Genomic DNA, 57,266 nt, shown 5'->3' with positions numbered 1-57,266 from the left:
TTTACCTAAAAGGTCGGCTTCCCTCTGCATCTCTTCCTGAAGGTTGGCTATTTCATTTAGTTGGTTGGACCCCTCCGATTCCTTCAATACATTCGCCAATTCTTCTAAGGAGGCAATCCCCTGCTTTTCCATCACCTCAAGCAACTGCCTTTTCTGTTCCTCTGATAGTTGATTAACCTTTTGCTGAAGTTTATCACTGTCAGTCTCTTGTATGGCTTCTTTTATATCGGGGAAATCCAATCCATTCAACTCTTTCTTCACTTCCTGCAGTTTAGCCTTCTGTTTTTCCATCGTTTTCTTTTGAAGGGACAGTTCTTTGACTTTTTTGTTTATTTCTTCATAACGTTCTGTCGCTGCCTTCTTTTCTTTAAGCTGTTCGTTTTCTTTTAACAGCCTTTCTTTGATAGAGGCATTCTCTTTCTTATTTGCCTGTTTGGTTATTCTGCTGTTTGATTGGGCAATGATCTCCTTTTCCTTCTCTAATCGTTTCGCTTCTTGAAAAGTGGCATCCCGTTGAGTGAAAATCAGCAGGGATAAGAAAACAAGGAGGATGGTAGAAATCATCAACCTTGGCTGGATGATTCTTCTGCGGTACATGTTCATATCTGGAGGGGTTTCTCTCATTTTGACCAGTGCGTCCCGGATGATCAGCGGGGATAATACATGACCATTGCGAAGACTGCTATAAGCCGCTGTGACCCGATCATCCTCAACGAATCGATCATAAAACAGGGCACTTTCCTTCAAGGTTACCCTTCTGGGAAAAGATATCACCACTCCGGATACGACAATGAAAAGGATCCCGATCCAAAGCATTTTATCCCAATAGGGGATGATGATGACTGACGCCAAAGTGATCAAGCACAGGACAAATGCCCCTGCGAAAACAAGCAGGAGCTGGAAGACATACCAAATTTGCCTGATCAAGATCTTTTTTCTTAATTGGTTCAGTAATTTAAGAAAATTCGCGTCCATATTCTCACCCTTTATTTGTACTCTTCACCTTCATGCTCGGTCTCAGCTTCATAATACTTAATGACAGGGAAATCACGGCAAGTATTGAATAGATGATCATGAATGAGATCCAGAGCGGAAACGTGATCCCGCTGCGTGAATAAATTTCATCAATCGCCATCGGTTCAAAATGCCCCATGATGACAATGGCAGGATTGAACATGGCGATGAGATACGGAACCGGAGTGGTCTGATTCTGATAAGGACCGTTACCGATAGCCATGGAAAGCATGAAGAGAAACAACGTCCCCCCGACCAGAAATAGAACCGTCGCATAGGTCGTTACCATGGACACAATCGTTTTCCTTATGACCGTTGAATAAAACACGCCGATCGAACCAAATGTAAAGACGAGAAACAAACTGTATCCAAACACAGTGAGTAAATCGGAAGGAGATACGCCTCCGAATAAGAAAACAAAGCTGTATAAGGGCAAGCTTGATATCACAAGTAATAACAAGTAAGAAACGGATGAAACGAGCTTGCTCAGGATGATGCTCATGGAGCTTTGTTCTGTCGTCAGCAGCATGCTTAACGTCTGTTTCTCTCTTTCACCGCTGATCACGCCTCCCGTTAAACCCGGGGTGATGAATAATACGAGAGCAAGTTGCAAGAATGAGAGAATCATAAACATCACCCTGCTCTCTTCCGGGCGAAAATAGCCCGTATTGGAAAATCTGGTTTGCATATAAATGAAGCCGATCACCACGATCCCTACGGCAATCAGGTAGCATAACATTCCGATGAACGCTTTAAATGAACGGAAGCGAAGCTTGAATTCTTTATTCAACATGGGATTGATGAGTAATTGTTTCATGAAAGGGTCACTCCTTTCGTGATTTCCATAAAGACATCCTCGAGGTTCGTCTCTGTTTCTTTGAAACTCAAGATGGGAATGTCATTCAGAATGGCTTTTTTGAGTAATTCTGTTTGTCCGGTCTCATCCCCTTTATAGAGAAATTGAAGAGTTCTGTCCTCTTCATTCACTTCGATCTTCGACACAAAAGGATCATCTTCAAAAAATGCCACGGCACTTTCTACTAATCCCCTCACCTTCACCACGATCAACTTATCTGCCTGAAGTTGAAATTGGATATCCGCAACAGAACCGTGGGCCACAAGCCTTCCATTATCGATGACCCCGATTTCATCACACATTTCTGCGAGCTCAGGAAGGATATGGGACGAGATCAAGATCGTTTTACCCATTTTCTTCAATTCCTTCAATATTTCCCTCATCTCGATTCTTGCCCTCGGATCCAGTCCCGATGCCGGTTCATCGAGTATGAGAACCTCCGGATCATGAATGAGGCACCTGGCTAAACACAGACGCTGCTTCATTCCCCTTGACAGCAGGTCCACATAGGAATCTTTCTTATGGGTAAGATTCACCAATTCCAACAGCTGAGGGATGAGCTTTTTTCTCTGGTCAGCCGGGATCTTATAGCTTGCACCATAGAAATCAAGATACTCTTCCGCTTTCAATTGATCATACACACCGAAGAAGTCGGGCATATAACCAATTTGTCTCCGGACCAATTTAGGCTCTTTACTAATATTGAATCCATTCACAGTGGCCGTTCCGCTCGTAGGAGCCAAAAGGGTGGCCAGTATGGAAAATGTCGTGGACTTGCCTGCCCCGTTCTGACCGACAAACCCAAATACGGTCCCTTTATCAATGGATAGATTCAGGTCGTCCAGGGCCAGAAATGACCCATATCGTTTGGATAAGTTGTGGATTTCGATCATGGTTGTACCTCCCCTTTCAATACAATGGCAGGAAGACGAACGAAAGGATCCCCTTGAGAACGCTTTTCAAACTCAAAAACGATTTCTCCATTGCCATTCAGATAGTTGTTCACATTCTCATTCACTTCTAAAGCTCCTGCAGATGTCTCTTCAAGAGGGAACTTTTCACCGGTATAGGGCTCTACAAGTGAGAACTTTAGGACCCCTCCCGAATGAAGAGTCATATTTAAAGAATGAAGAGCGACCTTTGATAAATCGATTTGTTTAGGAAGTTGAATGGTCATTTCATACGTTCCATCTTCAAGCCCCATTTCATCTGCACCACTATGGGAATAATGCTCGATGATTTGCCCATCTACAGGTTTGACATCAGGGTCAAGCTGCTCACTCCGAAGGGTAAAGGCTCCCTTATAAGTGCCTAGAGAAGGAAAATGCTGATAAAGCAACGAGAAATTTTCCGATTTTGATACTTTATTCTTAATGCTCATATCGAAAACCTCAGCTTCCGTATATCCAAAAATGACGGGAGAATTTGTTTCATTATCGGAAGAAATCATTTGTGATGCGAAGTTTTCCAAGCGTTCCTTCTTTTGCTGCTTCATGCTTTGTTGATTCGGGAACGGTGCCGACATATTGGGATTACCAATCGGCGATGATAGATAGTCGGTGGAAAGCTTCTTATCGACACTAAGTGTTTTCCCTGCCTTCACTTCACCCACCCGGTAAATCCGGGATCCGGACCAAATATATACATCGGTGAAATCGTAAGGGAAATCATTTTGAATCGTACCCGAAATCGTCTTATCCTTCATATTTAATTCAGGGATGAATTTCCCCAGGTCCTCTTTTTCGCCGGTGCCCAAAACGGTTCTCGTCGACCAGTACTCGACATCCCTGAACGTGATCGTTCTTTGATCTTTGTTCAGTTCTTCAACGGCGAATTTATACTGATTGCCTCCACCCGGATTATTTCTCATCCTTGCCGGTGTAAGCTCCAGATGATTTCTGTCTGAAACAAAGTCATAGTCCCCCCCTGTGTTGGAAAGGGCGGTGAAGGCAGAAATCCCATGGGCACTCCTATCATCCTCCACCTTCAAGATGTTCATCTGATTCAAATGAGGCTTTGAGATTCTGTCTTTGGCTCCTGTTATAAATATTCCCGACGAGACAAGGATCGATATGGCAGGGATGATCCACCATGCCTGTTCACGTTTATCCATTTTTCTTAATAAGAAATAAAGTATCGGCACAATGATGACCAAGTATATTAACAGGATGATGACTAATGTGCTTACTTTAAAATTTGTCGAGGGGAAGAGTTCGTTACTATCTGCCACCTCATAATAAATTCTCTCAAGAAAACTTTGGTCACCATTGTTCTGGCCCAATAAGAAATAGGGTTCTGTTTTAGAAAGCATGTTTGCAAACCACTCATCATAGTCTTCCCATTCGTTCAAAGCAGGATCACCCAATGAAAAAGTCGTTTGCCACACTTCCCCAAGACCTCTTGCGCTCTTTGCAACTATTGGGATACCCCCTTGTTCGGCCACTACTTCCGCTTCTTGCTTCACTTTACCTTCAAAGACGGATAATGAGCTGAATGAAGCCTTGATGTTCTTCTTTACATTAAAGGATGACGTATCGGAAAGTGTCGCTTCTTCCTGTTGTGAAAGAGGAGCCATGTCGGCTACTGACCCAAGTGTATCTTCCAGATGAGGGGCAGCACCGATAAATAGGACCCCTCCATTTTCAACCCAGCTCTTCAGAACCCCCTGTTGTTCCTGACTGAGTCCCGTTACGTTGAATTGGTCTAAGACGATATAATCAAACATCTGAAGACCGCCCTGTTCCTCAGGAAATGTATCCTTTGATAGTGTCAACGCCTCTACCCTGTTACCTCCCATGGTCGAGCCCTTGATCCCTTTCAATCGATCAGGATTCTCACTTAATAATCCAATGGTTGTATTATTGGTATAAATGAAATTAGGTGTTAAGCGTTTATCCCCTTTGAATGTCACTTCTTTCCCATTTTCCCATGACCCCTCGAACAAATGGATGGTTTGAAGATTTGAATTATGTCTGATTTCATCATTGAAACCTGGAATGGAAAATGTGTATGTACGTTCGGAGTTGGCAGGAACATCAATGGATAATGCCCTCGCTCCCCCTGTCTGATAGGATGGCGCATAATCAAACAAAAGGTCTCCTTTAAAATCTGAACCTGTATTTTCTACGGTGACTTTAAGAGGAAATCCCCGGCCTTCCTTTACTTTTCCATCGATTCCTTCTTCCACTGAAATTTTTATTTGTCCTTTTGCCAATGTTGTGTCCTCTATGAACAGGAACATCAGTATGCCTAAACACACAACGAATAATACTTTCCCCCACCTATTCACATGCATTCCCCTTTCTCTTTCTCTTTCTCTCTAAAACATAGACGAAATGTAACAGGAAAAAGTTTCTTTTTTTATTTTTTCCTTAATTACCCACTTTCCCAAGTGTAATTTTACACTATTTTCACCTATTCGCAAGACTGTTTTTGAAATGAATGAAAAGTATTTTCGTTTGTGCCGGTCAAAAACAAAAAAATCACGGAACGTATCCTGGATACGTCCCGTGATTAAGAGAGATTATTTTAATGAACCGATATAATCCGTTAGAAGAGTGATGGCAAAGTCAATGGCATCTTCGTTCGGGTTTAATTTAGAATGATGGAGGCCGTATGGGGAGTCGACACCAAGCCAGAACATAAAGCCGGGTATTTCCTCAAGCATATAACCGAAGTCTTCCCCAGTCATCGCTTCTTTGCAGATGACAAGGTCCCGGTTGGTTTCACGCAGGAAAGACATAAAGTGATTTGTCCACTTGGGATCATTAAAGACCTGCCGGTACATGCTGCCATAACTCACTTCGATTTCACAGTCATAACTGATTCTCATTCCTTCGATCAATGCTTCCAGCCGCTCTTTTACACTATGCATCGATTGTAGTGAGAGGGTACGGATGGTCCCTTCCAATCGTGCCGTTTCTGCAATGATATTCTGGACCGTACCACTTTCCATTTTTCCGACTGTGATGACCGCACTGTCTAAAGGATCAACGTTCCTTGAGACGATTGACTGCATTTGGGTGACAAAGGAGGAAGCCGTGACAATCATATCCTTTGTATGATGGGGGTAGGCAGCATGTCCACCCTTCCCTTTAAAGTCTATGAATAGTTCAGACGTATTGGCAAACAGCAGCCCCTCTTTAACGGCAACCGTCCCCACTTCATATTCAGGGGCAATGTGCAGGGCAAATATACAATCCGGCTTCCATTCCTTCATGATTTCACTTTGGAGCATCGGCTCTGCGCCACCAGGCCCTTCCTCTGCCGGCTGGAAAATGAAGAGAAGGTCATCTTCGATTGGGTGGTGAACAAAATAGGTGAGGACCCCCAACTCGATCGTCATGTGAAAATCATGTCCACAGGCATGCATCTTCCCTTCATGTGAAGAAGGGAATTCAAGCTCCGTTTCCTCCTGGATCGGCAGTCCGTCAATATCCCCACGGTACCCGATCATCCTCGTTGGCCTTGTACCGTGAACCTTAACAAAAAGGCCCGTTTTCCAAGTCTTGATCTCTAATCGGTTTGCAGGGAGTGTGCTCATATAATTCAGTAAGTATGCTTGCGTTTTAAACTCTTGAAACCCAAGTTCAGGAATTTGATGAAGATCTCTCCTGATTGCCTTAAAGTCTACTGTCGACATGGGTATCCTCCTTTAAGGGAAAACTAAAATGATGGATTGTGAAAACTGGAATCTACAAGAAAAGAACAGACGATGGATGATCGTCCGTTCTTTCTTCTATCTTCTATGATCGAATGGATTACAGTTGACGTAATTCTTGTTTGATTTCTGTCTTTGATTTTGTTTTGTCATCGATATCTTTCAACTTCTTCGCAGGGGTCCCGGCAACAACCGTGTATGGGGCAACATCGTCCACGACAATCGCTCCGGCTGCCACAACAGCCCCTTTACCGACCGTTACACCTTCGAGGACCACGGCATTGGCACCAATGACGACATCGTCTTCAATAACCACAGGCTTAGCAGATGGCGGTTCAATGACTCCTGCAAGCACAGCACCTGCTCCGATATGACAATTCTTACCTACCGTTGCACGTCCACCGAGTACAACATTCATATCAATCATGGTTCCTGCTCCTACTACAGAACCAATATTGATCATGGCCCCCATCATGATGACAGCATTGTCACCGATTTCGACCTGGTCGCGAATAACGGCACCCGGTTCGATACGGGCTTTTACGCCTTTAAGGTCAAGAAGAGGAATCGCAGAATTTCGGCGATCATTTTCCACTACATAGTCTTCAATTTTATCTTTATTCTCTTCAAGAATAGTAGAAAGTTCACTCCACTCTCCGAAAACAACCCCTGATGTCCCTTGAAGGAACGTTTGGGCGGAACCGAAGTTGATCCCATCCAGATCACCTTTCACATAAACCTTTACTGGAGTCGATTTAGTACTACTTTGAATAAAAGAAATAATTTCGTTTGCATCCATCATGTTCATGAAAATTCCCTCCGTAATTATGTATAAATTCAGAATTCGTTTCTTGAATTACTTTATCAGATTAAAGGGTGGAAGACAACCCATATCGTTGAATCCTATGAGTTTTCATGTATGAATCCGTTTACAACTTCTAGAAATGCTTCCACCTGTCGTAATTGGAAGGCAGACTCGTAACCAAGTAACCAGGTGTCACGGTGGATGAGTGAATCGTGCTCATCAATGAGGGGTATCTTATAAATATTTTCTTCCATGCCGTCCAACGTGATGGCTGGCAGTATGGCGTAGCCGATCCCGTTTAGAGTCATCTGCTTACATGTTTCAATTTGGTCCACCACGATCGTCCGCTTCGGAGTGGTCTGGAATTGACGATGCCACCAATCTTGAATTTCCTGATAATAATTCGAATCACTTTTAAACTGGATAAATGGCCGATCCGTTTTCATGACTTCATCGATGGACTGGATCTCTCTATCGACCAAGTACAGTGTATCCTGAAATAAATGGTGTTTCGGCCCTTTCCAGTCCGGAGTGCCCCGGATGATCCCGATATGCACTTCATCTTCATAAATGGCTTTAAGAATTTCACTGCTCCATCCGGTCATCAAAGAAATCTTGGCATGTGGATAGGTCTCCACAAAACGCTTAAGAACCTTCGGAAGCCAGTTTTGACCTACAATCGAGGCACAGGCGATCTTCAACGTTCCGTGCACTTCAGACTCAAGGGCCTGAATACGTTCCCTCACACTCTCTTCCTTCTGCAGCATCTCATCTGCAAGATTCACGACAAGTTCTCCGGCTGGTGTCAGTGAAAGGCCTTTTTGGGATCGGATAAATAATTTCGTCCCCCATTCCTTCTCAATCGTCTGCAGTCTCTGGGACAATGCAGGCTGAGATACAAATAACCTTTCAGCAGCTTTCCTCATATTCATTTCCTGGGCAAGTACATGGAGCAGCTGATATTCCGAAAATGCCATTGTGTTCACCTACATAAGTTTTTCTTATATTATATCTTAACTTTTATAAAATTTCATTATTAGCTGAAGTCGAATACACTGAGAGTAGATAGAAAAGAGGTGTGGTACGAATGGAAGTGATATTGTTTTTCACTGGTTTGATTGTGGCTCTTATCGGTACGCTTGCCGGAAGCGGCGGTCTGATCGGTATGCCCGTCATGCTCCTTTTGGGGTTACCGATTCATACCGCGATTGCAACGGCTAAGTTCTCGAATATCATCAGTTCATTTTCGAGTTTCATTTACCTGGTGCGGGACCGGAAAATCACATGGAAGGAATCTTTGCCCATCCTTCCCATAGCACTCGCCGGCGGGCTGTCGGGGGCCTTTCTGTCGGATAAAATATCCCCTTCCCTCCTTGAATGGATGGCTTTCTTCTTCCTTCTCTTTGCCCTGGCATTAAGCCTGCTGAAGGGATTCCAGCCAAAGGAAAGGACAAAGAAACAGTACAGGGTCTACGGGCTTCTGTATGTTATCAGTACGTACGACGGATTGTTCGGACCAGGGCAGGCAACGATGCTTATGTTCACACATTTATTTCATGGACTGTCTTATATAAAATCAGTGGCCCTTACCCGTTTTCAAACCTTTGTCAGTTGTTTAGGGGCATTCACAGTCTATTTTCAAAATGGACACGTCGAATGGGGTGCAGCCGTTCCGTTTGCCTTTGGGGCCCTCATAGGTGCTCAGTTGGCTGTAAGACTGGCAGCAAGGCTTTCTATGAAACATCTCAAGATACTATTAAACATTTTGACATTCATTCTGATCGTGCAGCTCGGCAAGAATCTGTTCTTTTAAGAAGGTCCATGGAACGGCTAAAAAAAGTGAAGCGATCCGAAACTGTTTTATCTTACTTAATGAAAGAATAAAGAGGATGACAAGTGTGCCATCCTCTACCATTTTTCCTGTATGTAACTGCCTTAAGGGGTTTAATCCCTTTTAAACAGCTGTCGTTGAAGTTGCTTTAATACAACTCTTCTTGTCATGATTCCTTCAAAATAGCCATCGTCGGACACCACGCATAAGAATGGGTGGTCGACTAATAATTCCAAAGCCTTCTTGAAATCTGCTTGTAAAGAGATGATCGGAAAATCTGTCGTCATGACTTCCTCTACCTTTTTCTCTTCAAGTTTTTCAAACTCAAAACGTTCGAGACCTAGAATTGAATCGGTAATTAAACTGGAACTGATCAACCCCTGAAAACGGAATGTTGGATCAAGGACAGGGATGGCTGAGTAACCGCTCTTTGTGAGTAATAGTAACGCATGTTCCAGGGAATTACCCACTTGAACGTGAGCCACCTTCTCAGAAGGAATAATGAAGTCCTTAATATTCGTTTCTAATAACTCCTTGCTACTCAATGAAATCATGTATAACCCCTCATTCAATCAATAAGAATTTGCTTGACGCTTACAGACAAAAGAAACTGACACCTCCCATTTTAACATACTGGAAGAAAAATGTATGTTAAAACGATCGGTTTAAAGACTAAAAAAGATAACCGTATGGTTACCTTTTGCTTGTTTTAATCTTGTTGGGCTTCCTGTAGAAGTTCGAAAATTTCAATGGCTGTAATGTCTATGTTATCAAAAGGAAAGCTGTTTCCTTTTTCATTCATGACTTCAATTTCGAATGTATCCTGCTTGGGAAGATACTTCACCTCACAGATTTTCTTACCATTGTATTCAAAAAATCGTTGTTGAGTTTCCCCTTGTTCACCTTGTTCTTGTAATGATTTTAATCTTTGTATAATTCCAAGAAGCTGAGACATAATCACTCTCTCCTTTCCTGTTCTAATTCTTGGTCATAGCTTTTGCATTGTACCAGATTCTATCCTGTGAAATCTAATGTTTTGTCCTTTTTCTGCATAAATTCCTTTATAATGAAAGGTGACTACTATCTTCTCTCACTGAAAGGATTGATTCGATGAGTATTTACCGTATAGATTCCCGAATATCATTAGTTGACCTAATGGATTTATCCTTAAAGGAACGCACAGGCAGTTATATCATACACGAAGGGGCGCTGACCATAATCGAAACATCCGCCAGTCCTTCAATCCCTCATCTAAAAAAAGGTCTCTCTAAGTTAAACATTAATCTTGAAGATATTCAATACATAATTTTAACCCATATCCATCTTGATCATGCTGGAGGAGCAGGTCTTTTTCTAAAAGAGTGTCCAAACGCGAGGATTGTCGTCCACCCGAAAGGAAGGCGTCATCTCATTGATCCCACCCGTTTAATTTCGGGAGCAAGAGCGGTTTATGGTGAAAAATTCGATGAACTATTCGACCCGATTGCACCGATTCCCGAAGAGAGGATCCTGGTGATTGATCATGGGGAAAAGCTCCATCTCAGTGATACGTGTACACTTACGTTCTATCATACCCCGGGACATGCAGAACATCATCTCAGTATCTTTGATTCCGCTTCAAAGGGGATGTTCACCGGCGACACATGTGGAATTCAATACACCATAGGATCGAAGCGGTTTTATTTCCCTTCCACCTCTCCCAATCAATTTGATCCCGAAAAAATGAAGACCTCCATTCGCCTGTATAGAAGCCTTCATCTCGATCGGTTGTATTTTGGCCATTACGGGGTAAGCGAAGAAGTATCCTTTGCCCTTTCAGAAGTAGAAAAGTGGTTGGATCTTTTTCTAAAAAAGAGTGAGGAACAGTATTCTTCCCATGTTACAATGGAGGAGAATGTAAGAACCATCACCTCAGCACTGATTGACCTGACAGGAAGGGAATTGGTGCAAAAAGGGATCGATCCAAAGAACCCTATTTTCTCATTGTTGGAGTTGGATATGAACGTTTCTGCAATGGGAATCGTAGATTATTTCATAAAACAAAAAGGAGACCGTTCATCATGAAGGAAGTCATACTATATTCACAACCCGAATGCCCACCCTGCGAAGTGGTCAAGATGTTCTTGAAAGAACATCAGGTGAACTATAAAGAAATCAACATAAAAAATGACGAGCAAGCAAGAAACTATCTTATCAATCAATTGAAGTCTTATTCCACTCCCACCGTCACCATCGATTCGGAAGTTATTTCAGGTTTCAACCTGGAAGCCCTGTCTGCTGCCTTAAACAAATAATCCCCTCTCCTAAAAAGGTGGCCCGGAGATGCTTTCATCCTCAAAGCATCTCCGGGCCACCTTAACCTATTCGTGTGTTGGTTGAACGGATCCCGGTAATTCATACGTAATCGAGGAAACCTTCCAAGTTCCTTCTTCTTCACTCAAAACCACGGCTTCGATGCCGTTAGTACTGGATACCGGCCCCTCCTCATCTTCTGTTCTTTCTTCCCAGACATACCATTTCCCATCTATGTATTGTGCCCTTGTGCTATCATCATAATGGAAATATGGTACGTAGTGCGAGGCGAAATCAGAGCCGAATGTGATGTACCCACCGTCTACCTCATATACGTTTTCACTCATAAAACCTGCTGTAAGACTATGTGTAAGATACTGTGAGAGTTTCTCCTCGATTTGATTCTTCGATTGTGGTTTTTCACTCAAGGATACTTGAGTTTGGAAAGCTTCCTTTACAAGGGATAAGGCATTGTCCTTCGTGAACCCGGATGCCTGTATTTGCCCCGCTTGTCCACAGGCGGCTGTTACAAGAACTAAAATGAAAAATAATAGCGATAATTTTTTCTTCCCCATGTATATTCACTCCTTTTCTATAGATAAAATGATTGTAGCAATGGAAAAATGTCGATGGGATACCATTTTGTCGTTAAATCCCAACAATGACTGACATATTTTTTGGTTTGATTGTAAAATTCCCCCTGTCAGTGGCACTCAAACACGATTTTTGGTGGAACATTTAACCAAAAAAGGATGCCGCATGATGTTCATGCAGCATCCTTCAATGATTATGATAAATAACGTATCGACCAATATATGATGAATAATGTAATCAGAATGGTCCCAATCAGGATGGATAAAAACACGGGATTACGGATGAACGGGTGCTCCTTAACGACGTCGGGAATGTCCGTATCAAAATCACCCTTCAACCGCTTTTCCTGCCCCGCTAGTTTAAAGGTATACACAAGTGAATAACCAGCAAGCGCCAAAACAATCAACGCAAGCACAATCATAAATATACTCAAAATAGCCCCTCCTTACAAAATGTCCTTTAGAATAATTTGTCCCAACAAGAGGTGGCTATTCAAGAAATGCATGTTAAAAAAGCAAACCGTCTTCTTCGAATAAAAATTCATACGAGAGATCCATGAAGAGATACAGTCCATTTCCGAACGGGTAGGAATACGTACGGATGGATTCTCCAGAATCAATGTCACTGTAAATATCAGATAGCAAACCTTTTTTATCGATTCTCATCCGGATGATATTTTCCAGGAAGTACGGGCGCCAGCTCCAATTTTTCCCTTTGTACCTTGGTTCAATCGTCCAAACTTGATCGGATTTCACGACGTTACTCGTAACTTGAAACCCATTCTCATCGCAAATGTAAACCCGAAAACATTTATCCGTAAAATGCCTCGCCACTTCAAAAAGCAATTCATCAAATTCCACCGTTTGTTTCTTTAGAGTCATCAGTTTTTGACTGATCTCTTTATGAAGGACATCAGCGAATTCATAGCCTGCTTCCAGATGCTTCTTTTCATATCGGATATAGTCCTGGCATTTTTCTTTCAGCTTTTCTTTTAACAGGTCCGGTTCGAAAAAGGAGTCGGAAGGATGCTTCAGATAAAAGCCCTGGTAATACCTGCCCCCATTCAGCCAGGCAAACTGGAGCTGGTAGTTGATTTCGATATTTTCGAACAAAAGGGATGCCCCTATTTTTCTGGCAAGCATCGATAAGCTATATAAAATATCTTTATACACTTTATTCCCGGCATCATTACGAAGTTGATATAAATCCACTTTCAGTATATCCGGCGAATACTGTGATAGCCGGTCCAATTGACCACTGTTACCACCGATATTATCGATGGCAATCTTTATTCCATATGTTTTGTAATAAAGGAGAAGATGGACCAATTGATCAAAATCCCCTACAAACGTTTTTTCTGACAATTCGATTACTGTCCGGCTTAAGTCCAACCCCTTCTTTTCATATTCCAGGAGAAGCTCAAGGAAGGACTCACCATGATCCAGCATTAGTAACCTGGCATTCCGGTTCAAGAATATGTAACCCTCTTGTTTTTCTGCTAAAAATTTTTCCAGTGCAAGACGTGTGACACGTTCATCCACTTCCATTTTATATTCATCAGGTATCTCATCGTCACCGAAGAATGGGCCAAGGCTTTCGACCCCATCATTCCCCATATTCATTCTTCCAAATACCTCGTACCCGATGATCTTATGTTCATCTGCACTGAAGATCGGTTGAAAGTACGGAATCACTTTTTCTATATTGGATAGTATCTCTAATGCGTCCATTCGCACTCCCCCGCCATCGTTCATGTTTTTTTGCATAATTATAACACAACTATTCAGATGAATTAAAAAAGAAAAACCCAAAAAGCTTTCCCTTTCCAGTCACCTGAACAGGAATGGGGAAAGCTTCTTTAGGTTTAGCGCTTTTTATGAAGGGGTTAGATCAAAATGGAAATGGGTTCAGCCATTGACCACCATCCATCGTGATGCATTCTCCATTAATATAGGCAGCTTTATTTGATGCGAGGAAAAAGGCAAGTCCTGCAATTTCTTCCGGTGTACCCAAGCGTTTTAATGGTACACTGTCGATGGTCCTTTGGGCAGCTTCTTCCGAGATCCACAGCTTCTCAGCTCCTCCGGTACGTTCGATCGGTCCCGGGGCAATCGCATTCGTGCGGATACCATACTTATGACCCCACTCAACGGCCAAGGTTCTTGTCAATGATAAAACCCCGGCTTTTGCCGCTGCCGAATGAGCGACACCTGCTCCGGCATTCCAAGCATATGTTGCCACCATATTGATGATGGATCCCTTTTGATCATGTTCGATCCAATAGTTCCCGACAGCATGTGAACATAAGAATGTTCCATTCAAAACGATGTCAATAACGGACTTCCACCCATTTGGAGTGAGCTTCTCTACAGGACATATGAAGTTTCCGGCTGCATTATTGATCAGAACATCGATTTTGCCGAATTTTTCTGCCGTAAACTCAACCATGGCCTTCACATGTTCCTGCTCCCTTACGTCCATTTGGAAGACTTCGATTTTTCCCTTGAGAGAAGAGAACTCCTCCTTCACCGATTGAAGCCTTTCCTCATTTCTCCCCGTAACAACGACACTTGCCCCTGTTTCTACGAAGTGCTTTGCCATATACTTCCCCATACCATTCGAACCGCCTGTTACGATGACAACTTGTTCTTCTCCCATATGTAACTCCCCCTAGTAATGAATGAATACTCACTCATATTTTACCATACAACCATACGATACAACCATGTTTACCTCAAAAAAAGACTGATTTTTAAGAAAATAGCATTTTCTTAAAAATCAGTCTGCCGTGTTAACCATCCGGATTATTCACGATGAGCTCGTGTAACTGGGCAAGCGCCTTAATAATGGTATTATTTCGCTTATATCCTTTTGCTTCAACTGAAACATCATTATATGAAACAACTACCTGACCTAAAGATCGAGGAGATTTAAAGCCGTATACATACACTCTGATCGTTCCTCTTTCGGTAGGGAGAAAGAGGACTTCCATACGTTTTGTCTTTTTCATAATCCCTCTCCTTCATAAAGCATTAGGAACCGTGATTCATTCGGAAATGTATCCTTCCCTTGTCCTTCTATGAACCTATTACTCTCCTCACTTTAAAATAAGTCATAGGAATTACTCTGTCAAACATTTGAGGTGATCCTCTGTGTCACATGCACAACCGAACGATGTATTTACATGAGGACGAATTGCTGCTGCTCAATTTCTTTCGGCCCTATCGGTTTACTAAAAAAGTAACCTTGAGCCTTCTGACAATTTGCCTTCTTCAAAAAGTCGACTTGACCCTCGCGCTCCACTCCCTCTGCGATGACTTCCAGGCCCAGACTGTGGGCAAGATGGATGATCGTAGTCGTAATGGCTGAGTCCTTATGATTCATCCCAATCTCCTTGACAAACGATTGGTCGATCTTTAATACGTCGATGGGAAATCGTTTTAAATAATGCAGGGAAGAGTAACCCGTACCAAAGTCGTCCACAGATATAAACACTCCAAGATCTTTCAGTTTCTTCAGCACTTTCAAGGTTTGCTGAGTATCTTGCATGGCTCCCTCCGTAATTTCAATTTCTATGCAGCTAGCGGGAATCATATACGTGGATAAATAGAAATCGATGGTTTCCACCAATTGCTCTTGCAGAAATTGCTTAGGGGAAATGTTGATGGCCACCCGCACCGACCTGTACGCCTTGTCCCTCCATTTTTGCAACTGGATACAAACCTGCTCCAACACCCATTCACCGATTTGATGAATTAGTCCTGTTTCTTCTGCAAGCGGAATGAATTGGGCAGGTGACACGAAGCCAAATTTACGATTATTCCAGCGAATCAAAGCTTCGAAGCTGTCGATGGCTCCAGTCGATAAATTGACTTGTGGCTGATAATGGACATACAACTCGCCTTTTTCTATCGCTTTTCTCAAATGGGATTCCATAATGATATAGTTTGGAAAACTCGATTTCATATGTGTTTGGTAAAACCGATAATGTGCCCTTCCCTTTTCTTTCACCTCAAAGAGAGCCTGGGCGGCTTTTTGAATGAGGGAATTGGAATCATAGCCGTCTGCAGGATAACAACTGATACCAATGGAAGGCGATATATAAAATTCCTGATTATCGATTGTAAAAGGGGCGATAAATAATGTCAGGATCTCTTCTGCTTTTGTCTTTGTCACTTCAAAGCTGCTGTTTTTCAAGAGGAAGATAAATTCATCTCCACCTTGCCTGTACAGTAGGCACTCCTCATTCGTGAGAGTGATCAGGCGCTCTGTGATCCTTTTCAGGACACGGTCGCCACCCTTTAAACCCAATGTGTCATTCACAAATTTAAACCGGTCCAAATCCAGGTATAGAAGGGAAAGTTCTCCCCCCCTTTCTTCCATATTCTGAATGATCATGGGGATATGATCATCCAGGGCCTTCCTGTTCCATATTCCCGTTAGTTGGTCATGAAGGGCCATATAATGGATCATTTCACTTTGTTCATGATGCTTGGTAATATCTTTCACGATGATATAACATCCGTCACACTTTTGATCTACCAGGATGGGGACCATTTTCAATTGAGTGATTCTTTCATCGCCTTTTTCATTTACAAGAAGACAATAATCAATGGAAGACGGAACCCCCGATAACGTTTGGAAAAGAGCATCACGCAATCCCGTACGATTCTGAGCCTTCATTAATTCAAAGATATTCATGTTGATGAGAGCCTCTTTTGAATAGCCTGAAAGTAAACACCCTGCTCTATTCAAATCCTTAATGACTCCTTGTGAGTCTAAAATAAAAATCGCATCCAGATTATGTTCTATGATGGATTTGTATCGTTCCTTGGCTTTCTTCAATTTCCTCTTTTCTTCAATTGAAGATGTAATATCCCGTGTAATGGACACGACATACTCTGCTTGTCCACATTCATTCATGATTGGTGTAAGAATGGACTCATTCACTACATGATTTCCATTTATGGCTTGAAATGTGTCCTGATAGGTCATGCACTCACCCGTCTCCACTAATTCCGTATATCTCTTCTGTAAGTCGAGTGCCATATCCAAAGGCATCACATCTTCCAACAAGCGCCCCATATCCTCCTGTTGGATGGATGTATACCTTTTAGCAGACTCATTGACATAGGCGTACCTGAAAATGTTACCTTCTTCTACCTTCATAATGAAGATCATATCGTGGATATGGTCTAAAATGAATTCCTTCAAGACGGTATCGAGGTTCTTCTTATCTTGACTGATGATGGTATCGTCTGTCCATTTCATGGATTCGTCATCCTTTTATGCTGATGTTTTTATCTGTATCATATATCCTGATTCCATTTTACTAGCTCAGCCATGGTTTTCCTACATTCTTGTAGGAATATTCCTACTAGTTGAGAAACGTATATCCCCCTCTTAAGCCCATTATATCCGGGACAGGCGCGCAGGTTGATCATGAACCATAGAATAATTAGAGAGAGGAGGTTTTCTTTAATTATGTACCAATATGCATATTACCCACATCGAAGCTATCCGCCTTACAGAGGGGGCGATCAGCGTTTCTTCCCATTCTTTGGATTACCATTCTTAGCAGGAGGTTTAGCAGGATTGGCCATCAGTCCTTTGCTTTTCAACAGACCATGCTATGGTCCTGCGTGCTATCCGCCTTATCCGCCTTACGGAGGGTATCCTTATCCCGGCGGCTACCCACAACCCTATGGTGTCAACAGTTTTCAAGCTTCACCGAATAACTTTACTGAGAATATTAATATATATCCCGGACGATAATCGTAAGGCTCGCCTAACCTTCCATTGTTTAGGTAGAGCCTTTATTGTACTGCCTCACCGCATTCCCCATCGCAGCTCCTCTGACCTTTACCAATAAACTCCCCTCGGTACCCTTTCCAATCATAGGGAAAGGGGGTATAATAGAGAGGAATACACTAGAAAGGAGCCAATAACTTGAGAAACACTAGTAAATCCACCCCTTCTTCCACATCTGTCATTACCCTCTCTCAAGCTATTTTCACTGTGAATCGCCATGCGAAAACAGCAGGTAACCCAAAATACTTATACTCATTAAAAAAACGAGCGTTAATGAAAATGATCAGGGAAGGTAAGGCCAAAAAAGTGGGACTTCACTTCTCTAAAAATCCAAAGAACAGTCAGCAACAATCTGATGTCTTGATCGATTGCGGAGAATATACGTTCCATCTCCCTCCTTCCAAGGAAGATTTCAAAGAGCTTCCACATTTGGGATCACTCGATCAAAGCCTGCGTAACCCGAAATGCAAAATGGGATTACAACAGGCAAAAGGAATTCTGGAACAGTATACAGGAATGTCAGATCATACCGATCAGATACGGAAACCGGGAAAAAATCAATATCAAAAACCTGTATTCAAAAAATTGGGCGACAGCTTCTTTTAATACCCACTGATTTTAGTACAGTAACGCATGTATCCTCTAAAGGGTTTTGACACTTGTCAGAACCCTTTTTAGTTGGATTACAGAATGTACTGATCGATCTTTAAAATGAGCTCAGCGATTTCCGGTTTGCTGATCTGGTCTTCCGCCCCTACCATCTCGCCTTTATGCTTTAAATCATTTGTAATAAGAGATGAGAATATTATAACCGGGAGGGTATTGAGCTTTGGATGATTTTTGATTCTTTTTGTTAAATGATGCCCATCCATCTGTGGCATTTCAATGTCCGTCAGTACAAGATGTACGCTTTCTTTCACGTCCTGATTTCCATCCACAATGGATTCTAAGTATTGAAAGGCATCGGCTCCATTTTCAAAGAACTCTACATCCTCATACCCTGCTTCTCTCAGTGTGTCATTCAACAGCTTCCGAAGTAATGGGGAATCCTCAGCTGCCACAATTCTCTTGTTCCTTCTCTCTCTTGGACCTAATTTTTTCACTTGATCAACGCGGATTCCTGTTTCAGGATTTATCTCGAGCATGATGCTCTCAAAATCCAAAAGAAGAATCATACTTTCTTCCCGCTTGATCACCCCGATTATCCCCGAATGGACTCCAGAATACATTTCTGAAGGTTTTTCGATTTGATTCCAGGAAATGCGATGGATTTGAGTGACGTTATGGACATGAAAGATGACCTTCTGCTGATTAAATTCAGCTACAATGTATTTTGATTTCGTGGTTTCCTCTTCTTCCGCCCCAAGCACCCTCGCCATGTCTACCACCGGCAGTACTTCCCCTCTTAATTGAACAAGTCCCTTTACATGCGGGTGTGCGTGGGGAACCGGTGTCACCGCAGTCGGCTGGATGATTTCCTTCACTTTAATGACATTAATTCCAAATTTATTGTTTTGAACCTCGAATTCAACGATTTCAAGTTCATTTGTACCGCTTTCGAGAAGTATTCCGTTTGATTGATTCAATGGTTTTCGTCCTTCCATACATAATTGCCTTCCCTACTTATATCGAACAAACCAGGAACTTCTTTACATGCGAGCAGGAAAAATAACTGATTAGTAATGGATTCCTAATCCATACTAAGGAGAGGAGGTGTTGTTATGACGGATCGTGATGGCAGGGGCCTGCCTGATTTTGATGATATTACTGATCATATTCTGCCTGCACAGAATAATTTTCCTTTGATTGCTCTCGGGAAGAATGCAGATGGCAAGGATGAACCGGATGAACTTTCGTATATTGAAGGGCAAAAGCGACGGAATCAGGCAGATGAAGACCCCCGTGCTTAAGTGGATCACCCCAATAGAAAAAGCGATTGAATGGGAGTCCATCAATCGCTTTTCTTCCTACACCCCTCGCTTGTTCCCCCATACCAATGTATGGAGCTGCGGGAGCACACGAACATGATTTAAATCTTTTCTTTCACACACTTTGTCTATGAGCGTTTCATAATCCAACAGCAAATCCGACACCAGCTTGGCTGTGTCACCTTCTGCAACGGCAGGATTGCCCGTTTGGATATAAAATGGTACACCGGGATAACGGTGATGGATACGTGTGGCATATTCTAAATCCAGATCATCGAATACCACGACTTTTAAACTGAACTGTGAACGATTCTCACTTAATCGATCAACGATTTCATCAAGTCTCTCAAAGTCCGTCTCCATGCCGGAACTTGGCGGCTTCGGGGATATGGTCAAATCACTGATATCATAAAACCAATCCTGCCAACGGCTTCCCTGTGTTTCAAGGGCAGATTCAATACCATTTTCCTTTAAGATATCAATAAGTTCCTTTAAACTTGCCAACAGGGCAGGATTCCCACCTGAAATCGTTACATGGGAAAATCTATCCCCACCCGCTTCCAGCAATCGATTCCAAATATCTTCTGCCGTCATGAGCATGATATCCTCTTTGGCGGATCCGTCCCACGTAAAGGCTGAGTCACACCAGGCACAGCTGTAATCACATCCTGCCGTCCTGACGAACATCGTTTTTTGGCCGATGACCATCCCTTCCCCTTGAATGGTTGGTCCGAATACTTCCAGTACGGGAATTTTCTTCATGAGCGTTTCCTCTTTGGTCTGTATATACAGTAGCTGGTAGGGGTTTCCCTTAAGAACACTTGAAGACACTGTGGTCGGTGGGGAAGCGTGTCTAAATGATCCTGGATGATTTCCCACATGACTTTCGCCACTACTTCCGTCGTTGGGAATTCCGTCCCTCTTTCTGGAGAAAACCGTTCATCCTCATTGATCAACGTATGATCAAATCGTTTATGAATGAGTTTTTTTATATGTTGGAAGTTAATGAGGAATCCTGAATCATCTAGTTGATCTCCACCAATCGTAATGTTGGCAAAGTACGTATGACCATGAACCTCCTGGCAGCTTCCTGCCTCCACATGGGGAATATAATGTGCAGCAGCAAAATGCATATCTTTATTTAATTCATATTCATAGGGGTGATCGGGAACAGGGTATATCTGTTGAATCATGATCCCTTTCCTCCTTTATTGCCACTCGTATATTCATCCAATCCCCTTTGTCTCAGTTCACAAGCAGGGCATTCCCCGCACCCGCTCCCTTTCAAACCGTTATAACATGTGAGGGTATTTTCCTGAATATATTGAAATGCTCCCAAGTCGTCGGCCATCTCCCACGTTTGGGCTTTATTGATCCACATAAGGGGGGTATGGATGACAAACTGTTCATCCATAGAAAGATTGAGGGATACATTCAAAGATTTCACAAAGATATCCCTGCAGTCCGGATACCCGCTGAAATCCGTTTCACATACACCCGTCACAATATGTTTAGCTCCGATTTGCTTGGCTAAAATGCCCGCAAATGACAGGAATAATAAATTTCGCCCAGGAACAAATGTGGAAGGCAATTCCCCCTCAAGATGGGTAATTTCTTCATCCGTTCTTGTAAGGGCACTCGGGGCCAGTTGATTTAACAAACTCATATCTAAAATATGGTGTGGTACATTCAGATCTTCAGCAATTTCTTTCGCACAGTCAAGCTCTGCAACATGTCTCTGACCATAATTGAACGTCACTGCTTCTACTTCATTAAATGCTTTCTTTGCCCAAAACAAACACGTTGTACTATCTTGACCTCCGCTGAATACGACTAACGCTTTCTCTGTGTTCATAAAAGGTTCTCCTTTCTCTTCTACAGGCTTCTGCCATGAAAAGAAGAAAGAGATTCTGTCAGACTCTATAATATAGGCTTACGTTTGCCACTAACAAAAAAATAACGACACCTAAGGATGCCGTTTTCCTTAGTTTTTTATAGAGGGTTGTGCTAGAACCTCTCGGGTACCATACAGTCACCCAATTCTTCTTCTATTGTCCTCAACCAATATAACGTTTTTTCACAAAAAAATCTACATTTCACGTACAATTTATCCGAAAATATCGGGAAGCCATAGGGGCATGACTATTTTAACCGGAGAAGCCTTCTCCTTTTCCTTCTTTTTTTCGAGCCGAAACGCAGCCAGCCTATTTTCAAGAAGAACCCAAACATGATCAGTGCAATGAGTCCCATGATTCCCAGGACGATGAAATACCCATTGGGCTCATCGAGTTCAGGCATGTTGACAAAGTTCATCCCATATAAACCTGCAATAAAGGTAAGGGGCATGAAAATCGTCGTGATGACAGTCAATGTCATCATGATGTTGTTCATTTTATCTGAATTGATCGATAAATAATTATCACGTATATCCGATGAGAATTCCCGATAAGATTCAAGCATTTCCACCAGCTTTATTAAATGATCATAGACGTCATTGAAGTATAGCTGCTCTTCCTTCAGGGCATTCAATCTGCCCGAATTACTGATGCGATACAATAGATCCCTCATCGGCACGAGGGTGCGACGCAGCTTTGACATATCGTGTCGGATATCAAATAATTCATCCATCAGATCACTATCGGCTCCTTCATTCGTGTTGTCTTCAATCGTATTAAGGCGGTCTTCTATCTTATACACAAGGGGAAAATAATCATCCACGAGCCGGTCGACGATTCTATGCATGATTTTGAACGGGCTGAGCTGGCCACCTTCTTCTTTCATCTCTTCCCATATTTGATTTAACTGACTGACAGGTTCTTTATGGAACGTAACGATAAACCTTGAATTCACAAACATATTCACCTCATGGGAATCAAGGGTTTTTGTATTGATTCCGTGCATGAGCACAAAGATGTATTGATCATAAAAATCAAGCTTGGGACGTTGACTGAAATCATCCAGACAATCCTCAATCGCAAGGGGATGAAATCGAAAATACAGCTTCAGCAGTCTGATGTCCTTGCTTGAAGGCTCAGAGAAATCGACCCAATACCATTTTACATCTTTCTCTTTTATTCTTGATAAGGGAACATCGCTTTGGATCTCCCCGTTTTCCATAATTATACTTGTTCGGATCATATGGCTCTCCCTAACTGTCTTTTTTCATTTTTTATCCTTTCCCTATTTCTCTCCCATTCAAACAAAACCACTGCGTTACCATTCAATTTAATGTTAAAATATGAATCAAACAATCAAAGTAGGTGTACATATTGGAACAGCATATTAACCCCAGGGTCAGAGACATACAAATTTCTGGTATACGACGATTTTTCAACATGGTGTCAGACATCGACGATATGATTTCCCTGACAATCGGTCAGCCTGACTTCCCAACCCCTCAACATATTAAAGATGCAGGAAAAGCAGCCATTGATGGAGATTTCACGTCTTATACCCACAATGCTGGATATATCGAATTACGGGAAGCGGCGGCTTCATTCGTCAAAGAAAAATATCATGTAGAGTATGATCCTGCAACAGAAGTCATTGTCACAAATGGTGCGTCCCAGGGAATCGATGTGATCCTGCGTACAATCCTTTGTCAGGATGACGACTGCCTTCTTCCAGGGCCCGTATATCCTGGATATGAACCCATCATCAAACTATGTGGTGCCAATCCGGTCCATATCGACATTACCCAAAATGAGTTTAAATTAGATGCAGCATTGATCGAGGCCAGCCTGACCCCTTCTACCAAATGCATCATCCTCCCATACCCCTCGAATCCAACAGGGGTCAGCTTATCAAAGGAAGAACTGAAAGAAATTGCCGAATTATTCAAGAGCCGGGACATTTTTGTATTGGCTGATGAAATATATAGCGAACTTACCTTTGATGGTTCACATCATTCCATTGCAGAGTATTTAAGAGAGCAAACGATCATCGTGAATGGATTATCAAAGTCACATAGTATGACAGGTTGGAGGATCGGGCTGATCTTCGCTCCTGAAGCCATTTCAAGGCACCTTCTGAAGGTGCACCAATATAATGTGTCCTGTGCTTCGTCCATCTCCCAAAAAGCGGCTTATGAAGCTTTGACAGCCGGGAAAGACGATGCCCTGGATATGAAGATAGAGTATAAGAAACGAAGGGATTATGTATACGACAGACTTGTTGATATGGGATTTGAGGGAATCGTCAAACCCCACGGTGCCTTTTACTTTTTCGTGAAAATACCCGATAACGTCCTGTTAAGCTCATTTGATTTCTCCCTTGCCCTGGCACAGGAAAAAAAGGTGGCTGTCGTCCCTGGCGATGCCTTTTCACCACTTGGAGAAGGGTACTTCCGTCTTTCTTATGCCTGTTCCATGGAGCAACTGGCAGAAGGACTCGACCGGCTTCAATCCTTTATTCAATCCTAACAAGAGGGACGGACCTTGCATCAAGGTCCGTCCCTCTTTGTTCATTACCCTTTATATTCACCATTATTTTTAGGTGCTTTTTCTTTTTTCGCTTTGTCGTTGTGGATTTTATTTGTTGCTGCACTCCCTATTTCATGGGCAAATTCAGCATTGATCTTTGAAGAATCAAAGCCTTTTTTATTTTTCTGTTGCGGATCATTTTTCTTTGTTCTTTTAGCCATCGTTTATTTCCCCCTTTATTATAACTGCTGAACCGCTTAATCGATCAGCATATGTTTATTATTCATCTTCATCTGAAGTCCTATTCAATGGACAAATATCCAAAAAAAAAGAACTAACGCAGTTAACTGAGTTAGTTCAATAAAAAAAAGGAAAAGGGGGTGTTAGTGAGAAATTAATCTCCAATTTCATGCTTAGTAATAGAATACCCGCTTTTAAAGATGATAAACCATCTTTCTACTTTTTTTATAAAAAATTTTTCATTCACCGATGCGCCGCTCCAATGAAGAAAAATGTCTATTTATGGGCCTTCAAACAACCCAGGTACCCAAAAAAGTTATTTTAGTAAAACACTTTAAAAAAGCGCTTTCATACAGTATAATAAACAAGGGAATTCTGATATAGAAGTTTGACCATGACTTGCAGAATGGTAATCATTTTGTATAATCCCTTTTGAAAAGAAAAAAAGGGATTGAAAGAACCAAGCGCTCCTTCAATCCACAAGAAAGGGGGAAATGAGAATAAAAAGGCCCAAAGGGTGTGTGCCTTATTCTTCTCAGATATAATACCCTCATTTCCACCTTTTAAACCTATATTTATTCTATTGATGTGGCTTTTTTCACTGCAGAAATGACCGCATCATTGGTGTCTAGTTGTAGTGCCTGTTCAGCCAGTTCTTTCATTTCAGCGCGGTTCAACTGACGAATTTGAGAACGTGCCTTCAAAATGGATGTTGCACTCATTGAGAACTCATCCAAACCTAATCCAAGTAAGATCGGTACGGCAATCTCATCTCCAGCCATTTCTCCACACATACCTGCCCATTTTCCTTCCTTATGAGCCGCATCGATGACCATTTTCACAAGACGTAAAATGGCAGGGTTATACGGTTGATATAAGTAGGAAACGCGCTCGTTCATACGGTCGGCAGCCATTGTGTACTGAATCAGGTCGTTTGTCCCGATGGAGAAGAAATCAACTTCCTTGGCAAATACATCCGCCATGACGGCAGTTGAAGGAATTTCCACCATGATTCCCACTTCAATGTGATCAGCTACCGTTGTCCCATTTTCAAGTAGGGCTTTCTTCTCTTCTTCCAGGATCGCTTTCGCTTCTCTGAACTCTTGAAGATTTGAAATCATCGGGAACATGATTTTCAAGTTTCCAAATGGACTTGCCTTCAATAACGCTCTAAGCTGCGTACGGAAGATATCCTGCTCATCTAAACATAGACGGATCGCACGATACCCAAGGAAAGGGTTCATTTCTTTCGGTAGATTTAAGTAAGGAAGCTCTTTATCCCCACCGATGTCAAGGGTACGAACCACCACTGGTTTCCCTTCCATTCCTTCTAATACAGCCTTATATGCTTCGTATTGCTCATCTTCTGACGGTAATTCGTCACGACCCATGTATAGGAATTCTGTACGATACAGTCCTACACCTTCTCCACCGTGATTCTTAACGCCTTCAAGATCCTTAGGTGTCCCGATATTGGCAGCAAGTTCAACATGCTCCCCATCTTTGGATACCGTCGGTTCATTCACGAGCTTCGCCCATTCAGCCTTTTGTTCTTCATAACGGGCATGCTCTTTCTTGTACTCTTCGATGACTTCCGGAGTCGGATTAATATGTACTTCTCCATTTAATCCGTCAACGATGATCATATCCCCATTTTCAACAGAGGAAGTAATGGATTTCGTCCCCACTACAGCCGGGATCTCCATTGAACGGGCCATAATGGCCGAATGTGATGTTCTTCCACCGATATCCGTTGTGAATCCTTTAACGAATTCACGGTTTAATTGTGCCGTGTCAGAAGGAGTTAGATCCTCTGCAATCACAATCACTTCTTCTGTTACCATGCTTGGGTTTGCAATCTGCACGCCCAATAAGTGTGAAAGGACACGTTTCGTCACGTCACGGATATCCGCCGCACGTTCCTTCATATACTCGTTATCCATGGATTCAAACATGGATACGAACATATCCGCTGTTTCTTTAAGTGCGGATTCAGCGTTTACATTTTCTGATTTTACTTTGTCTTCGATAGGTGTCAGTAGTTCTGGATCGCTTAAGACAAGAAGATGCGCTTCAAAGATTTGAGCTTTGTCTTCCCCTAAATCAACTCTCGCTTTATCACGGATCGCTTCAAGCTCTGATTTAGATGTCGCAATGGCATTCTGGAAGCGTGAAACTTCCTGTTCAGCATTGTCTACGCTTTTCTTCTCAAAGCTCAGGTCAGGTTCGACCAGGCGATACGCTTTTGCTATGGCAATACCATTTGATGCCGCAATACCTTTTAAGAGACTGGACATTACTCAGCTAAACCTTCTTTGTTCAATGTTTCCTGTAAGCTGTTTAACGCTTCTTCCTCGTCACTACCTTCAGTAATGATTGTGATTTCTGCACCTTTACCAACACCTAAAGACATAACACCCATGATTGATTTTAAGTTTACTTTCTTTTCTTTGTATTCTAGATGTACATCGCTGTCGAATTTGCTTGCCGTTTGAACCAATAGAGTTGCCGGACGAGCATGAATTCCTGTTTCAGCTGTAACTGTAAATGTTTTTTGTGCCATGTGAATCGACTCCTTCAATTATCTTGTTTTTAGTTGCTTCATAAAAGTAATGGATTATAAAGAAAACGTCAACTATTTCTAGTGATTAATCCAATATTCCTATAAAGCTGTTCAATAAAAAAGAATAGCATGCAATGAGGATATACACAATTGTAAAGCTTGATTTTTTTAGTATTTCATTAATTTGCCACTGTTATGAACCTAATTATGTAAAATTTGATGATTTATTGTAAAGCCTAAAGAAGAAAACGCAGTAAAGACCCCATATCCATCTGATACGGAGTCCTTAGTATGAGTCATTCTTCGGATTACCATACTATTCTTTTTCTACTGTTTCTGCCTTCATGAGGTTATAGCCGATCTTTGCTTTGATGACCGTTCCTTTCAAGGTCATTTCATGATCTTCTGAGATATTGGAGTATACATTCACCAAGTCGCAAATACATCGGGAGAACAACTCTGACAGCTGCTTTAATTCCTGGACCTCATACTTCCTGTCTTCTTTCATCAATTCCTCCATCACATCGATGGCAAGACTTTTCACCCTCAGTGCCTGCTCGATTTCGTATTTCAAATGGAACCCTCCCCTTCCTATCATTCTTTCTCTAGCATATGCCGTGGAAACTAGATTAGAACGGGGAAGCTATCAAATGTTCAATTGGGCATCCTTTGTAAATAGTCGCTTATATGCTAATAAAATAAACAGGACGACAGTCAATGCAACGCTTCCGACAATTCCTAACAGAATGGCAATCTGATATTCAATGGCCACCAGAGGGCTTACTCCTGAAAGAATTTGCCCAGTCATCATCCCAGGAAGAAAAATGATACCCATCCCCAGCATATTATTCAGTGTGGGCAGTATGGCAGAATCAAATGCATTATCCAAATACGTCTTAGAGGCTGCCTTAGGGGTTGCCCCCAGCATCAAAGCTCCTTCTACTTTTTCCCTCTGCTCTATCAATCCTCCAAGGAGGGTATTGATTCCAAGCGTTATGCCCGTCATCGCGTTCCCCACAATCATCCCTGCGATCGGAATGAAATATCTTGGTTCATACCATGGGGAGAAATGGATGACGACCATATTGAAATAAAACAGGCTGATCAGCGTTCCAACGCATAATGAAATGGCAGCGATGCCTTTTAGCTTTCGATCCATTTCATATTTGACCTGCTTGAATATATTCCTTACTGCAAATACTTCCATTACGACTATGATACTCAAGGTTAGCCAAGGGCTTGGGTGATCAAAAATATATGTAAGGATGTATCCAGCGATAATCAATTGAATGGTCATCCGGAAAGAAGCCAGTATGATTTGTTTTTCCCTCGATATCCCTCTCCATTTCACGATAAATAACAAGAGAAGGACAAAGGCATACGCTGCAATGAATCTCCATAATTCTATATCGATAATTCCTTTTTCCAATGTCTAACCCTCCATCTCCTGTTTTCTAATCGTAATGATTTCCTCGCCGTACTCTTCGGCCACATTTGTCGAATGGGTCACCATGATGATGGTCCCTCCATGCCCATTTGCACACGTTATAAAACTTTTCATCACTTCAATCTCTGTTTCTTCGTCAAGAGCCGACGTAGGTTCATCCAATAAATAAACAGCAGGCTTCATTACTAACACCCTCCCCAGAGATAATCGCTGGCGTTCACCGCCAGACAACTGTTCTGCACGAGCATCCAGTGGTTTATCCAGCTTCACAATGCTCAACATCTTCAATAGTTCTTCCCTGCTAGCCAGAGGCTTTTCTGAAAAAACAAGCCCCTTCTGAAGATTTTCTTCCACTGTTTCTCCAAACAGAAGAGGGGTTTGGGAAATCATGACAGCTTCCCTCCGATGCTTCACCGGATCCACACTTTCCAGGGAATTTCTTTTATAACGGATATGTCCCCTATCTGGTATATTCATTTTATTCAACAATTTCAATAAAGTAGATTTTCCGGCACCACTTTCCCCAACAAGGCAGGTCGTCCTGTGCTCAGAAATATCCATCTCCTTTATATGTAAAATATCTTTATAGTGTACGTCTCTTAATTCATACAACATAAACGATTCCCCCTCATCTTTATCATACCCCACCGAACAAAAATTAAAGAAGCTAATGCTTACACGAAATGACTCATGTAAGCACCAGCTTCTTCTATTGATCTTCCCGTTGTTTCAATTCACCAATATGGTGTTCGATCTGACTTGTGAAGTAATCGACTTCTTGCTGACTTGGAACGGATTGACCGTATCTGATACGTTCATAAAGAGAGAAAAAACGTTCAGATTCACTGAGGCCGATCCGGTTGAACCATAATTGAACGTTCTCATTCTGTTGTCTTCCCGCCCCCCATATGTGGGCTTCCCCTTCGAGCTTCTCCATGGATAGCCGGATGACGTCCCTTGCTTTTGAATAAGAAAATTGTTCTGTTTCAGGATCCTCGTCCAGGGTTACAATCTTTTGAGTCATCATGGTTGGAGAATTTTCTTTTTCCCTTGACGTGTCAAAGGAAGATTTTCGTTTCTTAACGAAATAAATGACGACTGCTATAACAAATAGCCCCAGGAGAACTTCATTCACCCAGGAAAATGATAATCCCTGGCTAAGTTCATAATTCTGGGCCTCTAAGAAATCCTGTTTTTGAACTTCGCTTCCCTCTCCCTCCTGAGCATCCCTCGTACTTAAGAACCTGTCTCTAAATATTATTAACTGTTGATAAATTGGATCAACCAAGAAAGAAAATACCCAAAATCCCTTTTCTGCTATCCAATAAATCCCTTTACTAACCAAAGAGCTGAATACCGCCAGTAGCCCCCCTGCCAATGTTACTAAAAACCAGAACCCCATTGGTTTGAGCAGCACTTTTTTATGACCGGTTTTCAAATCTCCGAGCATTCTTTGGATCGGCGTGAGCGTGATGATGATTGAAAATAAAATGAATAATAGGCAGTAGATGAGATTCGTATTGCCCATGTCTCTTATGGAACCTGTCAGTAATGAAACCGATGCAATAAATAAAAAGATCAGGACAGACCCGCTGCTCACTTCGATGGATGCATCTTTATTTTTGGTATAAGACGTGATTTTCCAATGTAAAAAAACAAGGACAGCCAACATCACCCACCATGCAGCAGAGAAGAAATAGATACTTAATATAAGAGAGATAGCAAGTGCCCCTAACAACAGTTTAAAGATCCAAGGTTTCAACGTGCTTACTATGAGAAATGTCATTATTATGATAAACACCATACAAAGGGCCGGTACATAGCTGCTTAATAGTACTTCTTTGGAAAAAAGGAATGTGGCCATCAATAGGGCGAATAATATATCGATTCCGACATCGAGCCCCATTTTCACCATGAGCAATTGTTTATGTTTGATCAAGAAGGAACTTTCAGCGAACGATTCCATAATGTGACGACTCCTTGTTTTTGTTCTGAATTCAACTTGTAAACTTGGATTTTCTGTTTCTCAATCTTTGTCAATAAAGCTTCTTCACGTGCCCCCAGTGCCCCTGCCGTTATAAATACAGAAGGAACCAATTGTCTGAGGTATAAATGCTTCAGAACAATATGGAATGGGATTGTAAACTCATCTGTCGATAGAGTAGAAAGCATTTCCATTCCTCTCTGCCTGTGAACCCTTCCTATTCCGGGCGGAAGATAATAGTAAGGGGTCCCGCCCTGAGATCTAACATTTAAGACAAGGGAGAAAGTGATATTTTGTTCTACCGCAAGCCTCATCATATAGGAGGCGTATTGAATGATTTCTTCGAGCTGGTTGGTGATGGCATAGCGATCCGATAGATTGATGGCGATCATCCACTCTCTTTGAGTAGCTGGTGCATAGATCTTCGTTTGAAGGCTGCCCGTTCTGGCAGTTGCCTTCCAGTGAACATCCTGAAAGCGGTCTCCTTGAATGTAATCCCTTGTCCCTATCTGATGAAAGACATCATGAAATAATGAATGTTGGATGGGGACGTCCCCCTGTTTCCATGTAAGCTTTTGTTCGGCCATTTTCACGGGAGAATCTGAAGGAAATACGATAATGGTCGACGGGACATTATCGAGTAAATCCAAAAGTACTTTACCACTTCCGAATAAGTGGGGGATTTCCAGCTGCATGTTGGTAATCCTGCATAATCCCCTTCTTTTTCCTTTAACGGGTATGGAAATGCTCCCTTCTTCATTTTTACGGATGGAGAAGGGGACGGACACTTCAATTTTGTCCTCCACCCCTGACGAGTAGGGATGCATAGTGGGGATGACGATATCTTTAAATGTGATTTTCAATGTCGCACCCCAAATGGACATGCCTTTATTTTGAAGTTGAAATTCCCACTTTTGCTCTTCATCGCAATGCAGCCTAATTCTCTTCGTGGTCCTTCCAATGCTGATCCCATCACCAATTTTCATTAGATACCATTGATGGACCCTGAAATAGAGGATCATCAACAAAAAAATACCTAACCCTACATAGGAATGTACATAAAAGCTTGCTGCCCCAACGATGACAAGCAGGACCAGAGTCAAGGATATATAGGGATCTTCGACAATATCACGTTTCCAATTCACTAAGCTTGCCTCGCTTCTACAGGAGTAACGGCCATTTCCACAATTTGCTCGATCACTTCCTCGGCCGTTCTCGTCAAGGAAGACTCGATCGTTAATTGGATCCGGTGTTGCAGTACATATGGGGCAACGGCTACGATATCCTGCGGTCTCACAAAATCCCTTCCTTCGAGGAATGCTTGAGCCTGAGAGGCCTTGAGAAGTGCGAGGCTCGCCCGTGGGCTTGCACCTACCTCCACCCATTCATGTTCCCTTGTTCCCCTCGTAATTTGAAGAATATATGTTTCAATATCCTCGGATATATGTACTTCTTTGACTTGGCGGGTCAATGATTGTAACTCATCAAGTCTTAACACTTTGTTGACTGTATTTAATGGTTCGCCTGATTTAAAGCGATTTAATATTCCTCTTTCTTCTTCAAAATCAGGATACGTAAACGGAATCTTCAATAAAAATCGGTCCAGCTGAGCCGCAGGCAGTGGAAAAGTCCCCTGCTGGGATTCAATCGGATTCTGAGTCGCGACCACGATAAATGGTGGCTCTAATGGGACGGTTTCCCCGTCTATGGTAATTTGTTTTTCTTCCATTACTTCGAGTAAACTCGCCTGTGTTCTAGGAGTGGCTCTGTTAATCTCATCTGCCAAGAGGACATTCGTGACCACGGGCCCTGTCCTTAATTCGAATTCCTGTGTTTTCGGATTGAAAAATTGTATACCAGTCACATCACTCGGTAACACATCCGGTGTGAATTGGATCCTTTTGAACGCTCCATCGATACAGTGACTGAAAGTTTTGGCGAGCAAAGTCTTTCCTGTACCCGGGACACTTTCCAATAGAACGTGTCCTTCTTGAAGTAATGCAATTAACAACAGGTCGATTTCCTTGTCCTTCCCCACTAGCACTTTATTCATCTCTCTCTTGATTGAATCCATTCGATTCATTCTTTTTCCCCCTCATTGACTATATTGATTAAATTTTCTAAATATATTATTTTTTTATTCTATCATAACTCGTTGTTAAATTATCCCTTTTTCATAAAAAAAACGAACCACTTCACCAGGATAGGTGAACGGTTCGTTTTATTACCGTTAATGTTCATACATCATCTTCTTTGTCATTCCCCCATCAATCACGATGTTTTCACCTGTGATGAAATCATTATCGGGGTGGGCAAGGAATAAGCATGCCCTCGCTATATCTCCAGGTTTCCCTACCCTTCCGGAAGGGTGCTGACTGTGGTCGATGTCTCTCAAGGTATCATAATCTTCTGTTTGAATCCATCCTGGACTGATGGAATTGACGCGGATCCCCACTTCGCTCAAAGTTATGGCCAGAGAATGGGTGAGGCTTACAATGCCTCCTTTTGTCGCTGAATAGGCTTCGGTATCCGGTTCAGACATAGTAGCTCTTGTTGAGGCCATATTTATGATGCATCCACCCTGATTCTTCATTAATGAAGCCGCTTCCCGGCTGCAATAAAATACGCTGCTTAAGTTTGAAGATAGAATGCTGTTCCAGTCGTCAGGTTCCATTTCCCAAAAGGACATGAATCTGGAGACGCCTGCATTATTTATCAGAACGTCCAGCACCCCATGATCTTCTTTTATTTTATTGAAGACGCCTTTCACCTCATCGGGGACACCGACATCTGCTTCATGGAATCTCGTGGTATATCCCTCTGCATTAAGCCTGTTGGAATGTTCTCTCCCCTTTTCCACGTCCTTATCCACAAATTCAACCATGGCGCCTTCTCTGGCAAATTCTTCAACCAGGGTTTTCCCTATACCGCTGGCTCCCCCTGTGATACATACAATTCTGCTCTTCATTCTCTTCATCTCCCATTAATTGTTTATATAGAAGGATACCCTTCGCCCTGAAAGTTCAATCTCTTTTAATAGAAAAGGGTTAACCCGGTTGGAATTCTCTTTATAAAATAAGAGAGATTACCAAAGGTTAACCCTTTTCTATTTATTGAATCATTTTATTTTGAGTTGTTTTTTTTGTATCATTTCGCTGATGAATATTGATCAAGGCATCCAGCTCTTTACTAAGTTGGATCGTAGTGGGACTGTCCAGCCCTAAACGAAGGCCTGACTCTATCATTTTCCACCGTACCAACTCAATTTGAGCAACAATTGTCCCATTCATCAACATCACCTCTATTTCTTTTCTCTATTTTACTATTAATCCCACATAGAGGAAAGAAAAAAGATATAGGAACGCTCATTTATTATTTTTGATCAACCTTACTTTGCGAAACGGTGTTTTCCAATTGTCAGCAAGGTGTCCCTGCTTGTGATCCAGTCACTTGTAGATGTCACTGGATTATAGAAAAAGAGTGATCCCTTTCCTTGGCCTCTGAATGCCAGGGCTTCCTGGACCGCGTCCCTTGCTTCCTGTGAAGGCGCCTGGTTGATTTGTCCATTTTGTACAGGCGAAAAGGCATAATATCCATTTGAAACCTGATAGATTACATTTTTGATAGTGTCAGGGAACTCATTAGAATCCACTCTGTTCAATACGACGGTTGCAACTGCAACTTTACCTGCATATGGCTCACCTTTTGCTTCTGCATGCACAAGCTTTGCAAGCAGCTCCCGATCTTCGGCTGTCACATTATTATCAGGGATTTTGATGGTTTGACCCGGTTGGATTTCATTGGATTTCAGATTATTTGCTTCCTTTAATTGAATGACGGATACGGATTTCTCTTTACCGATTTCCCAAAGGGACTCACCATTTTTTACAGTGTGTTCTCCCCCTGCAGCAAATGTTTGAGTGGAGAACGTAACAAAAGAAAGTGCTGCAATTCCTAATATAAAGCTCTTCTTGATCATATTTCTACCTCCCAAATAGCGTTCCCTCATAAGATAACAATGAATGGGGAGAATTTCAGCAGGTAATGGTTACCACCAATGGTTCACGCTTCTATACTAAATGAAGAAACCCGTTCATATAATGTTTTATATACAACAAGAATACGATGTCCATTTGCGAACAAAAAAAGCAGAGGATGATCTCCTCCACTTCGTTTAACTTCTCGGTGTATCAAGGTATTGAAAGAGGATATTCCCGCCTTGTTTAGCTATCCCACGGAACTGTTTAAAGTCTTCCTGTTTTACCAGCACAGATCGGAAAGCAAGAAAATCTTCCTTCAATACCATTATTTCCTCTACTTCTCTTGTACGCAATGATTGCAGCTGTTCAAGAATTTCTGTTTCACTCATATCCACTACCTCCATCTTCACTGTTTCTATTGTAGTTTCAAAAGGCTACTGAGCTCAAGACATAAATTTTATATGCAATTTTTAGAAAACTCTTTACCTTTCCATGACTTTGCGTCAAAATATTAGTAATTGTTTGTAGAAATTTGCCAAAAAGGAGCGGCTTTTGATGAAAAAAGCAGAAATCGGGAATGTCATTGAATTTAGAGAAGGATTAAAAGGAATCGTTGAAAAAGTGAATGAAAATTCAGTAATCGTCGACTTAACTTATATGAAAAATTACCGCGAACTTGAATTAGAAGAAAAGACGGTGGTGAACCATAAAAATTATAAGATCGTAGAGGCATAATACTAAAGAAATTTCCTTATAAGGTGGAGGACTTCCTCCTCCTTTTTTGATGTAGGACCAAAATAGAAAGGTTTACGGCGGCAGCTTTGAGGTTATTCTGATAGCATACTGTCTCGTAAGGTGGAACCCTGTTATGAACCTGAATATACATATATTGAATAAAGCACAAAAAAGCTTTTGGTTTGTGCCATTTTTATTTTCGCTGATCTCTTTGCTTCTTTCTCTTGTCACCTTTTATTTTGATTGGTGGTTAAGTCAGCATAATTATCCGATATTTCCAAAGGTTTTGTTCTCTAATTTTAATTTATCCATGACCATCATCAGTACGATTGCCTCATCCATCATGACAATGACGACCATTACCTTCTCAACCATCATGGTTGTCCTCACGACATTTCTATCCCAGTATTCACCGAGGACATTACAGAATTTCATTAATGACCGCCCGACTCAGAGGGTGCTTGCCATCTTTGTATCCGGTGTGGTCTACTGCATAACCCTGCTGGTCCTCCTTCAGGATGAATCAGGTCAGGAATTATATATTTCCTCGGCTTTTGCCGGCATAGTGGCCGTTATTTGTTTATTTGTCTTCGTTTATTTCGTACATCATGTTTCCAACTGGGTGAAGGTAAGTAATTTAATCCACAATATCACCATTAAAACCAATAAAAAAATTGATAACAGCTACCTTTACAGAAGAAATGCCATTCAAGAGGAACCTTCTACATTCAATGACTCTTTCTTTAAAGAAACGGAGCCGACCAATGTGTTCAGTGAAGCATCCGGATATCTGCAACAGATTGATATCGAAGGGATGATTAAAAAGGCCAAAAAGGACAAGAGTATTGTACGGATGGTGAAGACACCCGGCGAATACTTACTTGAAGGGACCCCCGTAATGACAATTTGGACAACGAACGAAGACATTGACGCAGAAGACTACCTGGACCATCTAGTCTTGGGTCCTGATAAAGAGCCGATGGAAGACATTGAACTCGGGATCCGGAAGCTAGTAGAAATAGCCTTAAGGGCCATTTCACCGGCCATCAACGACCCTAATACAGCTAAGAACTGCATTGAAGAAATCGGCATCATCCTGTCAAAGCTCGCTAAACATAAGCTTCCAAGCTCTTATTTGACAGATGATGAAAACCAGCTGCGTATCATTTTAGAACAGCCAACCTTTGTCGATTATTTATACAAAAGCTTTTATCAATTAAGGCATTACGGTAAACAAGATGTATCCATCATTGCAGAAATCTTCCGTTCCCTTAGAATGATTGGTGAAAACAACAGCAGTGAAACGAAGCGGCTAGTGTGGACCTTCAAGAATTATATACTTGAAGGCATCGACTATGACAGCCTGCAGGACCTTGATATGCAGTACATCATGAGACATTTGGACGAATTGGCAGCAGCTTGTGGTAAAGACGATTGGGACAAGGATGAAGTACGAAATAAATATTTCCCTGAGCAATACAAAACCGATGACTCTTATCATCATAAAAAAGACTTATAACCAAAAGAAAAACGGATGCCCTTTAGCATCCGTTTTCCTTTTATTGCTTTTCTTTCTTTCCTTCTGAGAGCTCTTTGAATGAAGAAACTTTGCCGTGAGGATGCTGCTCCTCTTTTCTTACATTCCACTGTCTTTCTTTTTCATGTTTGGACTGTGTCATGTTTATCACTCCTTTTGATTTACTCTCTATTAACATGAGCTGCAGACACATTTTTTACTCTTTTTGAACATTATTTATTCGGTTTCATCCACAGAAGGATAATGAATAACAAACTCATATAGCCAAATAGAGGGTACAAATAAGATAGGAGTTCACTGTACTCAAAGAAGCTCAAAGAATAAATCATCAGGAAAATCCCTGTAAAAGTCCATAAAGAAGAGCCTTTCCAATAGCTTCCGAGCTGTTTTTCGAGGCCGAATACACCACCGATGACGGAAGTGAAAATCTCACCATAGATAATGAGGATATAGATAAAGTAGAAACCTGATACGAATGACTTCATCACCACGGCCATGGGAATCTGATACTGGGTTACATTTGGAATCGTGACAAGGGTGATATGACTGGAGATCAAAATGAGTGTTAGAAAAAAACCGCCAAGATATCCCCCATATTTAATGGTTTCCCTATCTTTCACTTCTCCTGCAACTGGAACGAGAACAGCCTGTGCCATGGCGAGATTGAAGGCAACGTATGAAAATGGGGCGACGACCGATTTCCATCCATCTTCCGCATGAGGGATCATGAGGAATGCTTCCATAAAATCCGCATGGAGAACGGAATACACCATCAGGAGCAGATTGAAGACAATCATAAGAGGAACGACAAACGTATTCACAGCAAATAAGCCTTTCATCCCTACCATCATCGTTAAAAAACCCAATGCGATGGTCAACAGAATCCCTAACTGTTTGGATAATAGGAGCTGCTCCTGAAAAACGGCCCCTGCCCCTGAAAGCATGACGGCTGAAACTCCGATCAGCATGATCATCATGACGATATTCATGATCTTTGAAAACCATTTGCCAAATAGATATTCATTGAATTCCTCGAATGACTTCGCTTTAATATCATGGGATTTGAGCATGATCTTGGTCCCCATCGTAATAAATAAATATCCACTTAGTAATATGGCAATAAACCCGACAAAACCAAACCGGGTGAAAAACTCGACAATTTCCCTTCCCGTGGCAAATCCGGCTCCTATCACAGTTCCTACATATACTGCTGCAATCTGAAACGATCCAGCCAATCTTTTCATCCCATCACCTCTGACACCTTCTACTTCACCTTATGTACAAGCATGGAAAATCAGAAGCAAAAGAACAGAATTCTTTTATTAAATAGATTTCTTCGTAAACATGGTTGATTATGAAAAAGAGTGTAGTGGTTGATTTCCGCTTCAGGTGCTCGCTTTCCGCGGGGCTGGCGGTGAGCCTCCTCGGGCAATTGCCCTGCGGGGTCTCACCTGTCCAGCGTTTCCCGCAGGAGTCGAGCACCTTCCGCTTCAATCAACTGTCCAAGCGTAAGTCAAAAAAAAACCGAACGACCATTCGAATTTCTTTAATGAAATCGAATTCGTACGGAATTTTATTGGTTTTGTAAAAGCATATAATAGGTATTTTGCAGATTCTAGCTGTTGATTGGAGTGCAAGACGTAGACTCCTACGGGAAAAGCGGAATAGGCGAGACCCCGCAGGAGCGCTAGCGACGAGGAGGCTTGCCTTCCGCCCGAGGAAAGCGAAGTCTTGCACGGAAATCAACAGCGGTGTAAAAAAAGTTCCTATTCAGACCATTTATTCAGATTATTCGTCTTTAAAGTAAATGGAATTAATTATACTCCAGCCACCTGATTTTCATTATAGGGTTGTATCATCGATTCCATTTAACCACTGCCTGATTGGTTCGATTACTTTTTCGACCGTTCCCTCCTGGAATGGCGAGTCTAGATGGGCCGCTTCCACCAGTGCTGTGAATGAACGGCTTCCTCCCAGTTTACAAAGGGCAACATAGTCATTCCAGGCCCCTTCACGATCCTCATTCATTTTCTTCCAAAATTGAAAAGCACAGATTTGAGCTAACGTATAATCAATATAGTAGAATGGTGAATTGTAAATATGGGATTGACGCTGCCAGAACCCGCCATTTTCCAAATACGACACCCCATCATATTCTTTATGCGGAAGATACTCTTTCTCGATCTTTCTCCAGGCTGCGTTCCGTTCAGCAGGTGTAGCTTCAGGATTCTCATACACAAAATGCTGGAATTCATCCACTGCTACACCGTACGGGAGAAATTGCAGCGCCTCACTCAAATGAGAGAATTGATACTTATCCGTATCCTCCTTAAAGAAATAGTTCATCCATGGCCATGTGAAGAATTCCATGCTCATGGAGTGGATCTCGCAGGCTTCGTACGTTGGCCAAATGTATTCCGGGATATCGAATCCACGGCTTGAATATACCTGGAAGGCATGGCCAGCTTCATGAGTCAATACATCGATATCGCCAGACGTCCCATTGAAATTCGAGAAGATATATGGCGCTTCATGCCCAGCAATATATGTGCAATATCCTCCTCCCGCTTTCCCCTTCTTCGCCTCTAAATCCATGAGGTTGCGTTCGATCATGAAATCAAAGAATTCTTTTGTCTCAGGTGATAACTCTTCATACATTTTCTTACCATTGTCAATGATCCACTGAGGGTCTCCTTTAGGGGATGCATTGCCGGATGTGAATTTAAATCCTTCATCATAAAACTTCATGGAGTCGATACCAATCCGCTTCCCCTGTCTTTCTTTCAGCTCTGAGGAAAGAGGGACGATATGCGCCTTCACCTGATCACGGAATTTTTTTACCATATCAGGTGTATAATCCGTTCTCGTCATACGATAATATCCTAACTCAACAAAATTCTTATACCCTAAAGTCGTCGCTATGGTATGACGGACTTTCACTAACTCATCGAATAAACGATCTAATTCTTCCTGATTTTCTTCAAAGAAAGAAACGGTTGCAAAGGCTGCCTCTTTCCTTGTCCCTCGATTTACAGATTGTGTAAAGGGACCCATTTGGGCCAATGTTCTCTCTTCTCCTTCAAATGGGATCTTGGCAGAAGCCATCAGTTTCGTATACTGTGAAGACAGCTTATTTTCTTTTTGAAGCAGAGTGATAATTTCAGGGGAAAACGTTTTGATTTCACTCTCTGCCAGGGAAAATAACTGTGTTCCCCACTTCTCTTCCAATTCCTTCCGATACGGGGAGTTTACCAGTTCCTGATAATATTCTGTGACCATGCCGGAAACCTCAGGCATCATATCATCGATGTACTCCTGCTCTTCTTTGTAAAACCTATCATTTGTATCGATGGAATGCCTGATATAGCATATATTCTGCATGGTGTCGATGGTAAGTCGGATTTCATTGATTTCCTTGATCGCTTCCATCTGTTCAGAAACATTTGAAGCTGCTTTAAACTTCTGAAGCACCTTTTCGAATGCCGGTTTAATCTCTTCCAGAATCGGTCTTTCATATGTATATTCTTCAAACTTCATACTTTGTTCCTCCTCTTAAATTGATCCCGATTATAATAATTCGACTTCATAGCCCGAATCTCCTGTTGATAGAAGGATCGATTTCATTAATATCCCCTAAAAATAAAAGCCCCGTCTATAATAGACAGGGCAGATTGATGTGGCCTAGTAGGAAAGATCTTTGATGGATAGTCCAAGCTTTTTCAGCATTTGTATGGTTTCTACCTTTTCGTCGGGAGACAAGGCAGACATCAATTCGTGTATCCGGTTCTCATGGTTCGGGAAAATATCATCGATCAACCCTTTGCCATTTTCGGTAATCTGGGCGTAAGTGACCCGACGATCCTTTGGACAGGCAACGCGTTTAAGGTATCCCTTTTTTTCAAGCTTATCGACTACATACGTGATGCTGCCTGAAGCTAGCAGGATCTTCCCTCCAATTTGTTGCAAAGGCTGGTCTCCCTTATGATACAGAAGCTCCAACACGGCAAATTCTGTCGGGTTTAGACCATTTTCTTGAATGTTCTTATTTATCTCTTCATTTAACGCTTTAAAGGCTCTGGAAAGGACAATGAAAAGTTTCAACGATTGTTTTGTATCTTGTTTCTCGGTCATGGCATTCATTCCTTTAAAGAATATATCTCAGTTTCAAAATATTATACAAATATATCTGCTCATTGTCAACTGTCAGAGTCTTTCTGCAGAAGGAGAAAGCAAAGGACGGCCCGCTTTTGGCGAACCGTCCTTTACCTTTGAAAAAACGACAAATTAGTTTTGTTCGTATGATGTGAATGTGGAATTGAACGGAGATTCTTTCTCTCATGTGTCTGAATGATGAGGGAATTCCTGGTGAGTGGTCAAGAAGCAGTGCGTTTCAATAAACTCTTAATGTATTGCCCTAACTCGCTTGATGATTCGTGCAGTGGCTCTGATCCAGCATTGCCCGTGCACTTTTCATAGTCGTTCAACAGCTGATCCAATTGCTGGCTGCATTTGATTGTTTCCTCAGCACATAATCCTAAGTTTACTCCCATTGATACCATTTCCGAGCGCTTGTGGTTGATTTTCAATAATAGCCACTTCTGTTTTAATAAACGACCCATTTCTACTAAACTCCTTTTTTAGCTCCTAGTCTATTTAAAGTAAAATCATTACTTGAGCATTATCGCAAGTATTATCAGAAAAGTAAATAGATTCGCAAAACAAGACAAAATAACTAGTATTATTGCTGAATTAGACATTTTTCGCCAAACGTGCAAAAAAAGGATAGACAAAAGAAGAGTTTCTTTGTCTATCCTGATGGATGATTAATAGATTGGTACCCAACCTTCCTGGGTGACGAAAATGCGAACGGCCACTACCTGCTTATCATCACTTAAAGTGAAATAGTGGCGGATGTTTTCAGGTACGGAAATTAAGTCACCGGGATTCAGGTGTACTTCAAAGAAATCCCCATCCTTTCCTTGAATGACGAAAACGCCATGTCCACTTACTATAAATCGGACCTCATCATCCGTATGATGATGCTCCTGTTGGAAATTCTTTAATAGCTCTTCAAGATTGGGAGTGCTTTCGGAAAGGGAAATCACATCCCTTGCCTGATACCCTCTGCGAGATGAAATATCTTCAATCTCCTCTTTAAAGGTGGAGAGAATGGCCTCTTTATCCTCATCGGTTAAAGCGAATCGGTCCCTCAGTGATTCGTCCAGTTTATCCATGTTCCAATGTTCGTAGATCACCCCTTGGTCATTTAAATAATTTACTACCTCTTCCTGGTGATCGATGATCTGATTTTTCCCCTGAATGTGTATCGTTGTCATAATTTTACTCCTCCCTTGGAAATAGATTTCGAAGTTGTTAATGATAATAATGTAAGGTGATATTGGAACAGAAACTCACACGCTTCCAATAGTTTCTTAGCTTCAAATCCTGTACGTCCCCAAACGGTAAGTCCATGATTGCGAATGAGTACGGCCCCTTTATCTCCATTAATGAAAGGAAGGAAGGAATCCGCCAAGGTTGGGATATGCGCATGATTATGGATGATGGGTATCGAGAGGGAATCATGTTCATCCCATTTGTCCCAGGCTTTAATCAGTTCCTGGTTTCTGAATGTGATGACACCTTCATCCCCATACAGTTCACTGATCACATTGTTGGCAACAGTATGGACATGCAAGCTGCATCCTGCTGAACTCCCACTGAATATGTGACTGTGGAGAAGGGTTTCGGCTGATGGACGCAGTTGGGTTTCCTCCAAGGCCTCACCCTGCGCGTTCACAAGGAGGAAGTCCTCTTTCGTGTGCTTTCGCTTATCCTTTCCACTTGCTGTAACCAGGAAAGATACAGGCGATGATTCCACACGTATCGCCAGGTTCCCACTGGTTCCCATAAACCAGTCCCTCCCCGCCAATTCTCTTTTGATATCAGCGAGCTCTTCCCATTCGGATTGATACGACTTCATATTGTCACTCCTTTTTCTATCACTTTTATGCAGTCGTGAAATGTTTCAAAAGGCTGATACGGGATTTCTTTTTCTTCACACGTACGTGCGAGATAGTCCCTTGCGAGTACTGTATCGCCAAGCTTAGCCATCTCGATGTCTGTAACAGAGTCCCCTATTACAATCACCTCATGATCTTCCAGGGATAATGCCCTCAAAATGGAAGGCTTACAGCATCCACAGCCTTTGTTTTCACAGTGCACGTCACATGGATATGGCCAATGAATGGTTATGTTCGAATCGTTAAAGATCGCTTCGTTACAATATACAGCCTTAAAAGGCCCGAATTCTTTCAGTAACGGGAAAACAAAGAAGTCTACTCCCCCACTCACAATATACAGGGGAATCTCATTGACTTTTGTATAGTCCACGAATTCCTTGAAGCCTTCACGAATAACCGCTGTTTCCATCAAATACTGGATCATCTCGTCTTTCTTTGAAGAAGGGATGAGTGAGAACAACTTGCTTACCCCTTCTTTGATCGAGATCGAGTGGCTTAAAATGTCCTCTTTTACAGGCTCCCATTCCGGTGGGGCAAAGGCTTTCATTAAAGAAATGATATTATCTGTTTCTGTGATCGTCCCATCAAAATCACAGAATATCACTGGAAGACTCATTATACTTTTACCTCCCCACCCCATAGGGACAAGGCTTTCTGCAGTTCTTCATGGGTTTTGGCTGCCTCCTGGAGTGACGTTCCGTTTATAACAGCATCGATTGCCTGGCCAAATGCCATTCCTCCCCCACTTGCACCGTCCGGGTGACCGTGAATGCCTCCTCCGGCATTGATGACACAATCTGTCCCGAAATCTTTTACCAAAAGGGGTACAAGAGCCGGGTGTATGCCTGCTGATGGAACTGGCAATGTTCTCTTCAAATGTTCGTCATTCTTCGTTAATTCATGGCTTATGGAGAGGACGTTGTCCTTCTCTAGTGCCACACTTCCGTATGGGGATGGAAATAATGAAAAATCAGCCCCGGCCATTCGCAATAATTTACCCAACCATAAAGAGTAGCTCACCCCATATACTGGAGACGCTGCAACAGCCCCGGCAAAGGCAGGATGAGCCATGAGCGGCAATGAAATCTCAGGGTCTTCCCTCAATTCCTGCAGAACATCGAGACCGTAGGAGAATACATTGAATAAAAGGGCATCTGCACCAAGCTCCCTGGCTTTTCTTGCTTTGTCCCGTAATTGTGAGGTTTTCCCTGTCAGATTTACGGCATACAAGGTTCTCTTACCCGTTTCCTCAAATACGTCGTGCAACACTTTTTTCCCTAATCTCACTCTTTCAAAAAATGGAGTCAAGGAATTATCAAATAATATTTCATCATCTTTTACGACATTGACTCCGCCGAGGGCCTGAGCTCTTAACTGATTTTCAAGGAACGTGAGATCCCTGCCGATCACCCCTTTGAATATGCTCATTAACAGCGGTCGACCATGAACCCCTGTTAATTCCCTGATGCCCTCTATCCCAAAACGTGGACCGGGAAATGACTTTTTTAAGTCTTCTGAGAACTCCAGATCCAGTAATTTCACTTCACCATCGAGAGAAAGTTTGCCGAATACTGTTGTAAGGATAGCCGGAATATCATTGGAATAATTATGACCGGGATACCCAATCTTCACCTCAGCCCAGGTGCCTTCGTCCTCCCTCTCTTCCACAGAAACGACTCTCCCCTTGTATTTTCTTAATTGTTCCTGCTCAAGTAGCGGCAGGTCCGTCCATGATCCGACCGTGAGTCCCAAAGCAATCCCTTCTGCTTTTTTCTCGTATGAACCACTTTTTCCCTTTAGTCGATATGTTGCGATCACTTCGCTCATTCATATTACCTCCCTATGTAAAAGCTCTTTTCCGCGTCTTGATTTCATCACGCCGGCAAACAAAAAAACCTCTTCCAGATAAGAAGAGGTTTACATTCGGCACTCTTTCTTATCTGTCAGCTGTATAGCTGCAAGAATTAGCACCGTGCTTAAATAAGTCGGTTGCCGGGCTTCATCGGGCTGGTCCCTCCGCCTGCTCTTGATAAGAATTTCATTATATTAATTCAGTTGGATTATTGCACCAATTTCAACATATGTCAATCCCTTTTGTGAAATAATTCTAAACTTTCTATCCGGGAAATCGCCTCTTTTATCCGTTCATTTGTAGTTAAAAGACCGACCCGTACATACCCTTCTCCATATTCTCCAAATCCTACACCAGGAGCAACGGCCACTTTGATTTTTTCAAGTAAATAGGTTGAGAACTCAACAGATGTGAACCCTTCCGGCACCTTAAGCCAGGCAAAGAAGGAACCTTGTGGAGCTTTTACATCCCACCCAATTCCCTGTAGACCCGAGATCAGGAGTTGTCTTCGTTCTTCATATGTGGCAACCAGTTCCGTTACGCAATCCTGGGAACTCAGCAAAGCCGTGGTGGCTGCTTCTTGAATCGCGCCGAACAGACTTACGTAAAGGTGATCCTGGAGGAGATTGATCGCTTCAATGACACTCTTATTCCCAACGGCAAAACCGACTCTCCAGCCTGCCATATTAAAGGTCTTCGATAAAGTATATATCTCAATCCCGACATCCTTTGCACCATCCGTCTCAAGAAAGCTCAAAGGCTTCTGTCCATCGAAACCGATCGCCCCGTAAGCAAAGTCATGCACCACACAAATATCATGCTTTGAAGCAAGTTCCACCGTGTCGTCGAAAAAGGATTTTGTGGCGGTAGCACCCGTTGGATTATTGGGGTAATTGAGGAACATTAATTTCGCCCTTTCCCATTCTTCAGGGGAATGTACACGATAGTCCGGAAGAAACCCATTCTCCTCTTTCAACGGCATCTTGATCATACTGGCTTCTGCCAATGCGACCCCCGATACATAATCCGGATAACCTGGATCCGGGACAAATACTCCATCCCCGGGGTTCAATAAACATTGAGGGATCTCCACTAAACCTGCTTTTCCTCCGAAGAGAACCGCTACTTCGGTTTCGGGATCTATCTCCACCCCGTATTCCCGCAAATAAAAAGCTGCAATCGCCTCCTTAAAGGTCGATAAACCACGAAATGGAGGATATTTATGATTAGAAGGAGACTTGGCCGCTTCTGTTAATTTTCCCACAATATGTGGAGGGGTCGGCTGATCTGGATTTCCCTGTCCCAAATTAATGACATCATGCCCCTCATTCACAACAGCATTCACAGTTCCTGCAAGGGAAGCGAAAAATTGTTCCGGTAATGATTCCAAGCGTTTTGCTTTTTCAAAGTGTTTCATAGATTCACCCACTCATTTTTTTGAAAATTAATTACTTTCAAATTCTAGTCACAAATGATATAACGGAACATAAAGAATGTAAAGGAATAAATAATAAAAATACATAACGAGGTGATGGTAATGATTCAAAAGGTGGGTCTCGCCCAGATGGATATTGTGTTTGGGGATCCTGAAGAAAACAAGGTGAGAGTGGAACAGTGGGTCAAAAAAGCAAAGGAAGAGGGATGCGGTATCGTCGTTCTTCCTGAACTCTGGACGACAGGTTATGATCTTACACGGATAAATGAGATCGCAGATGAGGGAGCCGAAGATTCTTCCTCCTTTCTGACTTCCCTGTCAAAAAAATATTCCATTCACATCATAGGAGGCTCTGTTGCCAATAAATCAACAGATGGAGTTAGAAATACACTATTGGTGGCTGATGCATATGGCGTGTTGGTGAAACGGTATTCAAAGCTTCACTTATTCAAACTAATGAATGAACATCATTATCTTCTTCCCGGAGAGGAAGACGGGGCGTTCTCTCTTGATGATACGATGATGGCAGGACTCATATGTTACGACATCCGTTTCCCTGAATGGTTCAGGAAACATGTCATGATGGGAGCAAAGATTGTCTTCGTGGTGGCTGAATGGCCGGCTGCCAGAATGGATCACTGGGAGACCCTCTTAAGGGCACGTGCGATTGAAAATCAATGCTTTGTGATTGCATGCAACCGTGTGGGGAGTGACCCTGACAATGAATTTGGCGGCTCTTCCCTTATCATTGATCCATGGGGGGAAATCCTTGCAAAAGGAACCAAAAGTGAACAGTTGGTCGCTGCTGAAATCGATTTGCAGGAAGTAGAAAAGGTCCGTAAACAAATTCCGATCTTTCAAGACCGGAGACCAAATTTTTATTAGAAGATATTAAAAAACCGTTGACATGGAAAATACTTCAATGGTACCATTCAATTCAAATGAACATTCAGAATTTTAATTAAATAGGACATACGCAACTCTTATCAAGAGCTGGCTGAGGGATTTGGCCCTATGAAGCCCAGCAACCGACCATAATACCGTTGTAAAACGGGGCGCTGTATGCGCCGGATGATCAATCCAGTAAGGCACGGTGCTAATTCCAACAGAAAGATCATCTTTCTGGGAGATAAGAGGCGAAGAAGATGACTCTTCAAGCCTCTTTCGAACATGGAAAGAGGCTTTTCTTATGCCGCGGAAAAGCCTCCCTAACACCCTTTCTTTCATAAGGGTGCACTAAAAGGAGGAACGAAAATGGCAATCACTAAGCTCAATACGTACCAACCACTAACGGAACAGTCGGCCATCGCTATAGCCGTGAATGTAGGAATATTTGAAGACGGTTCACTTTTAACTTGTGAAGAAATCGGGGATGGGAACCTTAATCTCGTTTTTCATGTAGTTGAGAGGAATTCAGGTAAAGGAATCATCATCAAGCAAGCCCTCCCCTATGCAAAGGTTGTAGGTGAAAGCTGGCCACTGACGATCGAAAGGGCAAGGATTGAAGCGGGTGCCTTACAACTTCAGCGATCATTTGTAGGCGATCTCGTACCGGAAGTGTATCATTCTGATCCATCCCTTGCCGTCACGGTGATGGAGGATTTAAGCAACCTCACCATCGCACGTGCCGGCCTGCTCAATGGGAATAAGTACCCTAAGCTATCAGACGACATCGGTACATTCCTTGCAAATACACTGTACTTCACGTCTGATTATGCCCTTCATCCATTTAAGAAAAAAGAATATGTGAAAGAATTTTCTAATCCTGAGCTATGCAAAATCACGGAGGACCTAGTATTCACGGATCCTTTTTTCAACAGTGAAACGAATGAGTTTGAGGAGGAATTATCCGGGGATGTCCAGCAATTATGGGATGATTTCACTGTAAAACTCGAGGTCGCAAAACTTAAAAGGAGTTTCCTTACCGAAGGGGAAGCCCTGCTTCATGGAGACCTCCATACAGGCAGCATCTTTGTGGATGACGAACACACCAAAGTCATTGACCCGGAATTTGCTTTTTATGGGCCGATCGGTTTCGATATCGGTCAGTTTATTGCCAATCTTATTTTCCAAGTGATCGCGAATCCAGGTGAAAAGGAATTCATCCTCCACCATATCGAAAATACTTGGAACGTCTTCTCTGCTACTTTCTCCAGACATTGGAAGGAAAGTGGTGACGCCTATACGAAGGTGAATGGGTACCTTGAGTATGTATTGGAGAAGAGTTTTCAGGACAGCATCGGGTTTGCAGGATGCGAATGTATAAGAAGGACAATCGGTCTTGCACATGTGGAAGACCTCGAGAGCATCGAAGATAAAGAACAAAGATTAAAGGCAAAACGAGCATGCCTCAACCTTGGAAAAAAATTGATTGTAAATCGGAAACACATTCCTTCCATTGAAGAGCTTCTGACTTTAGTACGGTCCCATTCTGAATAATTAAAGGAGATACTCATGACACATACACCGACCATTCCAACTTCACTCGAGTGGCATGAAGATCATTTACTGATTCTTAATCAACAAAAGCTGCCGAACACTGTGGAATATTTGACGCTAACGAACATTACAGACTATTATGAAGCCATCGTTTCGCTTAAAGTGCGAGGTGCCCCGGCAATCGGGATCACAGCCGCCTATGGATTGGCACATGCTGCTTCTCATTATGAAACAGACAATCTGACAGAATTCAATCACCTTTTCAGGAAGGATAAAGAATACCTCGCTGATTCAAGGCCGACGGCAGTCAATCTGTTCTGGGCATTGAATCGGTTGGAACAAGTTCTTGCCCATGCACAATCCGTGAATGAAGCCAAGACCAATCTGCTTCATTCTGCCATTCAGATCCATACGGAGGATGAGGAAATATGCAGGATGATCGGTGAACACGCATTGGATGCATTGGATGACAAGAGGAAGATCATGACCATCTGTAATGCGGGATCCATTGCCACGGGTAAATATGGAACGGCACTTGCCCCCTTTCACCTAGGCAGGGAAAGGGGAATAGGGTTCCAAGTATTCGCCTGTGAGACACGCCCTGTCCTTCAGGGCGCCCGACTCACTGCCTGGGAGCTTCAGCAATCAGGAGTCGACGTGACCCTCATTACGGACAGCATGGCCGCTCATACAATAAAGGAGAAAGGTGTGGAAGCTGTGATCGTTGGAGCCGACCGGATTTCTGCGAATGGGGATACCGCGAACAAAATCGGTACGTCCATGCTTGCCATCCTATGCCATCATTACAATATACCATTCTACGTGGCTGCCCCTTCTTCTACATTCGACCTCACCTCGAGAACAGGTGACGATATCCCGATTGAAGAAAGAGGGCCAGACGAAATCACGATGATAGGTGGCTCTATGATCGCACCCGAACACATTCATGTTTATAATCCCGCTTTTGATGTGACTTCCCATGAACTGATTACCGGCATCATCACCGAAAAAGGTGTGCTGTATCCAGGTTTTCAAGAAAGCATTCAACGGACGATAAATCAGGAATAAATAGATTGAAAGAGAAGGAATTCACCCTTCTCTTTCATTTTTCATTCTGATAGTTTTGAAGATGCCCACATTTCCTTCGGATTCACCTCATAAATGCCGTTTTCCCGATACATGAACTGATGGATGATGAACTCTCTTCTCAAGGTGGCGAAATCTTCATGGAATTGTAGAATGTACTCATTCAGCTCTTTTTCCTTATACTTTTCCCCCACCTTCAGACCTTCCACGAGGTGTTCAAGAATGAATAGTTTTTTCTTTTGTTGGGCGGGAATACTTTTAATCCGTCCATTTTTCTCCAGAAAATTGTTCTTCACCTTCTGTTTTTCTTTCATTAACTTCTCTGACATTGTCCTGTCCCCTTTCTCTTCTTGAGCGAACCTGTGCAGAACGTCCCCATGATGGCTTAATACTTTTTTATTCAAATGGTAGTAAACCGTGTTCTTCTCTTTCCGTGAATAAACAAGGTTGCACTCTTTCAGTTTCGTCAAATGATGGGAGATCGTTGGCGCAGTAAGTCCAAGCTTTCCTGCTATGGCCCCCACGTGCAAACTCTCTTCTGCCAATAAATAAACGATCTTGATGCGGGTCGCGTCCCCCATCGTTTTATGAAATGCGATCTGTTTGCTTAATTGCACCGTTCCACCTCCTACCTATTTAGATTATCATCTAATTAGATGATAATCTAAATAGAAAAAATCATCAACTGTTATTTTCAGAATTTCCCCCCGCATGACCGTTTCGTGTCGCCAAAACCAAAAACAGGCATTCTCCACATGGAAAATGCCTGTTCCTGTTATTGTTCTAATGAGAGTAACGTTTCTTTTTTGTCTATCTGCTTTCCTGCATAACCGGTGAGTGTCTTATTTTTCCCAATGACACGGTGGCAAGGGATGATGACGGGAAAACGGTTGGCTTTATTCGCCTGCCCCACAGCCCGGACCGCTTTCGGTCTTTGAATGGCTTGTGCTACATCCTGATACGACCAGGTTTCGCCATAGGGTATTTCCTTGAGGATATTTCATACTTCTTTTTGGAACTCGGTCCCTTCGATTTTCAAAGGAAGATCAAATGCTCTTCTATCACCCTTAAAAAACTCCAGTATCTGTTCCTTTGCTCGAATCAAAATGGGATGATCCGTTTCGATGGACGCTTCTTCCTCCACAAACTGCACAGAAAGCAATTGAGTCGAATCGGACGTCAGCTTAAGATTCCCGATGGGGCTGTCGATTACAATCGTATGAATGGTCATTTACAGGACTCCTTTATGATTTAGGCAGATAGATATGGAAAACGGTTCCTTCTCCAACGATGCTTTCAACCTGGACGCTGCCTTTATGTTCTTTAATAATCTTAAAGCTTACCATAAGCCCAAGTCCAGTCCCTCTTTCTTTTGTTGTATAAAAAGGTTCGCCGAGCTTCTTGATTTTATCCTTTGAGATTCCGCCTCCCTGGTCTTTTATTTCGATATGAATCAACCCGTCATCGGTCTCCCCGATGCTAATGGAAATCACCCCTCCATCCGACATGACTTCAATTGCATTCTTAATGACATTGATGAATACCTGTTTTAACTGATTGGGTTCAGCTACTATGGTCGGGAGGTCTTCCTGATACTTTTCCTCATACTGAACATTATGCATGACGGCCTGTGCACTCAGCAATTCCACAGTATCCTTCATGATCCTGATTAAATTCGTCTCCTGGTATTGGATCGCCTGAGGTTTGGCCAACACGAGAAACTCCGTGATGATTGACTCAATACGCTGGAATTCAGAAGTGATCACATTAAAGTACATCTCATGATCCTTTCCGACGCTGTTCTCAAGCAGTTGGATGAATCCTTTAAGTGCCGTCATCGGGTTTCTGATTTCATGGGCGATCCCTGCCGCAAGCTCCCCTACCACACTTAATGTGTCAGACTTCCTCAGTTGTTCCTGCATCTCGATTTGATCTGTGATGTCCCGGATGATGGTTAAATTCAGATTAGAGAGCAAATTGTATTTCGACGATAATTCAACGTATTGAACCCTGTCCCTGGAGGATGTCAGCGTTTTTAAAAACGTTGCCTGACCTTCTTCCTTCAATTGATGCAGATAATCCTCATAGGCTTCCTCACCCGGTTCAATATTCAATATCTCACGTACATCTTTACCAATGAGCTGATCTTTATCCAACTTAATGATGTTACTCACTTCAGGATTCGAATCAACGACGACATAATTGTGATTGGTCAGAAGCAGTCCGTCCAATGAACCTTCGAATATCTTCCGGAACCTTTCCTCACTCTCACGCAGTTCCTTCTCCATTTGATATCGTTCACTGACATTACGGAATATGGTCATATTATAACCATCCACGGAATGAAGCTTGGACGTGAATTCCAAATGTTTGAGCTGATTGTTCGGCATGAGGAACAACACCTCATCCCTTACAGCCCCGCTTCTATATAATTGTTCCATGACCAAATCAAACTTCTGGCTTTCCAAGGGGTAAACGAAATCCCTGATTTTTTTTGAAAGGAGCTCGGAAAGTGTGCATTCAAATATTTTCAGTGCTGAAGAGTTCGCTTTAAGGACCCTTCCGTCCTGATCCCATAAGACAATGGCATCTATCGCTTCTTCAAACAACCCTTTGAACAATTCCTCATTACGCTTCAGTTGGATCTCCATCTGCCTTTTTTCCGTTACATCTCTGAGAATGGCCATGTGGAGCTTATGATGGACGTATGGACTTGTCGTAAATTCCACGATTGAAATACTTTGTGATTTCTTGATTGGAATTTCACCACGGGCTTTTTTATTTTGAGAAATCAATTCTTTGATTTTTTCAACCTTATAATGGGCATTCTCTGGAATGAAGGAACTGATATTCCTCTTGGTGATCTCATCCTTATCGAGTCCCACTTGCAAACTGAATGCATGATTCACATCATTGATATTTCCATCAATATCGAATAGCACGATCCCCTCTGAAGCATTCTGGAAAATGTTCGATAGTAAGTGTACATTTAAATGATCTTTGCGCTCCTTCTCCTTCAGTTCCGTTACATCCTTAAAATATAAATATGCATTAGGTGAAATGGTCGATTTTTTCAGCAAAAGTTCGACGTGGATGATTTTCTTCTCATTTACATTCATCAGGGTTTCGTCTTCCAAGGTTTTTCCCGTTTCCATTACTTCCTTATAATGGGCAACTATGGGCGCGGGCACTGAAGAGAAAAACGTGCTGAAGAGCTTCCCTACAACATTCTCATCATTTGACTCCAGGGTTTCATATGCTTCGGGGTTGGCATAAACGATTTTCAACTCTTTATTGATCACAAGCATCGGCATGGGTGAAGCTGAGCAAATTTCCCTATCGACGGGATGACATAAATCCCTATTTTGCTCTTCCTTCACATTACTACTATTAGTCATTTCCTCATCCCCCTACTAAATTAAAAGACGACCATTGGCTTAAATCTTACAGAATCCGCATAGCTCCCCGTACTTCTGGTGATAATTAACAATGAAAATCATGTTTTGCTCATTGTATCCTAGGGTAAGAATGAATTAGGATTAAACTTTTCTAAAAGATGGTGAAGATATGAAACAGCGCGACTATTACTTCGACAATGCCAAATTCATTTTGATCTTTTTAGTGGTATTTGGACATGTCATCCGATCCTATATCGAAAGCGATCCCTTTATCCTTTCACTGTATAAAACGATTTACACTTTCCACATGCCGGCCTTCATACTTGTGGCAGGATTCTTCGCGAAAGGATTCTATAAAAAGGGATATATCCAGAAACTTGCTAAAAAGTTGATACTTCCTTACATTGTGTTTCAACTGATCTATACGGTGTACTATCATTTTCTGTATCAAAAATCAACATTCGAGGTGGATCCACTTAATCCTCACTGGTCATTGTGGTTCCTTATCAGCCTTTTCTGCTGGAACGCACTCCTTTATGCTTTCATCAAATGGTTTAAATTCAAACCTGGAATAGGCTTGACAGTGGCTTTTTCACTTGGACTGCTTGTAGGGTTCGCCGATGTTATTTCAAATTATCTAAGTCTGTCCCGAACATTTGTGTTCTTTCCTATATTCCTGATGGGGTACTACATGGAGAAGGAGCACTTCGAATATTTTAAAACGAGTAAAGCCCGTTTAGTGGCAGGTTCATTATTTGTAATCGTATTTTTAGGGATGTATTTTGTACCTGAATTCTCAGATAAATGGCTCCTTGGTTCCAAACCTTACGGAGATTTTGAATGGAACAACGTCATCAGCATGGGTGTCAGGGCGGCTGTTTATTTATTAAACGTCGTGATGATCTTCAGCTTTTTCACATTTGTTCCTACAAAAAGACAGTTTTTCACCAAGTGGGGGAAAAACACTCTCTATGTGTACTTACTCCACGGTTTTCTCATTCGGTTGTTCCGTGAAAGCCATCTTAAGGACACGATTGACCCTAACACCAGTCTTTTACTGTTACTCGGGGTATCCTTTGTACTGACGATGATATTTTCAACAAAATTCTTTACGAGCATCACACAACCTATCATCGAGTTTAGATCAACCAGGCTGCAGAAACTGTTTTCCAAAAGGGAAATGAAAACAAGATAAAATCTCACTAGAAAGGGCTGACCCCATTGTATTCACGGGTCAGTCCCTTTTTCATGATTAACTATTCGCTTATGGTCGAGAATCAACTGGTTCATTATTCAACACAATTTTCAAAAAACGTATATTACCTTATATTATTCGCACCTTTTCCTAAAATTCCTTCTAATAGTTACAATAAATTTAAATTCATTTAAGACAAACATTGAGCTTTATCGCAAGCTTAGATAAAATGATAGTCAGGTTGGTTTATAACGTTGTACGAACAACTTGAAACAGATCCTCATTTGGTTACTGAAAGTCATATGACTGAGAGTCAAACGGACTTAGAATAAAGGAGAATATGAATGAAGAAAGTCGTCTTAAGTACGTTAAATGCAAAATACATTCACACGAATTTAGCTATTCGCTGTCTAAAGGCCTATGCCGAACCCCAACACGAAATTGAGCTATCAGAGTACACGATAAAGGATCCCACCCTTAATATCGTTACCGACTTATTCTCTAAAAAGCCGGACATCATCGGATTCAGCTGCTACATCTGGAATATCGAAGAAACGATCAAAGTCATTCAGATCCTTCGAAAAATCATGCCAGAGGTAACGATCATCCTCGGAGGTCCCGAAGTGACATATGACGTCCCATATTGGCTGGAGCGCCTTGAAGACGTCGACTTCATTGTAATGGGCGAAGGAGAAGAATCCTTCAAACAATTATTGGATCAGCTTAATGGTGATAAAGATTGGTCGAAGGTACATGGAGTGGCTTATTTAGATAATGGAAAGCCTGTTATCAAGCCGCAACAAAATAAAATTGATTTAAGGGAGGTCCCTTCCCCTTTCCGTTTTCAGGAAGATCTGCAAGAGCTCGGCAAAAGGGTGACCTATATCGAGACAAGCAGAGGATGCCCGTTCCGCTGTCAATTCTGCCTTTCTTCCATAGAAGTGGGTGTACGCTACTTTGACCGTGAAAAGGTAAAAGAAGACATCCGATTCCTGATGAAACATGGGGCAAAGACCATTAAGTTTGTGGACCGGACCTTTAATATCAGCCGAAGCTACGCAATGGAAATGTTCCAATTCCTTATTGACGAGCACTTGCCGGGTACCGTCTTTCAATTTGAAATCACGGCAGACATCATGCGTCCCGAAGTGATTGAATTCCTCAATGAACATGCTCCACGGGGCCTATTCCGATTTGAGATCGGCATTCAATCAACCAACGATGAAACAAATGATCTGGTCATGAGAAAACAAAACTATAAAAAGCTCACGAGAACCGTCACTATGGTGAAAGAGGGTAAAAAAATCGATCAGCATCTGGATTTGATCGCTGGTCTTCCTGAAGAGGATTACCAATCATTCCGTAAAACGTTCAATGATGTGTTTGAAATGAGACCTGAAGAGCTACAATTAGGATTTCTTAAGATGCTGCGGGGTACGGGCCTTAGAATTCGCGCAAATGATCATCAGTATACGTATATGGATCATTCCCCTTATGAAATCTTGGGGAATAATGTATTGTCATTCGACGATATCGTTCGGATCAAGCAGGTGGAAGACGTATTGGAGAAATATTGGAACGATCACCGCATGGACCGAACGATTGAGTATCTGGTCACTGAATGCTTTGACACTCCATTTGATTTCTTCCAGCAGTTTGGTTCCTATTGGGAAAACCGCGGATGGTCCAGGATCGGCCATCAGTTGGAAGATCTGTTCAAACGACTACATGAGTTTTTATCCAATGAAACAAGCTTTCACATTTCAGTCATTGAAGGTCTCATGAAGCTCGACTATTTAGACAATCAAAAATACAAACCAAGAAAACCATGGTGGACCCATGAGCTGACGAAGGAAGAGCGATCTGCCATTTATCAAAGTCTTTTAGCACAGCCAACCATTGCAGGCGATGCATTTGCCAGTCTTAAATTAAATGAAAAAGAGTTGTATAAACATACACTCCTCGAAACGATCCGTTCAAAAGAAGGTCAGGATCAGTACGTTCTTGCCTACTTTGAGCCCTCATCCGGTCAATCTACCGTATTCGAGTTTGACCGTCAACTTGTACAATGATAAAGAAGAAAAAATGTTAAGCGAATCGCTTAACATTTTTTCTTCTTTTCTTCTGTCTTTGATTGTTTTCGGGTCACTTCCATTATTTTGGCTGCATTGACATCTCCAAATTCCTGACCGAATTCTTCACGGAAAGACTGTTTTTTATCTTTCATCAGCCTCTCCCTTTTTTTCCTTTTGCTGAATTTCTATTCTTTCCTTTTGCCGTATCCTCACCTTGTGAGAATTCAGCAGAAAATTCAGTCTCCTGCTTATTTTTAAGGGGTGTTTGATTATTCTTTTCAGCAGCATCATACTGTGCTTTACGTTTCATTTATAACTCATCTCCTTTGAGCTTATTTTTCCCACCTCACCCTTTTCCATTCTTCTAAAAATAGGTATTCACTCAACTGAATAATTCAACATTTACTCCGGAAACTAAGGAAAAATGGCGAATGAGGATAGGACATGATACTAATTTTTTTGCTGGCATATGCGTTTTTAGGGTGGAAGTTTGGCAATTGGAAGGATTTCTACAGCTATTATCCCACTTTATTATTTTTTATTATCGGGGATCTACTTTCTCAATTTCTATTATTTGATTATTCCATGTGGGAGTTCCGTACTGTCACACCCTTTGGGGACTCTCTTCATTTGAATCACACCATGATTTCATTGGGCAAAATGGCGATTCAATATACAGTCACCATTACCATTTTTATCGGGAGACTTCCGACGGGTTTATGGATGAGGGTTGGTTGGATCTTGTTATGGACAGGTATCTATGGTTTGACAGAAGGCCTTTCCCACCTCATCGGCATGATGACATATCATAACGGATGGCATTTCGGCTGGGATCTTCTTTTTAATCTGATGATGTTCACAGTACTGATCGTCCATCATAAAAACCCGCTCCTAGGCTGGATCATCTCCATCCCCATCATCCTAATCCTTATGATCCACTTTCACGTACCCTACTCTGCCTTAAAATGAAGGTACCTTTCATTGGACAAAAAAAGAGGCTGGATATACTATATCCATTCCTCTAAAGACGAGCGATTATAAAATTAGTTAGGATTGCTTGCTACACCG

61 protein-coding genes, 2 pseudogenes and 3 riboswitches (1 of these 66 running past the window's edge) are annotated in these 57,266 nt (G+C 42.1%); of the genes and pseudogenes, 15 read left to right on the top strand and 48 right to left on the bottom strand.

What is annotated here, in order from left to right:
- From BVI01S_RS10705 to ccpC, 7 genes are all read right to left on the bottom strand, one after another.
- Window positions 1-975, bottom strand: the 5' portion of a protein-coding gene (locus tag BVI01S_RS10705; protein WP_034756085.1) for a DUF8809 domain-containing protein. Its footprint begins 516 nt before the window's first position; 975 of the gene's 1,491 nt are visible here — the first part of the coding sequence; its start codon is at window positions 973-975; the stop codon falls past the left edge of the window.
- 4 nt (window positions 976-979) lie between these two features.
- Window positions 980-1,831 (bottom strand): ABC transporter permease, encoded by an 852-nt coding sequence (locus tag BVI01S_RS10700; RefSeq protein WP_061810128.1) that lies wholly within the window; start codon window positions 1,829-1,831, stop codon window positions 980-982.
- Complete coding sequence (locus BVI01S_RS10695; protein ID WP_034756090.1) at window positions 1,828-2,763, bottom strand: ABC transporter ATP-binding protein; 936 nt, start codon at window positions 2,761-2,763, stop codon at window positions 1,828-1,830. Before BVI01S_RS10695 ends, BVI01S_RS10700 begins: the two co-directional genes overlap by 4 nt.
- Window positions 2,760-5,159 carry a DUF8725 domain-containing protein gene (locus tag BVI01S_RS10690; RefSeq protein WP_156477324.1) on the bottom strand — a complete coding sequence of 800 codons (2,400 nt, stop codon included), beginning with the start codon at window positions 5,157-5,159 and terminating at the stop codon, window positions 2,760-2,762. Before BVI01S_RS10690 ends, BVI01S_RS10695 begins: the two co-directional genes overlap by 4 nt.
- Before the next feature lie 234 nt (window positions 5,160-5,393).
- Entirely contained in the window at window positions 5,394-6,512 is a 1,119-nt protein-coding gene (locus tag BVI01S_RS10685; RefSeq protein WP_034756096.1) for an N-acetyldiaminopimelate deacetylase, read from the bottom strand.
- Between the two features lie 118 nt (window positions 6,513-6,630).
- On the bottom strand, window positions 6,631-7,338 hold the full coding sequence (dapD, locus tag BVI01S_RS10680; protein WP_061810126.1) for a 2,3,4,5-tetrahydropyridine-2,6-dicarboxylate N-acetyltransferase: 708 nt from the start codon (window positions 7,336-7,338) through the stop codon (window positions 6,631-6,633).
- Between the two features lie 95 nt (window positions 7,339-7,433).
- A complete protein-coding gene (gene ccpC, locus BVI01S_RS10675) occupies window positions 7,434-8,312 on the bottom strand; it encodes a transcriptional regulator CcpC (protein ID WP_034756101.1) in 879 nt (292 codons plus the stop codon).
- A 110-nt stretch (window positions 8,313-8,422) separates the two neighbouring features.
- On the opposite strand from ccpC, the gene BVI01S_RS10670 reads away from it, so the two are divergent.
- Window positions 8,423-9,148, top strand: a complete 726-nt coding sequence (locus tag BVI01S_RS10670) for a sulfite exporter TauE/SafE family protein (protein ID WP_034756104.1) — start codon at window positions 8,423-8,425, stop codon at window positions 9,146-9,148.
- A 131-nt stretch (window positions 9,149-9,279) separates the two neighbouring features.
- Here the strand turns inward: BVI01S_RS10670 and cbpB are convergent, their stop codons facing one another.
- Both cbpB and BVI01S_RS10660 read right to left on the bottom strand, forming a co-directional pair.
- Complete coding sequence (gene cbpB / locus BVI01S_RS10665; protein WP_034756107.1) at window positions 9,280-9,720, bottom strand: cyclic-di-AMP-binding protein CbpB; 441 nt, start codon at window positions 9,718-9,720, stop codon at window positions 9,280-9,282.
- A gap of 155 nt (window positions 9,721-9,875) precedes the next feature.
- Entirely contained in the window at window positions 9,876-10,121 is a 246-nt protein-coding gene (locus BVI01S_RS10660; RefSeq protein ID WP_034756109.1) for a YkuJ family protein, read from the bottom strand.
- A 155-nt stretch (window positions 10,122-10,276) separates the two neighbouring features.
- Between BVI01S_RS10660 and BVI01S_RS10655 the strand changes: the two genes are divergently transcribed.
- The gene (locus tag BVI01S_RS10655) at window positions 10,277-11,230 is read left to right on the top strand and encodes an MBL fold metallo-hydrolase (protein WP_034756112.1); all 954 of its coding nucleotides are present in this window, start codon (window positions 10,277-10,279) and stop codon (window positions 11,228-11,230) included.
- Window positions 11,227-11,460 (top strand): glutaredoxin family protein, encoded by a 234-nt coding sequence (locus BVI01S_RS10650; protein WP_034756114.1) that lies wholly within the window; start codon window positions 11,227-11,229, stop codon window positions 11,458-11,460. Before BVI01S_RS10655 ends, BVI01S_RS10650 begins: the two co-directional genes overlap by 4 nt.
- A 66-nt stretch (window positions 11,461-11,526) precedes the next feature.
- On the opposite strand, the gene BVI01S_RS10645 is transcribed toward BVI01S_RS10650, so the two are convergent.
- The 6 genes from BVI01S_RS10645 to BVI01S_RS10620 all read right to left on the bottom strand — a co-directional run bounded on the left by BVI01S_RS10645 (window position 11,527) and on the right by BVI01S_RS10620 (window position 17,323).
- Window positions 11,527-12,033 carry a DUF3993 domain-containing protein gene (locus tag BVI01S_RS10645; protein ID WP_051758159.1) on the bottom strand — a complete coding sequence of 169 codons (507 nt, stop codon included), beginning with the start codon at window positions 12,031-12,033 and terminating at the stop codon, window positions 11,527-11,529.
- Window positions 12,034-12,245: 212 nt separating this feature from the next.
- Entirely contained in the window at window positions 12,246-12,485 is a 240-nt protein-coding gene (locus BVI01S_RS10640) for a hypothetical protein (protein ID WP_224941420.1), read from the bottom strand.
- 73 nt (window positions 12,486-12,558) lie between these two features.
- The gene (locus tag BVI01S_RS10635) at window positions 12,559-13,782 is read right to left on the bottom strand and encodes an EAL domain-containing protein (RefSeq protein ID WP_061810125.1); all 1,224 of its coding nucleotides are present in this window, start codon (window positions 13,780-13,782) and stop codon (window positions 12,559-12,561) included.
- A gap of 160 nt (window positions 13,783-13,942) precedes the next feature.
- Window positions 13,943-14,710, bottom strand: coding sequence for a 2,4-dienoyl-CoA reductase (fadH, locus tag BVI01S_RS10630; protein WP_034756119.1), 768 nt, complete (start codon window positions 14,708-14,710; stop codon window positions 13,943-13,945).
- Between the two features lie 133 nt (window positions 14,711-14,843).
- Window positions 14,844-15,062, bottom strand: coding sequence for a hypothetical protein (locus tag BVI01S_RS10625; RefSeq protein ID WP_034756121.1), 219 nt, complete (start codon window positions 15,060-15,062; stop codon window positions 14,844-14,846).
- A 170-nt stretch (window positions 15,063-15,232) separates the two neighbouring features.
- Window positions 15,233-17,323 carry a sensor domain-containing protein gene (locus tag BVI01S_RS10620; RefSeq protein ID WP_082804711.1) on the bottom strand — a complete coding sequence of 697 codons (2,091 nt, stop codon included), beginning with the start codon at window positions 17,321-17,323 and terminating at the stop codon, window positions 15,233-15,235.
- Between the two features lie 213 nt (window positions 17,324-17,536).
- On the opposite strand from BVI01S_RS10620, the pseudogene BVI01S_RS23315 reads away from it, so the two are divergent.
- Window positions 17,537-17,758 (top strand): annotated as a pseudogene (locus BVI01S_RS23315) (hypothetical protein); the annotation flags it as partial.
- 243 nt (window positions 17,759-18,001) lie between these two features.
- Window positions 18,002-18,469 (top strand): YkyB family protein, encoded by a 468-nt coding sequence (locus BVI01S_RS10615; protein WP_034756123.1) that lies wholly within the window; start codon window positions 18,002-18,004, stop codon window positions 18,467-18,469.
- 77 nt (window positions 18,470-18,546) lie between these two features.
- Here the strand turns inward: BVI01S_RS10615 and BVI01S_RS10610 are convergent, their stop codons facing one another.
- On the bottom strand, window positions 18,547-19,467 hold the full coding sequence (locus tag BVI01S_RS10610) for a chemotaxis protein (protein WP_061810124.1): 921 nt from the start codon (window positions 19,465-19,467) through the stop codon (window positions 18,547-18,549).
- 117 nt (window positions 19,468-19,584) lie between these two features.
- On the opposite strand from BVI01S_RS10610, the gene BVI01S_RS10605 reads away from it, so the two are divergent.
- Complete coding sequence (locus BVI01S_RS10605; RefSeq protein ID WP_034756127.1) at window positions 19,585-19,773, top strand: hypothetical protein; 189 nt, start codon at window positions 19,585-19,587, stop codon at window positions 19,771-19,773.
- A gap of 57 nt (window positions 19,774-19,830) precedes the next feature.
- Here the strand turns inward: BVI01S_RS10605 and queE are convergent, their stop codons facing one another.
- The 4 genes from queE to corA form a co-directional block, all read right to left on the bottom strand.
- Window positions 19,831-20,553, bottom strand: a complete 723-nt coding sequence (gene queE, locus BVI01S_RS10600; RefSeq protein ID WP_034756129.1) for a 7-carboxy-7-deazaguanine synthase QueE — start codon at window positions 20,551-20,553, stop codon at window positions 19,831-19,833.
- A complete protein-coding gene (gene queD / locus BVI01S_RS10595; protein ID WP_061810123.1) occupies window positions 20,550-20,984 on the bottom strand; it encodes a 6-carboxytetrahydropterin synthase QueD in 435 nt (144 codons plus the stop codon). Before queD ends, queE begins: the two co-directional genes overlap by 4 nt.
- Window positions 20,981-21,646, bottom strand: a complete 666-nt coding sequence (gene queC, locus BVI01S_RS10590; RefSeq protein ID WP_061810122.1) for a 7-cyano-7-deazaguanine synthase QueC — start codon at window positions 21,644-21,646, stop codon at window positions 20,981-20,983. The genes queD and queC overlap by 4 nt, the downstream gene beginning before the upstream one ends.
- 123 nt (window positions 21,647-21,769) lie before the next feature.
- Window positions 21,770-21,814, bottom strand: a riboswitch (PreQ1 riboswitch).
- Between the two features lie 119 nt (window positions 21,815-21,933).
- Window positions 21,934-22,929 carry a magnesium/cobalt transporter CorA gene (corA, locus tag BVI01S_RS10585; RefSeq protein WP_034756136.1) on the bottom strand — a complete coding sequence of 332 codons (996 nt, stop codon included), beginning with the start codon at window positions 22,927-22,929 and terminating at the stop codon, window positions 21,934-21,936.
- A 131-nt stretch (window positions 22,930-23,060) separates the two neighbouring features.
- Between corA and BVI01S_RS10580 the strand changes: the two genes are divergently transcribed.
- Window positions 23,061-24,212, top strand: a complete 1,152-nt coding sequence (locus BVI01S_RS10580) for an aminotransferase A (protein WP_034756139.1) — start codon at window positions 23,061-23,063, stop codon at window positions 24,210-24,212.
- A gap of 44 nt (window positions 24,213-24,256) precedes the next feature.
- Here the strand turns inward: BVI01S_RS10580 and BVI01S_RS22745 are convergent, their stop codons facing one another.
- From BVI01S_RS22745 to ykzS, 13 genes are all read right to left on the bottom strand, one after another.
- Window positions 24,257-24,433, bottom strand: coding sequence for a hypothetical protein (locus tag BVI01S_RS22745; protein WP_167562111.1), 177 nt, complete (start codon window positions 24,431-24,433; stop codon window positions 24,257-24,259).
- Between the two features lie 594 nt (window positions 24,434-25,027).
- Window positions 25,028-26,749, bottom strand: a complete 1,722-nt coding sequence (gene ptsP, locus BVI01S_RS10575) for a phosphoenolpyruvate--protein phosphotransferase (protein ID WP_061810121.1) — start codon at window positions 26,747-26,749, stop codon at window positions 25,028-25,030.
- Window positions 26,749-27,015 (bottom strand): phosphocarrier protein HPr, encoded by a 267-nt coding sequence (locus BVI01S_RS10570; RefSeq protein WP_034756145.1) that lies wholly within the window; start codon window positions 27,013-27,015, stop codon window positions 26,749-26,751. The genes ptsP and BVI01S_RS10570 overlap by 1 nt, the downstream gene beginning before the upstream one ends.
- A gap of 316 nt (window positions 27,016-27,331) precedes the next feature.
- Window positions 27,332-27,589, bottom strand: a complete 258-nt coding sequence (locus BVI01S_RS10565; RefSeq protein ID WP_061810120.1) for a hypothetical protein — start codon at window positions 27,587-27,589, stop codon at window positions 27,332-27,334.
- 72 nt (window positions 27,590-27,661) lie between these two features.
- On the bottom strand, window positions 27,662-28,444 hold the full coding sequence (locus BVI01S_RS10560) for an ABC transporter permease (RefSeq protein WP_034756151.1): 783 nt from the start codon (window positions 28,442-28,444) through the stop codon (window positions 27,662-27,664).
- 3 nt (window positions 28,445-28,447) lie between these two features.
- Complete coding sequence (locus tag BVI01S_RS10555; RefSeq protein ID WP_231479937.1) at window positions 28,448-29,077, bottom strand: ABC transporter ATP-binding protein; 630 nt, start codon at window positions 29,075-29,077, stop codon at window positions 28,448-28,450.
- Between the two features lie 94 nt (window positions 29,078-29,171).
- The gene (locus tag BVI01S_RS10550; RefSeq protein WP_061810119.1) at window positions 29,172-30,428 is read right to left on the bottom strand and encodes a hypothetical protein; all 1,257 of its coding nucleotides are present in this window, start codon (window positions 30,426-30,428) and stop codon (window positions 29,172-29,174) included.
- Window positions 30,398-31,591, bottom strand: a complete 1,194-nt coding sequence (locus BVI01S_RS10545) for a DUF58 domain-containing protein (protein ID WP_061810118.1) — start codon at window positions 31,589-31,591, stop codon at window positions 30,398-30,400. Before BVI01S_RS10545 ends, BVI01S_RS10550 begins: the two co-directional genes overlap by 31 nt.
- Window positions 31,591-32,529 (bottom strand): AAA family ATPase, encoded by a 939-nt coding sequence (locus BVI01S_RS10540; protein ID WP_034756160.1) that lies wholly within the window; start codon window positions 32,527-32,529, stop codon window positions 31,591-31,593. The genes BVI01S_RS10545 and BVI01S_RS10540 overlap by 1 nt, the downstream gene beginning before the upstream one ends.
- A 147-nt stretch (window positions 32,530-32,676) precedes the next feature.
- Complete coding sequence (locus tag BVI01S_RS10535) at window positions 32,677-33,414, bottom strand: SDR family NAD(P)-dependent oxidoreductase (RefSeq protein WP_244886926.1); 738 nt, start codon at window positions 33,412-33,414, stop codon at window positions 32,677-32,679.
- Window positions 33,415-33,556: 142 nt separating this feature from the next.
- Window positions 33,557-33,736: an aspartyl-phosphate phosphatase Spo0E family protein gene (locus BVI01S_RS10530; RefSeq protein ID WP_034756166.1), complete on the bottom strand. Its 180-nt coding sequence runs from the start codon at window positions 33,734-33,736 to the stop codon at window positions 33,557-33,559.
- Window positions 33,737-33,834: 98 nt separating this feature from the next.
- Window positions 33,835-34,425, bottom strand: a complete 591-nt coding sequence (locus BVI01S_RS10525; RefSeq protein ID WP_061810116.1) for a cell wall hydrolase — start codon at window positions 34,423-34,425, stop codon at window positions 33,835-33,837.
- 195 nt (window positions 34,426-34,620) lie between these two features.
- Window positions 34,621-34,815, bottom strand: coding sequence for a protein YkzS (gene ykzS / locus BVI01S_RS10520; protein ID WP_034756172.1), 195 nt, complete (start codon window positions 34,813-34,815; stop codon window positions 34,621-34,623).
- A 166-nt stretch (window positions 34,816-34,981) separates the two neighbouring features.
- Here ykzS and BVI01S_RS10515 point away from each other — a divergent pair, with 166 nt between their 5' ends.
- Both BVI01S_RS10515 and BVI01S_RS10510 read left to right on the top strand, forming a co-directional pair.
- Window positions 34,982-35,161 carry a YkvS family protein gene (locus BVI01S_RS10515; RefSeq protein ID WP_034756175.1) on the top strand — a complete coding sequence of 60 codons (180 nt, stop codon included), beginning with the start codon at window positions 34,982-34,984 and terminating at the stop codon, window positions 35,159-35,161.
- 133 nt (window positions 35,162-35,294) lie between these two features.
- Window positions 35,295-36,680 carry a DUF2254 domain-containing protein gene (locus BVI01S_RS10510; RefSeq protein WP_061810115.1) on the top strand — a complete coding sequence of 462 codons (1,386 nt, stop codon included), beginning with the start codon at window positions 35,295-35,297 and terminating at the stop codon, window positions 36,678-36,680.
- 40 nt (window positions 36,681-36,720) lie between these two features.
- Here the strand turns inward: BVI01S_RS10510 and BVI01S_RS22945 are convergent, their stop codons facing one another.
- From BVI01S_RS22945 to BVI01S_RS10465, 10 genes are all read right to left on the bottom strand, one after another.
- Complete coding sequence (locus BVI01S_RS22945) at window positions 36,721-36,840, bottom strand: DUF6254 family protein (RefSeq protein ID WP_219169248.1); 120 nt, start codon at window positions 36,838-36,840, stop codon at window positions 36,721-36,723.
- 70 nt (window positions 36,841-36,910) lie between these two features.
- Window positions 36,911-37,942, bottom strand: coding sequence for a YkvI family membrane protein (locus BVI01S_RS10505; protein ID WP_061810114.1), 1,032 nt, complete (start codon window positions 37,940-37,942; stop codon window positions 36,911-36,913).
- A gap of 598 nt (window positions 37,943-38,540) precedes the next feature.
- Window positions 38,541-40,235, bottom strand: a complete 1,695-nt coding sequence (locus tag BVI01S_RS10500) for a M3 family oligoendopeptidase (protein ID WP_034763658.1) — start codon at window positions 40,233-40,235, stop codon at window positions 38,541-38,543.
- A gap of 144 nt (window positions 40,236-40,379) precedes the next feature.
- Window positions 40,380-40,838, bottom strand: a complete 459-nt coding sequence (locus BVI01S_RS10495) for a MarR family winged helix-turn-helix transcriptional regulator (RefSeq protein ID WP_439951107.1) — start codon at window positions 40,836-40,838, stop codon at window positions 40,380-40,382.
- Between the two features lie 233 nt (window positions 40,839-41,071).
- The gene (locus BVI01S_RS10490) at window positions 41,072-41,317 is read right to left on the bottom strand and encodes an aspartyl-phosphate phosphatase Spo0E family protein (protein ID WP_034763652.1); all 246 of its coding nucleotides are present in this window, start codon (window positions 41,315-41,317) and stop codon (window positions 41,072-41,074) included.
- A gap of 204 nt (window positions 41,318-41,521) precedes the next feature.
- Window positions 41,522-42,034, bottom strand: a complete 513-nt coding sequence (locus BVI01S_RS10485; RefSeq protein ID WP_034763650.1) for a 1,2-dihydroxy-3-keto-5-methylthiopentene dioxygenase — start codon at window positions 42,032-42,034, stop codon at window positions 41,522-41,524.
- Window positions 42,031-42,678, bottom strand: coding sequence for a methylthioribulose 1-phosphate dehydratase (locus tag BVI01S_RS10480; protein ID WP_034763646.1), 648 nt, complete (start codon window positions 42,676-42,678; stop codon window positions 42,031-42,033). Before BVI01S_RS10480 ends, BVI01S_RS10485 begins: the two co-directional genes overlap by 4 nt.
- Window positions 42,675-43,334 carry a 2-hydroxy-3-keto-5-methylthiopentenyl-1-phosphate phosphatase gene (locus BVI01S_RS10475; protein ID WP_061810112.1) on the bottom strand — a complete coding sequence of 220 codons (660 nt, stop codon included), beginning with the start codon at window positions 43,332-43,334 and terminating at the stop codon, window positions 42,675-42,677. The genes BVI01S_RS10480 and BVI01S_RS10475 overlap by 4 nt, the downstream gene beginning before the upstream one ends.
- Window positions 43,334-44,545, bottom strand: a complete 1,212-nt coding sequence (locus tag BVI01S_RS10470; RefSeq protein ID WP_061810111.1) for a 2,3-diketo-5-methylthiopentyl-1-phosphate enolase — start codon at window positions 44,543-44,545, stop codon at window positions 43,334-43,336. The genes BVI01S_RS10475 and BVI01S_RS10470 overlap by 1 nt, the downstream gene beginning before the upstream one ends.
- A gap of 106 nt (window positions 44,546-44,651) precedes the next feature.
- Window positions 44,652-44,754: riboswitch (SAM riboswitch) on the bottom strand.
- Window positions 44,755-44,802: 48 nt separating this feature from the next.
- Window positions 44,803-45,987: a pyridoxal phosphate-dependent aminotransferase gene (locus BVI01S_RS10465; RefSeq protein WP_061810110.1), complete on the bottom strand. Its 1,185-nt coding sequence runs from the start codon at window positions 45,985-45,987 to the stop codon at window positions 44,803-44,805.
- 120 nt (window positions 45,988-46,107) lie between these two features.
- Between BVI01S_RS10465 and BVI01S_RS10460 the strand changes: the two genes are divergently transcribed.
- The 3 genes from BVI01S_RS10460 (at window position 46,108) to mtnA (ending at window position 49,512) form a co-directional block, all read left to right on the top strand.
- Complete coding sequence (locus tag BVI01S_RS10460; RefSeq protein ID WP_034763637.1) at window positions 46,108-46,890, top strand: carbon-nitrogen family hydrolase; 783 nt, start codon at window positions 46,108-46,110, stop codon at window positions 46,888-46,890.
- A gap of 95 nt (window positions 46,891-46,985) precedes the next feature.
- A riboswitch (SAM riboswitch) is annotated at window positions 46,986-47,141 on the top strand.
- A gap of 118 nt (window positions 47,142-47,259) precedes the next feature.
- Entirely contained in the window at window positions 47,260-48,444 is a 1,185-nt protein-coding gene (gene mtnK / locus BVI01S_RS10455) for an S-methyl-5-thioribose kinase (RefSeq protein WP_061810109.1), read from the top strand.
- Window positions 48,445-48,459: 15 nt separating this feature from the next.
- Window positions 48,460-49,512: an S-methyl-5-thioribose-1-phosphate isomerase gene (mtnA, locus tag BVI01S_RS10450; protein WP_034763634.1), complete on the top strand. Its 1,053-nt coding sequence runs from the start codon at window positions 48,460-48,462 to the stop codon at window positions 49,510-49,512.
- Window positions 49,513-49,553: 41 nt separating this feature from the next.
- On the opposite strand, the gene BVI01S_RS10445 is transcribed toward mtnA, so the two are convergent.
- From BVI01S_RS10445 to BVI01S_RS10435, 3 genes and pseudogenes are all read right to left on the bottom strand, one after another.
- Entirely contained in the window at window positions 49,554-50,147 is a 594-nt protein-coding gene (locus BVI01S_RS10445) for a DUF2087 domain-containing protein (protein ID WP_034763633.1), read from the bottom strand.
- Between the two features lie 158 nt (window positions 50,148-50,305).
- Window positions 50,306-50,761: pseudogene (locus BVI01S_RS10440) on the bottom strand (methylated-DNA--[protein]-cysteine S-methyltransferase).
- A 13-nt stretch (window positions 50,762-50,774) separates the two neighbouring features.
- Window positions 50,775-52,928 (bottom strand): PAS domain-containing sensor histidine kinase, encoded by a 2,154-nt coding sequence (locus BVI01S_RS10435; RefSeq protein ID WP_034763630.1) that lies wholly within the window; start codon window positions 52,926-52,928, stop codon window positions 50,775-50,777.
- A 169-nt stretch (window positions 52,929-53,097) separates the two neighbouring features.
- Between BVI01S_RS10435 and BVI01S_RS10430 the strand changes: the two genes are divergently transcribed.
- Window positions 53,098-54,123 (top strand): acyltransferase family protein, encoded by a 1,026-nt coding sequence (locus BVI01S_RS10430; protein WP_034763628.1) that lies wholly within the window; start codon window positions 53,098-53,100, stop codon window positions 54,121-54,123.
- 344 nt (window positions 54,124-54,467) lie between these two features.
- Complete coding sequence (locus BVI01S_RS10425; protein ID WP_034763627.1) at window positions 54,468-56,195, top strand: B12-binding domain-containing radical SAM protein; 1,728 nt, start codon at window positions 54,468-54,470, stop codon at window positions 56,193-56,195.
- 29 nt (window positions 56,196-56,224) lie between these two features.
- Here the strand turns inward: BVI01S_RS10425 and ykzE are convergent, their stop codons facing one another.
- Both ykzE and ykzP read right to left on the bottom strand, forming a co-directional pair.
- Window positions 56,225-56,350, bottom strand: a complete 126-nt coding sequence (ykzE, locus tag BVI01S_RS23140; RefSeq protein ID WP_256504075.1) for a protein YkzE — start codon at window positions 56,348-56,350, stop codon at window positions 56,225-56,227.
- A complete protein-coding gene (gene ykzP / locus BVI01S_RS22740; RefSeq protein ID WP_094075235.1) occupies window positions 56,350-56,508 on the bottom strand; it encodes a protein YkzP in 159 nt (52 codons plus the stop codon). Before ykzP ends, ykzE begins: the two co-directional genes overlap by 1 nt.
- Before the next feature lie 134 nt (window positions 56,509-56,642).
- Between ykzP and BVI01S_RS10420 the strand changes: the two genes are divergently transcribed.
- Window positions 56,643-57,167, top strand: a complete 525-nt coding sequence (locus BVI01S_RS10420) for a hypothetical protein (protein ID WP_061810108.1) — start codon at window positions 56,643-56,645, stop codon at window positions 57,165-57,167.
- Window positions 57,168-57,266 lie beyond the last annotated feature (99 nt).

Source organism: Rossellomorea vietnamensis NBRC 101237, assembly GCF_001591825.1.
Classification (GTDB): domain Bacteria; phylum Bacillota; class Bacilli; order Bacillales; family Bacillaceae_B; genus Rossellomorea; species Rossellomorea vietnamensis.
The sequence above is the reverse complement of the archived record's forward strand: the minus strand, read 5'-3'. Positions and strand labels throughout refer to the sequence as shown.

Coding starts and splice junctions, on each gene's coding strand:
- BVI01S_RS10700 (WP_061810128.1), bottom strand. CDS start 1,831: ATGAAACAATTACTCATCAATCCCATGTTGAATAAAGAATTCAAGCTT.
- BVI01S_RS10695 (WP_034756090.1), bottom strand. CDS start 2,763: ATGATCGAAATCCACAACTTATCCAAACGATATGGGTCATTTCTGGCC.
- BVI01S_RS10685 (WP_034756096.1), bottom strand. CDS start 6,512: ATGTCGACAGTAGACTTTAAGGCAATCAGGAGAGATCTTCATCAAATT.
- dapD (WP_061810126.1), bottom strand. CDS start 7,338: ATGAACATGATGGATGCAAACGAAATTATTTCTTTTATTCAAAGTAGT.
- ccpC (WP_034756101.1), bottom strand. CDS start 8,312: ATGGCATTTTCGGAATATCAGCTGCTCCATGTACTTGCCCAGGAAATG.
- BVI01S_RS10670 (WP_034756104.1), top strand. CDS start 8,423: ATGGAAGTGATATTGTTTTTCACTGGTTTGATTGTGGCTCTTATCGGT.
- cbpB (WP_034756107.1), bottom strand. CDS start 9,720: ATGATTTCATTGAGTAGCAAGGAGTTATTAGAAACGAATATTAAGGAC.
- BVI01S_RS10660 (WP_034756109.1), bottom strand. CDS start 10,121: ATGTCTCAGCTTCTTGGAATTATACAAAGATTAAAATCATTACAAGAA.
- BVI01S_RS10655 (WP_034756112.1), top strand. CDS start 10,277: ATGAGTATTTACCGTATAGATTCCCGAATATCATTAGTTGACCTAATG.
- BVI01S_RS10650 (WP_034756114.1), top strand. CDS start 11,227: ATGAAGGAAGTCATACTATATTCACAACCCGAATGCCCACCCTGCGAA.
- BVI01S_RS10645 (WP_051758159.1), bottom strand. CDS start 12,033: ATGGGGAAGAAAAAATTATCGCTATTATTTTTCATTTTAGTTCTTGTA.
- BVI01S_RS10635 (WP_061810125.1), bottom strand. CDS start 13,782: ATGGACGCATTAGAGATACTATCCAATATAGAAAAAGTGATTCCGTAC.
- fadH (WP_034756119.1), bottom strand. CDS start 14,710: ATGGGAGAAGAACAAGTTGTCATCGTAACAGGCGGTTCGAATGGTATG.
- BVI01S_RS10625 (WP_034756121.1), bottom strand. CDS start 15,062: ATGAAAAAGACAAAACGTATGGAAGTCCTCTTTCTCCCTACCGAAAGA.
- BVI01S_RS10620 (WP_082804711.1), bottom strand. CDS start 17,323: ATGAAATGGACAGACGATACCATCATCAGTCAAGATAAGAAGAACCTC.
- BVI01S_RS10610 (WP_061810124.1), bottom strand. CDS start 19,467: ATGGAAGGACGAAAACCATTGAATCAATCAAACGGAATACTTCTCGAA.
- BVI01S_RS10605 (WP_034756127.1), top strand. CDS start 19,585: ATGACGGATCGTGATGGCAGGGGCCTGCCTGATTTTGATGATATTACT.
- queE (WP_034756129.1), bottom strand. CDS start 20,553: ATGAAGAAAATTCCCGTACTGGAAGTATTCGGACCAACCATTCAAGGG.
- queD (WP_061810123.1), bottom strand. CDS start 20,984: ATGATTCAACAGATATACCCTGTTCCCGATCACCCCTATGAATATGAA.
- queC (WP_061810122.1), bottom strand. CDS start 21,646: ATGAACACAGAGAAAGCGTTAGTCGTATTCAGCGGAGGTCAAGATAGT.
- corA (WP_034756136.1), bottom strand. CDS start 22,929: ATGATCCGAACAAGTATAATTATGGAAAACGGGGAGATCCAAAGCGAT.
- BVI01S_RS22745 (WP_167562111.1), bottom strand. CDS start 24,433: ATGGCTAAAAGAACAAAGAAAAATGATCCGCAACAGAAAAATAAAAAA.
- ptsP (WP_061810121.1), bottom strand. CDS start 26,749: ATGTCCAGTCTCTTAAAAGGTATTGCGGCATCAAATGGTATTGCCATA.
- BVI01S_RS10570 (WP_034756145.1), bottom strand. CDS start 27,015: ATGGCACAAAAAACATTTACAGTTACAGCTGAAACAGGAATTCATGCT.
- BVI01S_RS10555 (WP_231479937.1), bottom strand. CDS start 29,077: ATGTTGTATGAATTAAGAGACGTACACTATAAAGATATTTTACATATA.
- BVI01S_RS10550 (WP_061810119.1), bottom strand. CDS start 30,428: ATGGAATCGTTCGCTGAAAGTTCCTTCTTGATCAAACATAAACAATTG.
- BVI01S_RS10540 (WP_034756160.1), bottom strand. CDS start 32,529: ATGAATCGAATGGATTCAATCAAGAGAGAGATGAATAAAGTGCTAGTG.
- BVI01S_RS10535 (WP_244886926.1), bottom strand. CDS start 33,414: ATGAAGAGCAGAATTGTATGTATCACAGGGGGAGCCAGCGGTATAGGG.
- BVI01S_RS10530 (WP_034756166.1), bottom strand. CDS start 33,736: ATGAATGGGACAATTGTTGCTCAAATTGAGTTGGTACGGTGGAAAATG.
- BVI01S_RS10525 (WP_061810116.1), bottom strand. CDS start 34,425: ATGATCAAGAAGAGCTTTATATTAGGAATTGCAGCACTTTCTTTTGTT.
- ykzS (WP_034756172.1), bottom strand. CDS start 34,815: ATGAGTGAAACAGAAATTCTTGAACAGCTGCAATCATTGCGTACAAGA.
- BVI01S_RS10515 (WP_034756175.1), top strand. CDS start 34,982: ATGAAAAAAGCAGAAATCGGGAATGTCATTGAATTTAGAGAAGGATTA.
- BVI01S_RS10510 (WP_061810115.1), top strand. CDS start 35,295: ATGAACCTGAATATACATATATTGAATAAAGCACAAAAAAGCTTTTGG.
- BVI01S_RS22945 (WP_219169248.1), bottom strand. CDS start 36,840: ATGACACAGTCCAAACATGAAAAAGAAAGACAGTGGAATGTAAGAAAA.
- BVI01S_RS10505 (WP_061810114.1), bottom strand. CDS start 37,942: ATGAAAAGATTGGCTGGATCGTTTCAGATTGCAGCAGTATATGTAGGA.
- BVI01S_RS10500 (WP_034763658.1), bottom strand. CDS start 40,235: ATGAAGTTTGAAGAATATACATATGAAAGACCGATTCTGGAAGAGATT.
- BVI01S_RS10495 (WP_439951107.1), bottom strand. CDS start 40,838: ATGAATGCCATGACCGAGAAACAAGATACAAAACAATCGTTGAAACTT.
- BVI01S_RS10490 (WP_034763652.1), bottom strand. CDS start 41,317: ATGGGTCGTTTATTAAAACAGAAGTGGCTATTATTGAAAATCAACCAC.
- BVI01S_RS10485 (WP_034763650.1), bottom strand. CDS start 42,034: ATGACAACGATACACATTCAGGGGAAAAATCAGATCATCGATCACCAG.
- BVI01S_RS10480 (WP_034763646.1), bottom strand. CDS start 42,678: ATGAAGTCGTATCAATCCGAATGGGAAGAGCTCGCTGATATCAAAAGA.
- BVI01S_RS10475 (WP_061810112.1), bottom strand. CDS start 43,334: ATGAGTCTTCCAGTGATATTCTGTGATTTTGATGGGACGATCACAGAA.
- BVI01S_RS10470 (WP_061810111.1), bottom strand. CDS start 44,545: ATGAGCGAAGTGATCGCAACATATCGACTAAAGGGAAAAAGTGGTTCA.
- BVI01S_RS10465 (WP_061810110.1), bottom strand. CDS start 45,987: ATGAAACACTTTGAAAAAGCAAAACGCTTGGAATCATTACCGGAACAA.
- BVI01S_RS10460 (WP_034763637.1), top strand. CDS start 46,108: ATGATTCAAAAGGTGGGTCTCGCCCAGATGGATATTGTGTTTGGGGAT.
- mtnK (WP_061810109.1), top strand. CDS start 47,260: ATGGCAATCACTAAGCTCAATACGTACCAACCACTAACGGAACAGTCG.
- mtnA (WP_034763634.1), top strand. CDS start 48,460: ATGACACATACACCGACCATTCCAACTTCACTCGAGTGGCATGAAGAT.
- BVI01S_RS10435 (WP_034763630.1), bottom strand. CDS start 52,928: ATGACTAATAGTAGTAATGTGAAGGAAGAGCAAAATAGGGATTTATGT.
- BVI01S_RS10430 (WP_034763628.1), top strand. CDS start 53,098: ATGAAACAGCGCGACTATTACTTCGACAATGCCAAATTCATTTTGATC.
- BVI01S_RS10425 (WP_034763627.1), top strand. CDS start 54,468: ATGAAGAAAGTCGTCTTAAGTACGTTAAATGCAAAATACATTCACACG.
- ykzE (WP_256504075.1), bottom strand. CDS start 56,350: ATGAAAGATAAAAAACAGTCTTTCCGTGAAGAATTCGGTCAGGAATTT.
- ykzP (WP_094075235.1), bottom strand. CDS start 56,508: ATGAAACGTAAAGCACAGTATGATGCTGCTGAAAAGAATAATCAAACA.
- BVI01S_RS10420 (WP_061810108.1), top strand. CDS start 56,643: ATGATACTAATTTTTTTGCTGGCATATGCGTTTTTAGGGTGGAAGTTT.